This window comes from Nocardioides korecus (assembly GCF_054778395.1).
In genome coordinates, this window is sequence record NZ_BAAGZO010000002.1 from 56,027 (window position 1) to 112,053 (window position 56,027).

General features: G+C 69.8%; 53 protein-coding genes, 2 tRNA genes and 1 pseudogene (2 of these 56 running past the window's edge). 23 read left to right on the forward strand and 33 right to left on the reverse strand.

What is annotated here, in order from left to right:
- Window positions 1-1,485, forward strand: partial view of a sensor histidine kinase gene (locus ACYVDA_RS03540; protein ID WP_460815121.1) — the 3' portion only. The gene continues 117 nt to the left of window position 1, outside the view; the window shows 1,485 of its 1,602 coding nt (coding positions 118-1,602); its start codon lies beyond the left edge, outside the window; its stop codon occupies window positions 1,483-1,485.
- A 17-nt stretch (window positions 1,486-1,502) separates the two neighbouring features.
- Here ACYVDA_RS03540 and ACYVDA_RS03545 read toward each other — a convergent pair.
- Window positions 1,503-1,575, reverse strand: a tRNA-Arg gene (locus tag ACYVDA_RS03545).
- Between the two features lie 131 nt (window positions 1,576-1,706).
- Here ACYVDA_RS03545 and ACYVDA_RS03550 point away from each other — a divergent pair.
- The 3 genes from ACYVDA_RS03550 to ACYVDA_RS03560 all read left to right on the forward strand — a co-directional run bounded on the left by ACYVDA_RS03550 (window position 1,707) and on the right by ACYVDA_RS03560 (window position 4,112).
- Window positions 1,707-2,906, forward strand: a complete 1,200-nt coding sequence (locus ACYVDA_RS03550) for an LCP family protein (RefSeq protein WP_460815122.1) — start codon at window positions 1,707-1,709, stop codon at window positions 2,904-2,906.
- A gap of 85 nt (window positions 2,907-2,991) precedes the next feature.
- Window positions 2,992-3,918 carry an NAD-dependent epimerase/dehydratase family protein gene (locus tag ACYVDA_RS03555; RefSeq protein WP_460815123.1) on the forward strand — a complete coding sequence of 309 codons (927 nt, stop codon included), beginning with the start codon at window positions 2,992-2,994 and terminating at the stop codon, window positions 3,916-3,918.
- Window positions 3,915-4,112: a hypothetical protein gene (locus ACYVDA_RS03560; protein WP_460815124.1), complete on the forward strand. Its 198-nt coding sequence runs from the start codon at window positions 3,915-3,917 to the stop codon at window positions 4,110-4,112. Before ACYVDA_RS03555 ends, ACYVDA_RS03560 begins: the two co-directional genes overlap by 4 nt.
- A gap of 19 nt (window positions 4,113-4,131) precedes the next feature.
- Here ACYVDA_RS03560 and ACYVDA_RS03565 read toward each other — a convergent pair whose 3' ends face one another.
- The 3 genes from ACYVDA_RS03565 to ACYVDA_RS03575 form a co-directional block, all read right to left on the reverse strand.
- Window positions 4,132-4,542: an MscL family protein gene (locus ACYVDA_RS03565; RefSeq protein ID WP_460815125.1), complete on the reverse strand. Its 411-nt coding sequence runs from the start codon at window positions 4,540-4,542 to the stop codon at window positions 4,132-4,134.
- A gap of 57 nt (window positions 4,543-4,599) precedes the next feature.
- A complete protein-coding gene (gene cpaB / locus ACYVDA_RS03570) occupies window positions 4,600-5,250 on the reverse strand; it encodes a Flp pilus assembly protein CpaB (RefSeq protein ID WP_460815126.1) in 651 nt (216 codons plus the stop codon).
- A gap of 79 nt (window positions 5,251-5,329) precedes the next feature.
- Entirely contained in the window at window positions 5,330-5,731 is a 402-nt protein-coding gene (locus ACYVDA_RS03575; protein WP_460815127.1) for an FmdB family zinc ribbon protein, read from the reverse strand.
- A gap of 94 nt (window positions 5,732-5,825) precedes the next feature.
- Here ACYVDA_RS03575 and ACYVDA_RS03580 point away from each other — a divergent pair, with 94 nt between their 5' ends.
- On the forward strand, window positions 5,826-8,384 hold the full coding sequence (locus ACYVDA_RS03580) for a penicillin acylase family protein (protein ID WP_460815128.1): 2,559 nt from the start codon (window positions 5,826-5,828) through the stop codon (window positions 8,382-8,384).
- Here the strand turns inward: ACYVDA_RS03580 and ACYVDA_RS03585 are convergent.
- Entirely contained in the window at window positions 8,335-8,952 is a 618-nt protein-coding gene (locus ACYVDA_RS03585; RefSeq protein ID WP_460815129.1) for a 5-formyltetrahydrofolate cyclo-ligase, read from the reverse strand. The two genes, ACYVDA_RS03580 and ACYVDA_RS03585, sit on opposite strands and share 50 nt — an antisense overlap.
- Window positions 8,953-8,975: 23 nt before the next feature.
- Between ACYVDA_RS03585 and ACYVDA_RS03590 the strand changes: the two genes are divergently transcribed.
- From ACYVDA_RS03590 to ACYVDA_RS03620, 7 genes are all read left to right on the forward strand, one after another.
- Window positions 8,976-10,364 (forward strand): UTP--glucose-1-phosphate uridylyltransferase, encoded by a 1,389-nt coding sequence (locus ACYVDA_RS03590; protein WP_460815130.1) that lies wholly within the window; start codon window positions 8,976-8,978, stop codon window positions 10,362-10,364.
- Window positions 10,365-10,374: 10 nt separating this feature from the next.
- Window positions 10,375-11,631, forward strand: coding sequence for a molybdotransferase-like divisome protein Glp (gene glp / locus ACYVDA_RS03595; protein ID WP_460815131.1), 1,257 nt, complete (start codon window positions 10,375-10,377; stop codon window positions 11,629-11,631).
- Window positions 11,628-12,164: a cyclic pyranopterin monophosphate synthase MoaC gene (gene moaC, locus ACYVDA_RS03600; protein WP_460815132.1), complete on the forward strand. Its 537-nt coding sequence runs from the start codon at window positions 11,628-11,630 to the stop codon at window positions 12,162-12,164. The genes glp and moaC overlap by 4 nt, the downstream gene beginning before the upstream one ends.
- Window positions 12,161-12,661, forward strand: a complete 501-nt coding sequence (locus ACYVDA_RS03605; RefSeq protein ID WP_460815133.1) for a MogA/MoaB family molybdenum cofactor biosynthesis protein — start codon at window positions 12,161-12,163, stop codon at window positions 12,659-12,661. Before moaC ends, ACYVDA_RS03605 begins: the two co-directional genes overlap by 4 nt.
- 17 nt (window positions 12,662-12,678) lie before the next feature.
- Window positions 12,679-13,281 carry a GNAT family N-acetyltransferase gene (locus ACYVDA_RS03610; RefSeq protein WP_460815134.1) on the forward strand — a complete coding sequence of 201 codons (603 nt, stop codon included), beginning with the start codon at window positions 12,679-12,681 and terminating at the stop codon, window positions 13,279-13,281.
- Window positions 13,282-13,342: 61 nt separating this feature from the next.
- Complete coding sequence (sepX, locus tag ACYVDA_RS03615) at window positions 13,343-14,251, forward strand: divisome protein SepX/GlpR (protein ID WP_460815135.1); 909 nt, start codon at window positions 13,343-13,345, stop codon at window positions 14,249-14,251.
- 62 nt (window positions 14,252-14,313) lie between these two features.
- Window positions 14,314-14,389, forward strand: a tRNA-Ala gene (locus tag ACYVDA_RS03620).
- A 58-nt stretch (window positions 14,390-14,447) separates the two neighbouring features.
- Here ACYVDA_RS03620 and ACYVDA_RS03625 read toward each other — a convergent pair.
- Both ACYVDA_RS03625 and ACYVDA_RS03630 read right to left on the reverse strand, forming a co-directional pair.
- Window positions 14,448-15,530: a tyrosine-type recombinase/integrase gene (locus tag ACYVDA_RS03625; RefSeq protein ID WP_460815136.1), complete on the reverse strand. Its 1,083-nt coding sequence runs from the start codon at window positions 15,528-15,530 to the stop codon at window positions 14,448-14,450.
- A complete protein-coding gene (locus ACYVDA_RS03630) occupies window positions 15,527-15,883 on the reverse strand; it encodes a helix-turn-helix transcriptional regulator (protein ID WP_460815137.1) in 357 nt (118 codons plus the stop codon). The genes ACYVDA_RS03625 and ACYVDA_RS03630 overlap by 4 nt, the downstream gene beginning before the upstream one ends.
- On the opposite strand from ACYVDA_RS03630, the gene ACYVDA_RS03635 reads away from it, so the two are divergent.
- A complete protein-coding gene (locus ACYVDA_RS03635) occupies window positions 15,882-16,598 on the forward strand; it encodes a hypothetical protein (RefSeq protein WP_460815138.1) in 717 nt (238 codons plus the stop codon). The genes ACYVDA_RS03630 and ACYVDA_RS03635 overlap by 2 nt on opposite strands.
- 241 nt (window positions 16,599-16,839) lie before the next feature.
- Window positions 16,840-20,424, forward strand: a complete 3,585-nt coding sequence (mobF, locus tag ACYVDA_RS03640; protein ID WP_460815139.1) for a MobF family relaxase — start codon at window positions 16,840-16,842, stop codon at window positions 20,422-20,424.
- 403 nt (window positions 20,425-20,827) lie between these two features.
- On the opposite strand, the gene ACYVDA_RS03645 is transcribed toward mobF, so the two are convergent.
- Window positions 20,828-21,757: a LysR family transcriptional regulator gene (locus ACYVDA_RS03645; RefSeq protein WP_460815140.1), complete on the reverse strand. Its 930-nt coding sequence runs from the start codon at window positions 21,755-21,757 to the stop codon at window positions 20,828-20,830.
- Window positions 21,758-21,879: 122 nt separating this feature from the next.
- On the opposite strand from ACYVDA_RS03645, the gene ACYVDA_RS03650 reads away from it, so the two are divergent.
- The 8 genes and pseudogenes from ACYVDA_RS03650 to ACYVDA_RS03685 all read left to right on the forward strand — a co-directional run bounded on the left by ACYVDA_RS03650 (window position 21,880) and on the right by ACYVDA_RS03685 (window position 28,101).
- Window positions 21,880-22,947 carry a YeiH family protein gene (locus ACYVDA_RS03650; protein WP_084622977.1) on the forward strand — a complete coding sequence of 356 codons (1,068 nt, stop codon included), beginning with the start codon at window positions 21,880-21,882 and terminating at the stop codon, window positions 22,945-22,947.
- Between the two features lie 280 nt (window positions 22,948-23,227).
- A complete protein-coding gene (locus tag ACYVDA_RS03655) occupies window positions 23,228-23,800 on the forward strand; it encodes a fluoride efflux transporter FluC (protein WP_232211550.1) in 573 nt (190 codons plus the stop codon).
- A 32-nt stretch (window positions 23,801-23,832) separates the two neighbouring features.
- A pseudogene (locus ACYVDA_RS03660) lies at window positions 23,833-24,164 on the forward strand (DUF190 domain-containing protein).
- Window positions 24,161-24,532, forward strand: a complete 372-nt coding sequence (gene crcB / locus ACYVDA_RS03665; RefSeq protein WP_010834970.1) for a fluoride efflux transporter CrcB — start codon at window positions 24,161-24,163, stop codon at window positions 24,530-24,532. Before ACYVDA_RS03660 ends, crcB begins: the two are co-directional and overlap by 4 nt.
- Window positions 24,533-24,570: 38 nt before the next feature.
- Complete coding sequence (locus tag ACYVDA_RS03670; RefSeq protein WP_299932606.1) at window positions 24,571-25,215, forward strand: phosphatase PAP2 family protein; 645 nt, start codon at window positions 24,571-24,573, stop codon at window positions 25,213-25,215.
- Window positions 25,212-26,051, forward strand: coding sequence for an undecaprenyl-diphosphate phosphatase (locus ACYVDA_RS03675; RefSeq protein ID WP_036491690.1), 840 nt, complete (start codon window positions 25,212-25,214; stop codon window positions 26,049-26,051). The genes ACYVDA_RS03670 and ACYVDA_RS03675 overlap by 4 nt, the downstream gene beginning before the upstream one ends.
- A 539-nt stretch (window positions 26,052-26,590) precedes the next feature.
- Window positions 26,591-26,824, forward strand: a complete 234-nt coding sequence (locus ACYVDA_RS03680; RefSeq protein WP_166083991.1) for a helix-turn-helix transcriptional regulator — start codon at window positions 26,591-26,593, stop codon at window positions 26,822-26,824.
- Complete coding sequence (locus ACYVDA_RS03685) at window positions 26,824-28,101, forward strand: site-specific integrase (protein ID WP_166083992.1); 1,278 nt, start codon at window positions 26,824-26,826, stop codon at window positions 28,099-28,101. The genes ACYVDA_RS03680 and ACYVDA_RS03685 overlap by 1 nt, the downstream gene beginning before the upstream one ends.
- 189 nt (window positions 28,102-28,290) lie before the next feature.
- On the opposite strand, the gene ACYVDA_RS03690 is transcribed toward ACYVDA_RS03685, so the two are convergent.
- The 9 genes from ACYVDA_RS03690 to ACYVDA_RS03730 form a co-directional block, all read right to left on the reverse strand.
- On the reverse strand, window positions 28,291-29,634 hold the full coding sequence (locus tag ACYVDA_RS03690) for a hypothetical protein (RefSeq protein WP_166083993.1): 1,344 nt from the start codon (window positions 29,632-29,634) through the stop codon (window positions 28,291-28,293).
- On the reverse strand, window positions 29,634-29,933 hold the full coding sequence (locus ACYVDA_RS03695) for a hypothetical protein (protein WP_166083994.1): 300 nt from the start codon (window positions 29,931-29,933) through the stop codon (window positions 29,634-29,636). Before ACYVDA_RS03695 ends, ACYVDA_RS03690 begins: the two co-directional genes overlap by 1 nt.
- Before the next feature lie 117 nt (window positions 29,934-30,050).
- Entirely contained in the window at window positions 30,051-30,626 is a 576-nt protein-coding gene (locus tag ACYVDA_RS03700; RefSeq protein WP_166083996.1) for a hypothetical protein, read from the reverse strand.
- Window positions 30,627-30,638: 12 nt separating this feature from the next.
- Window positions 30,639-31,070, reverse strand: a complete 432-nt coding sequence (locus ACYVDA_RS03705) for a single-stranded DNA-binding protein (protein WP_166083997.1) — start codon at window positions 31,068-31,070, stop codon at window positions 30,639-30,641.
- 67 nt (window positions 31,071-31,137) lie between these two features.
- Complete coding sequence (locus ACYVDA_RS03710) at window positions 31,138-31,539, reverse strand: hypothetical protein (RefSeq protein WP_166083998.1); 402 nt, start codon at window positions 31,537-31,539, stop codon at window positions 31,138-31,140.
- Between the two features lie 39 nt (window positions 31,540-31,578).
- Window positions 31,579-33,342 carry a type IV secretory system conjugative DNA transfer family protein gene (locus tag ACYVDA_RS03715; protein WP_166083999.1) on the reverse strand — a complete coding sequence of 588 codons (1,764 nt, stop codon included), beginning with the start codon at window positions 33,340-33,342 and terminating at the stop codon, window positions 31,579-31,581.
- Window positions 33,339-33,851: a hypothetical protein gene (locus ACYVDA_RS03720; RefSeq protein ID WP_166084000.1), complete on the reverse strand. Its 513-nt coding sequence runs from the start codon at window positions 33,849-33,851 to the stop codon at window positions 33,339-33,341. The genes ACYVDA_RS03715 and ACYVDA_RS03720 overlap by 4 nt, the downstream gene beginning before the upstream one ends.
- Window positions 33,852-33,853: 2 nt before the next feature.
- Window positions 33,854-34,909, reverse strand: coding sequence for an ArdC-like ssDNA-binding domain-containing protein (locus ACYVDA_RS03725; RefSeq protein ID WP_166084001.1), 1,056 nt, complete (start codon window positions 34,907-34,909; stop codon window positions 33,854-33,856).
- Between the two features lie 467 nt (window positions 34,910-35,376).
- A complete protein-coding gene (locus ACYVDA_RS03730; RefSeq protein ID WP_166084002.1) occupies window positions 35,377-35,586 on the reverse strand; it encodes a plasmid mobilization protein in 210 nt (69 codons plus the stop codon).
- 154 nt (window positions 35,587-35,740) lie between these two features.
- On the opposite strand from ACYVDA_RS03730, the gene ACYVDA_RS03735 reads away from it, so the two are divergent.
- Complete coding sequence (locus ACYVDA_RS03735) at window positions 35,741-37,195, forward strand: Dyp-type peroxidase (protein ID WP_166084003.1); 1,455 nt, start codon at window positions 35,741-35,743, stop codon at window positions 37,193-37,195.
- Between the two features lie 425 nt (window positions 37,196-37,620).
- Here ACYVDA_RS03735 and ACYVDA_RS03740 read toward each other — a convergent pair whose 3' ends face one another.
- The 16 genes from ACYVDA_RS03740 to ACYVDA_RS03815 form a co-directional block, all read right to left on the reverse strand.
- Entirely contained in the window at window positions 37,621-38,160 is a 540-nt protein-coding gene (locus tag ACYVDA_RS03740; RefSeq protein ID WP_166084004.1) for an ASCH domain-containing protein, read from the reverse strand.
- A gap of 26 nt (window positions 38,161-38,186) precedes the next feature.
- Window positions 38,187-40,283 (reverse strand): GNAT family N-acetyltransferase, encoded by a 2,097-nt coding sequence (locus tag ACYVDA_RS03745; RefSeq protein WP_166084005.1) that lies wholly within the window; start codon window positions 40,281-40,283, stop codon window positions 38,187-38,189.
- 77 nt (window positions 40,284-40,360) lie between these two features.
- On the reverse strand, window positions 40,361-41,185 hold the full coding sequence (locus ACYVDA_RS03750; RefSeq protein ID WP_277343392.1) for an HNH endonuclease: 825 nt from the start codon (window positions 41,183-41,185) through the stop codon (window positions 40,361-40,363).
- Between the two features lie 492 nt (window positions 41,186-41,677).
- Window positions 41,678-43,168, reverse strand: coding sequence for an ATP-binding protein (locus ACYVDA_RS03755; RefSeq protein ID WP_166084007.1), 1,491 nt, complete (start codon window positions 43,166-43,168; stop codon window positions 41,678-41,680).
- Window positions 43,165-43,572, reverse strand: a complete 408-nt coding sequence (locus ACYVDA_RS03760) for a hypothetical protein (protein ID WP_166084008.1) — start codon at window positions 43,570-43,572, stop codon at window positions 43,165-43,167. Before ACYVDA_RS03760 ends, ACYVDA_RS03755 begins: the two co-directional genes overlap by 4 nt.
- Window positions 43,573-43,614: 42 nt before the next feature.
- On the reverse strand, window positions 43,615-45,078 hold the full coding sequence (locus ACYVDA_RS03765; RefSeq protein ID WP_166084010.1) for an SCO6880 family protein: 1,464 nt from the start codon (window positions 45,076-45,078) through the stop codon (window positions 43,615-43,617).
- A gap of 3 nt (window positions 45,079-45,081) precedes the next feature.
- Window positions 45,082-46,389: a type IV secretion system protein gene (locus ACYVDA_RS03770; protein ID WP_166084011.1), complete on the reverse strand. Its 1,308-nt coding sequence runs from the start codon at window positions 46,387-46,389 to the stop codon at window positions 45,082-45,084.
- 28 nt (window positions 46,390-46,417) lie between these two features.
- On the reverse strand, window positions 46,418-46,735 hold the full coding sequence (locus ACYVDA_RS03775) for a DUF6112 family protein (protein WP_460815141.1): 318 nt from the start codon (window positions 46,733-46,735) through the stop codon (window positions 46,418-46,420).
- Between the two features lie 59 nt (window positions 46,736-46,794).
- Window positions 46,795-47,538, reverse strand: coding sequence for a DUF6349 family protein (locus ACYVDA_RS03780; RefSeq protein WP_166084012.1), 744 nt, complete (start codon window positions 47,536-47,538; stop codon window positions 46,795-46,797).
- Window positions 47,535-47,825 carry a DUF6112 family protein gene (locus ACYVDA_RS03785; protein ID WP_240917102.1) on the reverse strand — a complete coding sequence of 97 codons (291 nt, stop codon included), beginning with the start codon at window positions 47,823-47,825 and terminating at the stop codon, window positions 47,535-47,537. The genes ACYVDA_RS03780 and ACYVDA_RS03785 overlap by 4 nt, the downstream gene beginning before the upstream one ends.
- Window positions 47,826-47,880: 55 nt before the next feature.
- Window positions 47,881-48,966, reverse strand: a complete 1,086-nt coding sequence (locus ACYVDA_RS03790; protein ID WP_166084013.1) for a M23 family metallopeptidase — start codon at window positions 48,964-48,966, stop codon at window positions 47,881-47,883.
- 3 nt (window positions 48,967-48,969) lie between these two features.
- Complete coding sequence (locus ACYVDA_RS03795; RefSeq protein ID WP_206063246.1) at window positions 48,970-49,650, reverse strand: hypothetical protein; 681 nt, start codon at window positions 49,648-49,650, stop codon at window positions 48,970-48,972.
- A gap of 24 nt (window positions 49,651-49,674) precedes the next feature.
- On the reverse strand, window positions 49,675-50,661 hold the full coding sequence (locus ACYVDA_RS03800) for a ParB N-terminal domain-containing protein (protein ID WP_166084014.1): 987 nt from the start codon (window positions 50,659-50,661) through the stop codon (window positions 49,675-49,677).
- Window positions 50,654-51,460 carry a serine/arginine repetitive matrix protein 2 gene (locus ACYVDA_RS03805; protein WP_166084015.1) on the reverse strand — a complete coding sequence of 269 codons (807 nt, stop codon included), beginning with the start codon at window positions 51,458-51,460 and terminating at the stop codon, window positions 50,654-50,656. The genes ACYVDA_RS03800 and ACYVDA_RS03805 overlap by 8 nt, the downstream gene beginning before the upstream one ends.
- Window positions 51,461-51,869: 409 nt before the next feature.
- Window positions 51,870-52,787 (reverse strand): bifunctional DNA primase/polymerase, encoded by a 918-nt coding sequence (locus tag ACYVDA_RS03810; protein WP_166084016.1) that lies wholly within the window; start codon window positions 52,785-52,787, stop codon window positions 51,870-51,872.
- A 181-nt stretch (window positions 52,788-52,968) separates the two neighbouring features.
- Window positions 52,969-56,027: the 3' portion of a LysM peptidoglycan-binding domain-containing protein gene (locus ACYVDA_RS03815; RefSeq protein WP_166084017.1), read on the reverse strand. The gene runs 58 nt beyond the window's last position; the window shows 3,059 of its 3,117 coding nt (coding positions 59-3,117); its start codon lies off the right edge, out of view — the gene reads right to left on this strand; it ends in the stop codon at window positions 52,969-52,971.

The window sequence follows — 56,027 nt, forward strand, 5'->3', positions numbered from 1 at the left end:
GCCGCGTTCGGCTACGAGGCCGGCGACCTGCTGGGGCGTCCGGTCGAGGTGCTGGTGCCGCCCGAGCTCACGGCCGCCCACGTGCGGCTGCGGTCGGCGTACGCCGCGGCGCCGGAGGTGCGGACCGCCGCCGACGGCCGCGAGCTGTTCGCCCGGCGCCGCGACGGGACCCAGTTCCCCACCGAGATCACGCTGATGCCGCTGGAGACGCCCGCGGGCACCTGGGTGGTCGCGACCATCCGGGACCTGACCTCGCGGGCCGAGGCCGCGCAGCGGCTGCGCGACTCCAACCGTGCCTACCTCACCCTGGCGCGGACCAACCAGGCGATCGTCCGCGCACCCGACGAGGCGGCGCTCTACCGCGAGGTATGCCGGATCGCGGTCGTCCAGGGCGGCTACCTGGGCTCCTGGGTCGGCGTCGCCGACGGGGAGCGCGTGCGCCGGGTCGCCAGCGCCGGCGCGCTGGAGGACTACTTCTCCGCCCTCGACATCGTGCTGGACCCGGAGGACGCCCGAGGGCGCGGGCCGACCGCGGTGGCCCTGCGCGAGGGGGTGCCCTGCTTCAGCTCCGACTTCCGCGCCGACGCCGCCACCGGGCCCTGGCACGAGCTGGCCGCCCCGTTCGGGATCGCGGCCTCGGCGACGATGCCGCTGCGGTGCGGCGGCCGGGTCGTGGCGGTGCTGAACCTCTACTCCCAGCGCTCCCACGTCTTCGACGACCAGATGCGCGAGCTCCTGCTGGCGATGGGGGAGAACGTCTCGTTCGCCCTCGACGGCTTCGACTCCGCCCGTCAGCTGGCCGAGGTGGCGCGCGAGCGTCGCCTGCTGGCCGAGCGGCTGGTCGCCGCCCAGGAGGAGGAGCGCGACCGGATCGCCGCCGACCTGCACGACGAGTCGGTCCAGGTGCTCGCCGCCCTCGACCTGCGCCTTGGTCTGCTGGCCCGGCACCTGGAGGAGCAGGCCCCGGACCTCGTGCCCGACGTCGACCAGGCCCGGGTCGACGTGGTCGCGGTGGGGCTGCAGCTGCGCCACCTGCTCTTCGAGCTGGAGACGCCCGCAGCGGGGCAGACCCCCGAGCAGATGGTGCGCGACGTGGCCGCCCACGTGCTCGACCGTGCCGGCGTGCACTGGGACGTCGAGCTGCGCACCGGCTCGTCCGCGGGACCCGAGGGGCTCGTGATGTCGCCGACGGTGCTGCACCAAGCCGTGCGGATCGTCAAGGAGTCCCTGACCAACGTCCGCAAGCACGCCGACGCGGCCCACGTGAGGATCGAGCTGGCGCCGACGCGGACGGGCCTGGGGGTGACCGTGCACGACGACGGTCGGGGCTTCGAGCCCTCCTCGGCGTCCGAGCCGGGCCACCGCGGGCTGAAGAACCTCGCGGACCGGGCGGCGGTGGTCGGGGGCTGGCTGCGGGTCGAGCCGGCCGACCCCGGGACGGTCGTGCGCTTCTGGGTGCCGACGCACGTGGGCGCCGCGACGTGACCTGACAGGTCGAGGTGTGCCCCAGGCCAGAGTCGAACTGGCGACCTTTCGCTTAGGAGGCGGCTGCTCTATCCACTGAGCTACTGGGGCGTGCGGAGGTCATCCTGGCAGGCGGCGGCGACGAAGTCAGGTCCTGGTCAGCGCCTGCGTGTCATGATGGCGTCGCCCTCTGTGCACCTGTTCACGACGGGCCGCCACGTAGATCGACGATCGAGGGTCCCTTGTCCGACGAAGAGCCGCGCCACAAAGACGTCCACCGACGTCGCCGACGGATCCTACGTCGGATCGGGATCGGCCTCGCGGTCCTGGTCGTGCTGGCGACCTCCGGCGTCGTCGTGGCCTACAACAAGCTCCAGGGCAACATCCACGGCGTCGACATCACCAAGGCGATCGGCACCGACCGCCCGACCGAGGCCCCGGCCGCGGGGCCGACCCGACCCCTGAACGTCCTGGTGCTCGGCTCGGACGACCGCAAGGGCACCAACATCGGCGGCACGACCCCGGGTCTGTCGGACACCACGATGCTCCTGCACCTCTCCGCCGACCGCTCCCGGGCGTACGGCGTGAGCATCCCGCGCGACCTGATGGTCCAACGCCCCGCGTGCCAGGCGAAGTACGGCGGGAAGATGCTGCCCCCGGCGCTGACCCAGTTCAACGACGCCTTCGCGGTGGGCGGGCCGGCCTGCACGATCAAGACGGTCGAGAAGATCACCCAGGTGCGCATCGACCACTTCGTGGTGATCAACTTCGCCGGCTTCAAGGACATGGTCGACGCCGTCGACGGGGTCACCGTGTGCGTGCCCCAGCAGGTCGACGACAACGTCGGTCACATCCACCTGCCGGCGGGCACCTACAAGGTCACCGGCGAGCAGGCCCTGGACTACGTCCGCGTCCGTCACGGCATCGGCGCCCCCACGGGCGACATCGGCCGGATGAAGCGCCAGCAGGCGTTCATCTCCGCGATGATCGCCAAGGTGGTCTCGCGGGGCACCCTGACCAACCCGGTGCGCCTCTACCGCTTCCTCGACGCCGCCACGAGCTCGCTGACCACCGACCAGGCCTTCGCCAACCTCAAGGCCCTGGCCTCGCTGGGCACCTCGCTCAAGGACATCGGGCTGGACCGGATCCAGTTCGTCACGGTCCCCAACGAGCCCTACGTGCCCGACCCCAACCGGCTCCAGCTCGCGGCCGGGGCCGACGCCCTGTGGCGCCGGATCCGCAACGACCGGCCCCTGGGGCCGCTCGCGGTGGACGCGGTCAGCCCGACGGCCAAGCCCGGCAAGCCTGGCTCGACCCCGTCGGCGTCATCCTCGCCCTCGGCCAGCCCCTCCGCCGCCCCCACCGCGGAGCAGGTCGCGGCCAAGGCCAGGGCCGAGGCGGCCCGCAAGGAGGCCCTGCGCGAGGCCGGTCTCTGCACCTAGTCGGTGCGCCCAGCGGCTCCCGTCGGGACCCGCCCGCCACGCCCCCGACTTGCCGTGACCGTTTCGTTATCGCAGGATGACGCCCGTGAGGCTTGTCCTGTCAGGTGGCACCGGCGCGCTCGGTCGAGCCTGCCTGGACGCCCTGCGAGACGCCGACCACGAGGTGGTGGCGCTGGTGCGCTCCCCGCGGGGCGCCGAGCTGATGGCCGAGCACGGGGTCGCCTCCGTGCCCGGTGACGTCCTCGACCTGGACTCGCTGGTCGCGGCCTTCGCCGGGGCCGACGCGGTCCTCAACCTGGCCACGGGCATGCCGGTGGGTCGCACGGCCCGCCGCCGCGCCAGCTGGCGGGCCCACGACCGGCTGCGCACGACCGGGGTGGCCCACGTCGCCGAGGCGGCTCGCCGGGCCGGCGTACGCCGTGTGGTGCAGGAGAGCGTGAGCACGCTCTACGCCGCCGGGGACGAGCACTGGCTCACCGAGCAGAGCCCGGTCGAGATCACCGCCTGCACCGAGCCGGCGGCGGTGGGGGAGTCCGAGGTCCTCGCCTACGCCGACAGCTCGCACACCGGGGTGGTGCTGCGCCTGGGCACGGTCCTAGGCGACGACCCCCGCACCCGGTGGTGCCTGCGCGCGATCGCTCGCGGCTACCGCGTCGGGCTGGGACGACCCGAGGACTGGCTGCACGTGCTGCACTCCGAGGACGTCGGCAGCGCCGTCGTCGCGGCCCTGCACGCGCCGAGCGGGGTCTTCAACGTCGGGGCCGAGCCGGTGCGGCGCCAAGTCGTGCTCGACGCCCTGGCCGAGGCGGCCGGGTCCGACCACGTGGGCTACGCCGGCCCGGTCGCCCGGTGGCGGATGGGGCCCCGGTTCGACGCCGGCGCGCGCTCGCTGCGGGTCGGCTCGGACCACTTCGCCGCCCAGACCGGGTGGCGCCCGCGGCACCCCGACTTCGACCGCTCGTGGTTCGACGCGGCCGCGGCCGACCGGCAGCTGCAGGACGCGCCCCGGTGAGCCCGGAGGCGGACCCCGACGCAGGACCCGGCACCGAGCGGGAGCAGGCGGCGCGTCGGCGTCGCCTCGCGGAGGTGTTCGGGGACGTGCTCCCCGAGCAGACCCGCGACGACGCCGGTGACCCCGCCGACCGCGGGGTCACCGACAGCAACGAGGACTGGCTGCGGCGCCAGGTGCCCCCGCACCACGGCTGAGCGGACCGGGAGCGGACGCTCAGTAGCGCGGGGGGACCTCGCCACCGGCGTACCCGGCCTGGCCACCGGTGCCACCCTGCTGGGCACGCAGCAGGTCGCGGATCTCCTCGAGCAGGGCCACGTCGGCGGGGACGCCGGTCTCTTCGGCGGGGAAGAAACGGTCCTTCGCGGCGGTGTAGGGCTTGACGATGAGGAAGTAGACCACCGCGGAGATGATCAGGAACGAGACCACGGCGGTGACCCAGACGCCGAACGGCAGGCCGCCGGGCTTCCAGAGGCTGAAGTCGGGCTGGCCGCCGATCTTGCCGATCAGGCCCATGATCAGGCCGACGGTCGCGGTGACCACGGTGGCGAACGCGGCCGCCATGATGAAGGCGACGGCGAGCTCGACGAGGTTCCCGCGGAGGATGAAGTTCTTGAATCCGGTCATCAGCGCCACTCCTGTGCTAGGGCGCCGACCCGTTTCGAGCGCCGTTGGGCCTCGAGGCTAGCGGCTCCAGACGGGGATGAGAAACGCCGTCGCGGCGCGTGCCGCCACCTCCGCGGCCTGGGCGGACGGCACCGCGACGACCACCAGCCGGCCCGGTGAGCCCGAAGCCGACAGGTCGCGGTCGAGGGCCGGCACGGCCACCACGGGAACGTGCTCGACCAGGGTGGAGGGACCCGTGCGGCCGTCGGGGTCGGCGACCACGAAGCTGACCCGGTCGCCCACCCGGAGCAGCCCCGCCGACGCCGCGTCGGTGACGCGGAGGGGGACTGCGGCGCTGCCGGGGTAGCCGGCGAGCAGGCCCGCGCCCAGCAGCCGGGCGCTCGTGACCGCCTCCCCGCGCCCCACCGGGGTGGCCAGGGGCCGTCCCAGGACCTGGCGCGGGTCCCGCACCGCCCCGGCCGGCACCGCGTCCGGCGGGTAGTCGACGGGACCCAGGTCCGAGCGGCTCAGGACGGTCCCGGAGGGCAGGTCCCTCGTCGCGGCCCACAGCCGGGTGGTGGGCGGTGGCGGCGGCGAGACCGCCTGGAGGCCGAGCAGGACCGCGGCCCCGACGCTGAGGGCCGCCAGCAGGCGGCGGTGGAGCAGCAGGCGCCGGCGCAGGCGCCCCAGTCGGCGCAGCGGGGTGCGCAGGGCGACGGGCAGAGTCATGGCGCGAGAACCTAGGCGGTGCGCCCGGTTCCCGCTGCCGTCGTCCACAGGGCCCTGGAGGGCCGGCGCCCGGAGAGGGTCAGGATCCGGCGGCCGAGGACCCGGAGGAGCTGCTGGAGCTGCCCTTGCTGCTGGAGCCGCCCGAGCCCGCGGGGCTGCTCGACCCGGTGCTGCCGGAGCTGGAGGTGCCGCCGGTGGAGGAGTCCTGGGAGCCGGAGGTCTTCTCGGTGGAGCCCGACTTCTCCGAGGAGCCGGAGGACCCGGACGTGCTGGACGAGCCGGCGCCGGACGCGGACTTCGCGGCCTCACGGCTGTCGTTGCGGTAGAAGCCGGAGCCCTTGAAGACCACGCCGACGGCGTTGAAGACCTTGCGCAGCCGGCCCTCGCACACGGGGCAGACCGTCAGGGAGTCCTCGGAGAAGCTCTGCTGGATCTCGAAGAAGTGACCGCACTCGGTGCAGGAGTACTGGTAGGTCGGCACAGGGACATTCCTCCGGAAGGGGACACAGGGGTGACACGCTGAGGGGTTGGCACTCGTCGCTGTCGACTGCCAATGCTACGGCACAATGCCACCCGTGACCTTTCCCCGACCCCTCGCCGACTGGCCCGGGTGGGTGCGCGTGAGCAGCTACGTGGCCCTCCTGGTGGCCGGCGCCCTCGTGGCGACGCTGATCGGGGGTGCGGTCGCCGTACGCCGTCCGCTGCCGCAGACCACCGGCACCCTGCACCTCGCCGGGCTGGCCGGACGGGTGGAGGTGGCCCGCGACGCCCACGGCGTGCCGCAGGTCTACGCCGACACCAGCGCCGACCTCTTCTTCGCCCAGGGCTTCGTGCAGGCCCAGGACCGGTTCTTCGAGATGGACTTCCGCCGCCACGTCACGGCCGGGCGCCTGAGCGAGATGCTGGGCAAGGCGACCGTCGAGACCGACATGTACATCCGCACGATGGGGTGGCGGCGCGTGGCCGCGCAGGAGTACGACCTGCTCTCGCCGTCCTCCCGTGCCTACCTCGCCGCCTACAGCGCCGGCGTCAACGCCTACCTCAAGGGCAAGAAGGCGACCAGCATCTCCGCGGAGTACACCGTGCTCGCGCTGGGCGGGCTGGACTACCAGCCGGAGAAGTGGTCGCCGATCGACTCGCTGGCCTGGCTCAAGGCGATGGCGTGGGACCTGCGCGGCAACATGGACGACGAGGTCGCGCGCAGCCGCCTGGCCGTCGACCGCACGCCCGCGCAGGTCGAGGAGCTCTACCCCCGCTACCCCTACGCCCAGCACGCGCCGATCGTCCCCACGGGCACGACGCCGGGCGCGGCCGCGCGTCCCGCCCCGGCGTACTCCCGCGGGCAGGCCCAGGCGCTCGAGGCCGTGCGCCGCGGGGTCGACGCGATCCCGGACCTGATGGGCCGCGGCACCGGGATCGGCTCGAACAGCTGGGTGGTCTCGGGGAAGCACACCGTCTCGGGCAAGCCGCTGCTGGCCAACGACCCGCACCTGTCGACCTCGCTGCCGGGGGTCTGGTACCAGATGGGCCTGCACTGCACCCGCGTCGACGACTCCTGCCCGTTCGACGTCTCGGGCTTCACCTTCTCCGGCGTCCCGGGCGTGGTCATCGGCCACAACCGGCACGTGGCCTGGGGGTTCACCAACCTCAACCCCGACGTGACCGACCTCTACCTGGAGAAGATCACCGGCCAGAGCTACCTCTACGACGGGAAGCAGGTGCCGTTGGAGGAGCGCGACGAGGTGATCCGCGTCGCCGGCAGCGGGTCCCGGCTGATCACGGTGCGCTCCACCCGGCACGGCCCCCTGCTCTCCGACGTCTCGGCCGAGCTCTCCAGCGTCGGTGCGAACGCGCCGGCCCCGAGCCGCTCGCCCGACCGCGGCAACGGCTACGCGGTGGCGCTCGCGTGGACGGCACTGACCCCGCGGCCGACCGCCGACGCGATCTTCGGCTTCGACACCGCCACCGACTGGACGTCCTTCCGCGCCGCGGCCCGGTCGTTCGCCGTGCCGAGCCAGAACCTGGTCTACGCCGACACCGAGGGTCACATCGGCTACCAGGCGCCGGGCGCGGTCCCGATCCGCAAGGGCGGCCGCAGCGGCGACTACCCCGCCGCGGGGTGGCTGCCGGCCGACGACTGGTCGGGCCGCTACGTGCCCTTCGACCGGCTCCCGAGTGTCCTCGACCCGGCCGAGGGGTTCGTCGTCACCGCCAACCAGGCGGTCACCGGGCCCGACTACCCCTACCGGCTCACCGCGTACCCCGACCAGGGCTACCGCAGCCAGCGCATCCGGACCCTGCTGACCGACCGCCTCGCTCGGGGCGGCAAGGTCGACGCGGCCGACCTGACCCGGATCCAGGACGACACCCGCAACCCGATGGCGCCCGTCCTGGTGCCCTACCTGCTGCGCGAGCTGATGACCTCGGAGTACTACGCCGACGGGCAGCGCCTGCTGGTCGGGTGGGACTTCTCCCAGCCCGCCGACTCGGCCGCCGCGGCGTACTTCAACGTGGTCTGGCGCCAGGTCCTCAAGCTCACCTTCCACGACCAGCTGCCGAGCCAGCTGTGGCCCGACGGCGGGTCGCGCTGGATGAGCGTCGTGGCCGGCCTGCTGCGCCAGCCGCGCAGCCAGTGGTGGGACGACACCTCCACCCCGGACGTCGTGGAGGACCGCGACACGATCCTGGCCGAGGCGATGCGTCGGGCGCGCGACGAGCTGACCCGTCGCGAGTCGGTCTCGGCCCGTCGGTGGACCTGGGGCCACCTGCACCAGCTCCACCTGGAGAGGCCGACGGTGGGGCAGAGCGACATCGGGCTGGTCCGGGCGCTGTTCAACCGCGGCCCGTTCGAGGTCGGCGGCGGCAGCGCCGCGGTCGACGCGGCCAGCTGGAACGCCGCCGACGGGTACGACGTCACCACGGCGCCCTCGATGCGGATGGTCGTCGACCTCGCCGACCTGGACCGGTCGCGCTGGGTCACCCTGACCGGCGCCTCGGGCCACCTGGCCTCACCGCACTACCGCGACCAGACCGACCTGTGGGCCCGGGGGGAGACGCTCCCGTGGGCGTTCTCGCGCGCGGCCGTCACGGCCTCGACGCAGGACCGCCTGGTGCTGGAGCCGGCAGGCGGGTGAGGCCCAGCTCGGTGACCACCGCGGTCACCGGGCGGTCGTGGTCCTGGGTCGGCACCCGGTCCAGGACCTCCTCGGCGTTGAGCACCACCACGACCGGCGTGCCCACGGGCACCCGTCCCAGCGCCCGGTCGTAGGAGCCGCCGCCGCGCCCGAGCCGCATCCCGTCACGGGCCACGGCCAGGCCCGGCACGACGACGACATCGGCGGTCGCCACGGCCTCGGCCCCGAGCGGTTCGCCGGTGGGCTCCAGGAGGCCGCGCCGCGCGGTGCGCAGCGAGGCCGGCCCGTCGTAGGTGGTCCAGTCGAGGTCGTCGTCGGGCTGGAGCAGCGGCAGGATGACCCGCTTGCCGGCGGCGCGCAGGCCCTCGAGCAGGGGACCGGTGCCGGGCTCGGAGTGGACCGAGACGTACGCCGCGACGGTGGCCGCGCGGCGTACGTCGGGGTCGGCGAGCAGGTGCTCGGCCACCGCGCGGGCCCGCTCCCCGATCTCGGCCAGGCCGCGCTGGCGTCGCGCGGCGAGCAGCTGGTCGCGCAGGGCGAGCTTGGCGGTCCCCGTGTAGTCCGGCACGCCGGAAGCCTACGATCGGTCCCATGAAGTCGAAGGGGCTCAAGCAGGCGCGCGAGAAGATGGAGCGGGCGGGGGTCGACCCGGTCGCGGTCGAGGTGTTCTCGCACTACTACCGCCAGATCGAGCACGGCGAGACCGGCATGATCACCGAGGACACCATCGAGCCCGTCGACATCGAGTCGATCGCCGACGTCGAGGTCAGCGACGAGCAGGCCTCGCAGGCCATCGGCGCCACGGTCGTGATCAAGCTCAACGGCGGGCTGGGCACCTCGATGGGCATGGCCCGGGCCAAGTCGCTGCTGTGCGTGCGGCGCGGTCTGTCCTTCCTCGACGTGATCGCCCGCCAGGTCCTGCACCTGCGCCGCGAGCACGGCGCCACGCTGCCGCTGATCTTCATGAACTCCTTCCGCACCTCCGCCGACACCCGGGCCGCGCTGGCCCGCTACGGCGACCTCGCGGTCGACGGGCTGCCGATCGAGTTCCTGCAGAACAAGGAGCCCAAGCTGCGGGCCGACGACCTCACCCCGGTGAGCTGGCCGCGCGAGCCCGACCTGGAGTGGTGCCCGCCCGGCCACGGCGACCTCTACACCGCCCTGATGGGCACCGGTCTGCTGGACACCCTGATCGAGGCCGGCTACCGCTACGCCTTCGTCTCCAACTCCGACAACCTCGGTGCCGTCCCCGACGCCCGCGTGGCCGGCTGGTTCGCCCGCTCGGGCGCCCCCTTCGCGATCGAGGCCGTACGCCGTACGCCCTCGGACCGCAAGGGCGGCCACTTCGCCCGCCGCAAGGCCGACGGCCGGATCGTGCTGCGCGAGACCGCGCAGACCACCGACGCGGACAAGGAGGCGCTGGCCGACCTCGACAAGCACCGGTTCTGCTCGACCAACAACCTGTGGTTCGACCTGGAGCGGATGCGCGCCGAGATCAAGCGTCGCGACGGCGTCCTGGGCCTGCCGATGATCCGCAACGAGAAGACCGTCGACCCCGGCGACCCCTCCAGCCCGAAGGTGATCCAGATCGAGACCGCGATGGGCGCCGCGATCGAGGTCTTCGACGACTCGCAGCTGATCGAGGTCGACCGCAGCCGCTTCGTGCCGGTCAAGACGACCAACGACCTGCTCGTGCTGCGCTCGGACGCCTACGAGCTCGGCGGGGACTTCGTGCTGGACCAGGCGGCCGCCGAGCTGCCCTTCGTCGACCTCGACGGCGACCACTACAAGGTCGTGGAGAAGTTCGACCAGCACTTCCCGGCCGGCGTGCCGTCGCTGAAGGACGCGGAGTCGCTCGTCGTCAACGGGGACTGGACCTTCGGGTCGGGGGTGCGGGTCGTCGGGGCCGCTCGCCTGGACGGCGCCCGCGGCCGCGTGGAGGCCGGGACGGTGCTCGGAGAGGGCGGCACGCCAGCATAGGGTCGCCCTCATGACCGGCTCCCACCACGACCACGACCGGCCCGTCGGCGTCGCGGACCACCTCGAGCGCATCCTCGCCGCGATCTCGCCGATGGAGGCCTTCGAGCACCCGCTCCTGGACGCGATCGGGCTGCCCGTGGCGCGCGACGTCCACGCGGGGCTCTCGCTGCCCGGCTTCGACAACTCCAGCATGGACGGCTACGCGGTCTCGTTCCGCGACGTCGCCGACGCCGCCGCCGACCGCCCGATCCACCTGCCCGTGATCGGCGAGATCGCCGCCGGCACCACCTCGATCCACGAGATGACCCCCGGCACCGCGGTGCGGATCATGACCGGCGCGCCGATCCCGGCCGGGTGCACCGCCGTCGTGCCCTTCGAGTGGACCGAGGAGGAGGGCCGCGAGGTCCGCATCCGCCAGGCCCCCACCGAGGGCCAGCACATCCGCCGCGCCGGCGAGGAGGTCCGCGAGGGCGACCTGCTCATGCGCGCCGGCGAGGTCGTCGGCACCCGCGACGTCGGCCTGCTCGCCGCGCTCGGGCTGGGCCGGGTGCCCACGGTGCCGCGGCCGCGCGTGGTCGTGATGTCGACCGGCTCGGAGCTGGTCGAGCCCGGTCGGGCGCTGGGTCGCGGCGACGCCATCTACGACTCCAACAGCTACCTGCTCGCCGCGGCCGTGCGCGCCCACGGGGGCATCGCCTACCGGGTGCGGGCCAGCTCCGACGACCCGGCGTCCTTCTCCGACGCCCTGGCCGACCAGCTGGTGCGGGCCGACCTGGTGGTGACCAGCGGCGGGGTCAGCAAGGGCACCCACGACGTGGTCAAGGAGGTCCTCGCCGGGCTCGGCACCGTGGACTTCGTCGAGGTGGCGATGCAGCCCGGCAAGCCGCAGGGCTTCGGGTTCGTCGGGGAGGACCGCACCCCGATCTTCACGCTCCCGGGCAACCCGGTCTCGGCGTACGTCTCCTTCGAGGTGTTCGTCGTGCCCGCGCTCTACCGGCTGATGGGGCGCGGCGAGGTGCAGCGCACCCTGACCACCGCCACGCTCACCGAGGCCGTGCGCTCGATGGACGGGCGCCAGCAGATGCTGCGGGCCCGGGTCGAGCTCGGCGCCGGCGGCCTGCGGGCCACTCCCGTCGGGGGTGCCGGGTCGCACCTGATCGCCGGCCTGGCGCAGGCCGACGCGCTGATCGTGCTCGGCGAGGACGTCACCAGCGCCGACCGCGGCGACGTCGTCCCCGTGCTCCTGCTCGACCGGCCGACCGCATGAGCACCGGCGACCGCCTCACCCACGTCGACGAGACCGGGGCCGCCCGGATGGTCGAGGTGTCGGGCAAGGCGGTCACCGCCCGCTCGGCGACCGCCACCGGCACCGTGCTGGTCTCGCCCGCCGTCGTGGCCCTGCTGCGCGGCGAGGGCGTGCCCAAGGGCGACGCCCTCGGCGTGGCCCGGGTGGCCGGCATCATGGCGGCCAAGCGCACCCCCGACCTGGTGCCGCTGTGCCACCCGCTCGCGATCACCGGGGTCACCGTCGACCTCGACGTCGCCGACCACGGGGTCGACATCACCGCCACCGTGCGCACCAGCGACCGGACCGGGGTGGAGATGGAGGCCCTCACCGCCGTCTCCGTCGCCGCCCTCACCGTCGTGGACATGGTCAAGGCGGTCGACAAGGCCGCGGTGATCACCGACGTGCGGGTCGAGGAGAAGACCGGCGGCAAGAGCGGCACCTACCGGCGCACCGACACCGCCGGCACCACGGACGGCGCCGCCGTGGACCGTCGGACGGGGGAGTCGGCATGAGCGAGCAGCCCGCCGACTCCTCGGTCATGTGCGCCGCGGTGGTGGTGGCCTCCAACCGGGCCGCCGCCGGGGTGTACGACGACACGACCGGGCCGCTGATCGTCGAGGCCCTGCGCGCCGACGGCTGGGTGGTCGGCGACCCCGTCGTACGCCCTGACGGCGCGCCGGTCGGGCAGGCCATCCGGGCCGCCGTCGAGGACGGCGCCCGCGTCGTGCTGACCACCGGGGGCACCGGTCTCACCCCCACCGACCGCACCCCCGAGGTCACCCGGGCGCTGCTCGACCGCGAGGTCCCCGGCATCGCCGAGGCCATCCGCGCCCACGGCCTGGCCCAGGGGGTCCCGACCGCGCTGCTCTCGCGCGGCGTGGCCGGCACGGTCGGACGCGCGCTGGTGGTCAACCTCCCCGGCTCCCGCGGCGGGGTCAAGGACGGCCTCGCCGTGGTGCTGCCGCTGCTGCGCCACGCCGCGGAGCAGATCGTCGGGAGCGACCACTGAGCCCGGGCTGGCCGGTGGTGCTGAACTCCGAGGGGGTGCGGCTGCGGCCCATCTCCCAGGACGACCGGCACGTGTGGCGCCGCGTGCGCCAGAACAACGCCAGCTGGCTGCGTCGCTGGGACGCGACCGCGCCCTCGACCTCGCAGGCGCGCCCGCGCAGCTTCGCCTCGATGGTGCGCCAGATGCGGCGCGAGGCCCGCGCGGGACGGCAGCTGCCGTTCGTGATCGAGTACGAGAAGCGCTTCGTGGGTCAGCTCACCATCAGCAACGTCGTGCGCGGGTCGGCGCAATTCGCCTCCGTGGGCTACTGGATCGACGAGGCGTACGCCGGTCGCGGCATCACCACCCGCGCGGTCGCGATGGCCGCCGACCACTGCTTCGGTCCCGTCGGGCTGCACCGGCTCGAGGTGGCGATCCGGCCCGAGAACGCCGCGTCCCTGAGGGTGGTGGAGAAGCTCGGGATCTCCGAGGTCGGCTACGCCCCTCGCTTCCTGCACATCGACGGCGCCTGGCGCGACCACCGGCTGTTCGCGATCACGGCCGAGGACGCCCCCGGAGGACTGCTCCCGAGGCTCGACACGCCCGGCGACCACCCGATTTCACACCCGTCACACCAGTGATCTCGCGACACACCGCCGCGCCTGTCAGACCCCTCTGCTAGGCCCACCTACGGTGGTGCCCGTGGACCTCTCTCCCATCATCTTCGTGGTGCTCGTGCTCGCATGGGCCGTCTACCTGATCCCCAAGGCGCTGTCCCACCACGACGAGGTCGCCGGCGACCGGCTGGAGCAGGGGCACACCGACAAGGTGCGCATCCTGACCCGCGCCCGCCGTGTCACCGCGAGCGTCACCGGTGGCTCGTCCTCGGCGTCCGCTCCCGCGGCGCCCGCCGACGAGGTCGTCGTCGAGACCGTGGAGACCGTGGTCAAGGTGTCCGAGGAGAGCGTCCCCACCCGTCGTACGGCTGCCTCCGTGCTGCCCACCCGCGCCTCGGCGCGCCGCGCCGCCCGCAACCGCCGCCGCGTGCTGTCGGTGCTGCTGGCCACCCTCGTGGTCGTCGGCGGTCTCGCCCTCGGTGGCGTGGTGCCGGTCTGGCTTGTGGCCGTCCCCGTCGTCCTCGTCTTCACCTTCCTGGCCCTGGCCCGCGTCTCGGTGCGCCGGATGCAGCAGGCGCGCCAGGCCCCCGGCTCCGAGCGTCCCACCGGCCGGCCGGTCGAGCGTCCGGCTGCTGCGGCCCCGGTCGCTCCCGCCGAGGCCTCCGCGCCGGCCTCGCCCGTCTCTCCGTCCGCCGTCGACGACACCGAGGTGGCGCTCGAGGAGCTCACCCACGACCAGCCCGCCGAGCGCCGCGAGGAGATCGAGACCGCGCTCTCCGACGCCGGCTCGCTCTGGGACCCGCTGCCGCTGACGCTCCCGACGTACGTCAACAAGGCCCGCGCCCGGCGTACGGTCCGGACGATCGAGCTCACCGGCATCACCAGCTCGGGCCACGACGCCGCCGACTCCGCGGTCGCCCGCGAAGCCGCCGAGCAGGCCGCCGAGGACGCCGAGGCGCAGGCGATGGCCGGCAGCAAGGTCGTCGGGGGCTGACCCCCTGGGTCCGGCCGGCGGGTGAAGGGTGGTAGTTTCTTCCTCGCGCTGGACCAGCGCATGGGGCTGTGGCGCAGTTGGTAGCGCGTCTCGTTCGCAATGAGAAGGTCAGGGGTTCGAATCCCCTCAGCTCCACCAAGTGAAGCCCCCGGGTGGCCTGCGGAAACGCACGGATCGCCCGGGGGCTTCGTCGTTGTTATTCGCCCGCGCGTCCGGCGGATGGCCCCCCGGTGGCCCCCCGCGCCCTGTTGAGGCGCTCCAGACCGGCCAGATCGGCCCCGGTGCCGAGGTGGTGCAGGTAGAGGTTCGTCGTCGCGATCGATGCATGGCCCATCCAGGTCTGCACCGTGCTGACATCGACACCGCGCGCCAGCCAGAGGCAAGCGGCGGTGTGTCGCAGGTCGTGGATGCGGCGGCCCCGCCCGGTCCGCTCCCACTTCATCGTGCGCAGCACCGCGGAGCGGTGGAGGCGGGAGCCGGACGCGGTGGTGAAGAGCAGGTCACTCGGCTTCTTGCCGACCTTGAGCCGCTCGACGATCGGGAGCACGCGGCTGGCGATCGGGACGCGCCGTGATCGCCCGCTCTTGGTGGCCTTGGTGGCGATGCCTTCGGGTGCTGATCGGCGAACGATCAAGCCCGGTGCCGGCACCTCCATCACGTCGCCCACGGTCATCGCTCGGGCCTCGCCCCAACGCAGACCGGTCCAGCCGAGGACCAGCAGGATGTCCGCGAGCCAGGCGTTCTGCTCCCGCCAAACCCGGTACGCAGTCTCGAGCTCGTCCTCGGTGAACGGGTTCATCTCCGTGCGCTCCTCGGAGCTCTTCGGGACAGGCACTGCGGTGACGGGATTGGTCGCGATCAGCTTCTCCCGCACGCACCAGCCGAAGAAGGAGGACAGGCTCGCGCGGTAGCGCACGACCGAGGACTCGACCAGCCCGGACGCGAGCAGATGCTCGAAGACGCGCGCGACCTCCCGGCCCGAGACGGCCGAGAGGTGGAGGTTGAGGACGCTGGCCGTGGTCAGCCGCTCGACGTCCTGGTCGGCGCGGTAGGTCTTCTGTGCGACCGTCGTCGACCGGATGACGAGCCAGCGCTGCACCGCGTCTCTAACCCGCTCCTTCCCGGCTCGTGGATCGACCCCGCCTGCCAACGCGGCGCGCTCGCGAGCGAGCCAGGCCGTAGCCTCGCGCTTGGTATCGAAGACCTTGCTGGCCACATTGACCCGACCGCTCTTCAGTCGGGCGCGGAAGCGGCCGTTCGGAGTCTTCGAGATGCTCACGCGGAGACCTTCTTCAACCAGCTCTCGACGTCGGAGCGCCGGTAGCGTGGGCAGGTCCTCGACATCCACGTCACGCGTGGCCCACAGCCGGACTGACGCCAACGACACAGCGTCGCTTGGGAGACCCGCAGCCACAGCGCGACCTCCTCGGACATCAGGAACTCCGCGCCGCTCGTCGCGTAGTCCTCCGGTGCTGCCGCGCTGCTCGCCCTGTCGCGCTTCCTCATCGTGTAGCTCTCACCATCATCGCCGCCCTTGCGCGTGGTTTTGCCGAACCATTCGATTCTCCACTTCTTCGCGTGGAAATGCAAGCACCTGACATCGGGGCTGATTCTCGATAGGTTCGGGGCCATGAGACATCCCGAGGACCCCCCGTACGCCCAGCAGGACGCTGATGACCTGCTGACGCCCGCGGACATGCCTCCGGGGTGGCATCTGCCGACGGTGTTTCCGGGCCATCGCTCGAGTGACGAGAGTGCACGGATCGACGAGATCCTCGGGTACGACGACTTCGCGCGGACGTCGACGGACCCTGATGCCGATGAGGACGCGGCGGCGAACGAGCCGGCCGGCGGGCTGTGGCGCTACCTCGAGCACGTCGACTCGGGGACCCGTGTGTATATCCGACTGCAGCGCCAGGCGTTCGCGGTTCCGGAGGAGGTGCGCATCACCGGCGTGGTCTATCTGCCGCGGGTCCCGGGCGATCCGATCACCTCACGCCTGCTGCGTGAGTTGCCGACGGCGTATATCGAGACCTCGGTCAACAAGCGCCTCTTCGCGATGAAGTCCACCGAGACCCTAGCCGGCAACAAGATCGTCCTGCCCTCCGGTGCTAGGGTTGCCCGCCGCGACCTGCTCAAGCCGCTGGCCGGCACCGGCAAGACCGACCCGGACTTCTACGAGCGCGTCGCACTCCAGCACGGGCAGCTGGTCAAGCAGGGTGATCGCAACCCGACGGCGACGATGGCCGAGATCAACGGAGTCGCACTGACGACCGCGCAGGGATGGGTGGCGAAGGCCCGGAACCGTGGCCTGCTGCCCCCAGGGCGTCGCGGCCGCGCCGGCTGACCCGCTCTGCCTCCCTCGCCTCTGCTCCCTCGCCTCTGCTGTCGCGCCTATGCCTTCCTTCTCGCTTCATCCCGCCCTCTCTGCCGCCCTCCCTCTATCGCCCCTCCTCTGCGCCGCTCGCCTTCCTTGCCTCTCCTTTCCTCTGCTCCTTCCCATCCCAAACTGATGGACGTATGCTACCTAAGGTATTAGCGTATGCACGCGCAGATACACGCGATAGGAGAGGTGTGGGAGTCCGGTCGTGAAGGGTGGGGTCATCCTGTTCCGTGGCACCGGCGGTGCCGCACGCCGCTATATGGAGTCGGACCGCTCGACCGCTGATGAGTACTACCTGGAGGCGGGGACCGCGTTGGCCGAGTTCGTCGTCCTTGATCGTGACGGCAATGTGACGGCGGACGGCGTGTTCACGCCGGAGCAGTACGCGGACTGGGTGGACTGGCGCAATCCATTCACTGGAGCAACTCGCGGCACCCCTCGGCTTCCCAGTCAAGGCGAGGCGACGGCGCCGGGGGAGCGGAGGGATAGGGGTGCGAGGCGGGGGTCGCCGCGGTTCGCCGAGATGGTGATCAACGCTCCGAAGTCGCTTTCGATCGCCGCCGCGTTGCATCCCGATGTCTCCGAAGCGCTCGATCGCGCGCAGGCGGGCGCGGTCGCGGAGATCCGTTCATGGTTGGCCCCGCACTCGGTCACCCGCGTCGGTCCTCGTGGGCTACAAGAGGTCGTCGGTGTGGACCAGCTCGAGACCGTGGCGGTCGTCCACAAGACCTCTCGGGCGGGGGACCCGCATCGCCACATCCACTTCCAGATCGGCACTCGTGTCTTCGCGGCCGGGAAGTGGCGCGGCCTCGACACGGCTGCGCTGTTCAAACAGCAGGGCGCGATCCGGGCGCTCGGAAGCGCAGTCATCGCCGCCCACCCCGAGTTGACGCGCGTGCTCGCCGCCCACGGTTTGAGCCTCAACCACGTCACCGGCGAGGTCGTCGAACTCGAGCAGTACAACGTGGTGCTGTCGAAGCGCGCCGCCCAGGTCGAGCACAATCTCGCCGTCCTGGATGCTGCATGGGAGGACGCCCATCCCGGCGAGGAGCCCGGACCGGTCGTGCGCGCCAGGATGCTCGCCCGCGCCTGGGATCACCAACGACCGCACAAGAAGCCGGCCCCTGAGGAGCTCGGTTGTGAGGAGGGCTGGCGCCGCGAACTGGCGGCCGCTGGCTATCGGACAGATCCACGGTTCCGCTCAGTCCGCTCGCCAGCCCCCGTCAGCATCGATGACCTGAGTGTGAAAGAGCTCGCGGAGCGGGCGCTCGACCGCTGCGCCGCGGGGGCATCGACGTGGACGATCCACGACATCCAGATGCACGTCACGCACGTGGTCACCGAGGCCGGCATCACCGCGACCGGTGGCGATCTGCGCGACCTGATCACCCTCGCGACGAACCTCGCCGCGTCGAACTGCCTCTCGGTACTGCCGCCCACGATGGCCCATCCCGAGCACGTCGCCCACCTCACCGCGATCAGCGTCGTCGCGGCAGAGCAGACCTTGCGTGATTTGGTCGTCGCCCGTGTCGAAACGAGCGGGCGTGCCGGGGGCGAGGTGGATGCGATGGCATCCGGGGAGGCGGAGGCCGCCGAACGGCTCGCGACAGAACGTGGACTGGACACCGATCAGGCCCAGGCTGCGGCCGCGATCGCGTCGACAACCCCGCTGGTCATCGTCGAGGGCGCAGCAGGTGCAGGAAAGACCACCATGCTCGGCGCCGCCATCGCCGCGGCCGAGGCTCACGGACGACCTACACGGATAGTCACCCCGACGAAGAAGGCCGCCGCTGTCGCAGCCCAGGAACTTGGCGTACCCACCGACTCTGTGGCCGCTCTGGTCCACGCCTACGGGTGGCGCTGGGACAGTGACGGCGTCTGGCGCCGCCTGATGCCCGGTGAATCCGACCCGGTGACCGGTGCCGTCTATGCCGGCCCACCCACACGCGGAAGGCTGTGTGCGACGGAGCGGATCGTCGTTGACGAAGCAGGCATGCTCGACCAGGACACCGCCACCGCCCTCCTGATCGTCGCGGCCGAGACCGGAGCGAGCATCGCCTTGGTCGGTGATCGCGCCCAACTGCCAGCGGTGGGCCGAGGCGGCGTCCTCGACATCGCGGCTGACCTCGTCAGCGCGTCTGGACTCGCGGTCCATGACCTGACCGGCATCCACCGCTTCGCAGACCCGACCTACGCGGCCTTCACCCTCGACCTGCGCGACGGCAAGCGTGCCGAGCAGCTCTTCGATCGCCTGCAGCACTTCGGCCTCGTGCGGCTCCACGAGTCGACGGAAGCGATGCATGCGTTGTTGGCAGACATCGCGCGACCCGGTGATGCCCTCACAGTCGCGACCAATGACCAGGCCAGAGAGGTCAATGCTGCGATGCGCCAGGCGCGCGTCGCCCGTGGCGAGATCCCCGACGTCACCGCCGCCGTAGGGTCTGATGGCCTCCCGGTCGGGCCGGGCGACCTGGTCATGACCCGTCGCAACGACAACGCGCTGGGGGTTGCCAACCGGCAGACCTGGATCGTCCAGGGGGCCGACGACGAGGGTGACGTCTGGGTCCTACCAGCAGGCGCGGTTGGACGTCGAACGAGCAGACGCCTCCCGGCCGCCTACGTTGCCGAGCACGTCCACCTTGCGTACGCCTCAACTGCCTACGGCGTCCAGGGCGCGACCAGCGAGGTTGCCCACGCCCTCGTCAACAGCCCGACCAGCGGCGCCTTTGAGAGTCTGGGCCTGGATGCTGCCGGCATCTACGTCGGCCTGACGCGCGGCCGTGAGGCCAACCTGCTCCACGTTGTCGCGGCCGACGTCGAAGAGGCGCGCGAGCAGTTCGCTGCCGCGATGGAACGGGACCGCGCAGATCGCGGGCTCGAGCACGCGGCCCGGACGGCGCGCGAAGCCGTTGCCGGACTCGTCGCACCTTCCACCATCGACGCCGACGTCGAGTACGTCGCATCCGAACGCGCCCGACTGCGTTCCGACATCGACCGCGCTAACGCCGAGGCCGACCGCTGGGAGAGCGCCCTCGCGACGCTCGCCACCCTGGACAGCCAGCATCAGCGAATCCGGGCACCCTACGAAAACGCGGTCGCGTCAGCGAAAGCAAGCGAGGAGGCCATTCGTGCCGCAGTTCATGCGGACCTGCTGGAACAGGCTGCCCAGGCTGCCGACGCCATCGCAGAGGCTGCGGGCCGTATGTATGCGGCCAACGCAGCAGCCCGCCACTCAGGCAGATTCGGGCGACGCGCCGCGGAACGGGCTGCTGAAGAGAGGTCGAGCGATCATGGCAGGCTCACCTCTGCGGTCGCCTCTCGCTGGGGAACCGCGCCGACCCCAGGAGCCGACCGCAACCGCTGGGCCCAGCAGGCAGCCGATCTGGCCACCGACGATCATCCGAGCGTCCTCGACGCCGGCCGCGACAAGGCAGGTGCGGTCGACAGGCTGGCGCTGATCGACGGCGACCAGGAGAACGTGCGAGCAGACAGCCGTCGACAGTTCCTCGGCAATCGCCGGGCTGCCGACATCCGGCGCCGCACGGCGCAGTTGCGCGCGCGAGCACAGGGCGCCGAGCAACTCCTGTGCGAGCTCGACGCCCTGCCGCCCGCAGATGCCGCTCGTGCGCTCCGAGCGATGAGCGAACCTCCAGAGCCGGTCACACAAGCCGTCCGCACCCTGGAGACATCGGCGGGCGTAGGTAGAGAGACGCAGACGCGCTCCGCGCCCGGCAGCAGGGAACTGTCGAGGCTCGCGGAACAGGCGCATAGGCAGAGTCCGAGCATCTAGCGAGCGGTCCTCGGTCCTTGACGCGGACGCCGGATTGACGCCAGACGAGCCCGGCCGACGCACTTGGTAGGGGTGAAGCGAACATTGACGAGCCGGCTGCGGAGCATCTTGCCGAGCTGATTCTGATCGGTCGCCGGTGTCAGAGCGGGGGAGCGCACTGGTCTCCGGATAGGGACCCGTCCCCGGTGCATGTCACCGGACTGGCCTTCCGGGACAACCAGCCATCATTGGGCCCCCTGGTCCGCGGCGAGTCCGTTTGTGATTCCCGCTGCGGTCACGCTCCGCGTGACGATCCTGCGCTGGCGCGCTCCGCGAGCCAATCCTGCTGCGGTGGCGCTCTGTGTGACCAGTAGTTTGTGGCGCGTTGACCAGCTCGCGCGAGTCACGGTAGCGCCAGCGATCCTCAACGAACTCGCGCTCTGCTCCGGGGTAGACGCCGGGCTCGTGGCCTCTCGGGGACTGCAAGCCGAAGCAGGTCCTCTGCCGGGCCGACCGGTCGCTGGCCGGTGAGCCAGACGGCACGTAGCGAGCGGTCGAGGTCGACTCCGTGAATGGGGACCTGGACTAGGCGGCCGGCTGCGACGTCGTCGTGCACTGCCAGGTCGGAGAGCACGGCCGGGCCGGCTCCGGCGATGACTGCGGAGCGGACGCCGCTGCTGGTCGACACCTCGAGCAGGGGTTGGGTGGGGGTACCGAACGGGGTCAGGGCTCGGTCCAGCGCGGTGCGGGTCCCCGACCCGGCTTCGCGGTGCACCAGCCGCGTTCCGGCCAGCTCCTCAGCCTCTACCGATCTACGGCGGTGGGCCCACGGGTGAGCGGGCGCGACGACGACCACGAGCCGGTCGGTCGCCACGACCTGAGCGGACAGGCCGGAGGGAAGGTCGGGGCCCTCGATGAAGCCGAGGTCGGCGTCGCCCGCGAGAACCGCGGCCGCCGTGGTGTCGCTGTTGCCTGCGGTCAGGCTGACGGCGGTGTCCGGATGCGTTGCGGCCAGCACGACGAGCCAGCCCGGCAGTAGATGCTCGGCCACGGTCAAGCTCGCCGCGACCCGCAGCCGCGCGATGCGGTCGCCGCGCAGGGACGCGATGCCCGCCTCGAGGACGTCCGCAGCAGCGAGGACCCCACGTGCCCACTCGGCCAGCAGTGCACCGTTTGGGGTGAGGTTCGAGCCACGGGCCGAGCGAGTGAGGACCGCGAACCCGACCAGCCGTTCGAGTCCGCGCACCCGTGCGCTCACGGCAGGCTGGCTTAGCCCGCGGGAGGCACCGGCCTTGCTCAGGCTGCCGCTGGCAACGATCTCGAGGAGCAGCGACAGGGTGTCGAGGTCGGGCACCCGGGTGAGAGTCATCGACCCACTCTAGAGCCCGCCATCAGTCCGGTGGATGACGTCATCGATCCAGGATGTCTACCGAGCGCCCGTCTGCCGGCGCAGGCTGGAAGTACCGACGAAGGAGAATGCCTGTGACCACGGCCCACGAAGCCCCTGTCCACCGACACCGCACCGGCAGCCGCTGCCGCCCGTCCTGCCCGCCCACTCCCGAGCCCGGGCACCGCAGTCCGGTACCTGGGTTGCTCGCCGTCGCAACCGCCACCGGCGTCGCGTTCGGCGTGCATGCCTTGGTCCCAGCGGTGAACCCCTCCACCGTCGCTGTGGTCATCGGCGCGCTCGCGGTCAACATCGGGCTGCACCACCCCTCCCTGCACGTCGGCACCCACGTCGCCTCACACCGGTTCCTGCGCCTGGCCGTCGTGCTGCTTGGCCTGCAGCTGGGGCTGCAACAGCTGCTCGACCTGGGGCCGCGCGGTGCCCTCGTCGTGGTCACCACCGTCACGGTCACGTTCACCGGAACGCGCCTGCTTGGGCGGCTGCTGGGTGTGCCGCCGGCCCGGTCCCTGCTCGTCGCCACCGGCTTCTCGATCTGCGGCGCCTCCGCCGTCGCCGCGATGGAGGAGGTCGCCGGCGGGGACGAGGACGACACGGCGGTCGCAATCGCGCTCGTCACGTTGTGCGGGAGCCTGGCCATCGTGCTGCTCCCGCTGCTTCGTGAGCCCCTCGGGCTCGACCCTGCTGCGTTCGGCAGCTGGGTCGGCGCAAGCGTGCACGACGTGGGCCAGACCGTCGCGACAGCCGACCGCGTACCGGGAGCCCTGACGACCGCGGTCGTCGTCAAGCTCAGCCGCGTCGTGCTCCTCGCCCCGCTGGTCGCCGGGACCGCCGTTGCGCTGCGGCGTCGCACTCCCGCGGCGGCGACGGGGCGCCGCCCACCGCTGCTTCCCCTGTTCGTCGCCGGCTTCCTGGCAGCGATCGCCGTCGCGAGCACCGGGCTCCTGCCCGACCCGGTCCTGCACGGCGCGAAGGTCCTCCAGGAGGTCTTGCTCGCCGCAGCCCTGGTCGGTCTGGGCACCGGGATCCACCTCCCGGTGCTGCGGCGCACCGGAGGCCGCGCGCTGGTGCTCGGCCTCATGTCATGGGTCCTCGTCGCGGGGGTCGCCTACGCCGGCGTACAGCTCACCGGCGCATGACGGGCAAGGGGTGGTGGTCGGTTCGACCAACCCCGCGGTGGGTGGGTCGTGTGGTTCGGGCACTCCTGCGCCCAACCTGGCCCAACATGGCCCGACCCTTCGGCGTGATCGTCGGGGATCCCAAACGCTGGGCGGTCCGCGCTGATGTGTTCGGGGTGTCCGGGTTCGCCGGTGAGTGTCGCAGTTGGTTAGCATGAGCGCACACGATGGCGGTGGGGCTCGCCGACAACCGTGGCGGCAGGCCACCAACAGTCCCTACCTGAGACAGGTAGGAGTTCGTGTGCCCGAAAATAGTGACCCCGACGTCGGCGATCTGCCGATCGATCCCGATACGTCCGGTGACAGGCTCACCGGCACGGTCCACCGGTTGCCTTCCTTATTCACGTCGCAGTGGGACGTGCTGCTCGCCATCAGCGCCGGCGGTGCACTGGGGAGCCTGGCACGTTGGGGTGTCGGTGAGCTCCTCCCATGGTCCGGGACCGAGTTCGCGTGGGGGACCTTCGTTGAGAACGTCTCTGGTGGGTTCGCGCTCGGCGTGCTGATGGTGTTCGTGCTGGACGTGTGGCCGTCGCAGCGGTACGTGCGCCCGTTCCTGGGCGTCGGCCTCCTCGGTGGCTACACCACCTTTTCGACCTACATGCTCGACGCACGCCTCCTGCTCGGCGAAGGACAGGTCCTCACCGCGTTCGCATATCTAGGAGGGTCCCTCCTGGCCGGCCTGCTCGCCGTCTGGGCCGGGATCGCCTCCGCACGGTTGATCGCACTCAGGCCGAGACGGTCACGACCCCGACATCCAGCACCTCCCGAGTCTTCCATGTTCGCGCACGACGATGACGAGGTGAGGAACCGATGACGCTGCGGGGTCCAGCGAGCAGGCTGACGATCATGGTGGGGGAGTCCGACCAGGTGCACCACCATCCCGTTTACACCGAGATCGTGCATTTGGCGCACCGGGCCGGGCTGGACGGGGCCAGCGCCTTTCGTGGCATCGAGGGGTTCGGCAAGTCGAACCACATCCACACCCCCAGGTGTGGTCGCTCCGCAAGGACCCGCCTGTCGCGGTGGTCATCGTGGACACCGACGAGCAGATTCGTGGCTTCCCCGAGCTGGAGCGGCTGGAGCTCGAGGGCATGGTGATCGTGGAGCCGGTCGAGGTCATCCGCTACGCGGGCAGAGGACCAGCCGGCCCGGCCGGCCCGGGGGAGGACCGGCGATGACAGTTGCGATGGTGCTGCTGGGTGGCGCTATCGGCGCTCCGTTGCGCTACCTCACCGACCTGGTCGTCCAGTCCCGCCACGACAGCGTCTTCCCGTGGGGAACCTTCACCGTCAACATGACCGGCTCGCTGGTCTTGGGCGTCACGGCGGCTGCGGTGACCGGCGCTGGGGTGCCGTCGTGGGTGTTGGCCTTGGTCGGCACCGGGTTCTGCGGTGCCCTCACCACGTTCTCCACCTTCGGGTTCGAGACCGTCCGGTTGCTCGAGGAAGGCTCGGTCCTCGCCGCGGGGTTGAACTGCCTCGCGAGCCTGGCGATCGGTCTGGGCGCGTGCGCCGGCGGGTACGCCATGACGGCCGCGCTCCTGTGAGCGAGGTGACGCCGGTCCGAGGACCGCGGCCGCGCTGGGTGAGATGGCTGCTGGCTGTCGCGGCCGTCCTGCTGTGCGTGCTGACCATCGCGTTGGCCGTGGGCTCGGAGCAGCTCGCGCGGCTCGACCAGACGGTCGCTGACTGGGGCTACCACTCCACCTGGGGCCACGCCGGTCGAAGCTCGTTCTGGGTCGCGGTGGCGACCTACGGGCAGCCGATGGTCCTGCGTGCGGTGCTGGTGCTTCTCGCGCTGGTGCTTCTCCCGCTGCTGCTGGCCCGGAAGCGCAACTGGTGCTTGGCGGCGTGGCTCGTCGCCGTCACCGTGACCGAGAACGTCATCGCCCCCTCGACCAAGCTCCTGCTCAGCCGCCCGCGCCCGGAGTGGCTCGAGCCGATCGCGGTCGAGCACAGTTTGTCCTACCCCTCGGGGCATGCCGCGATGGCAGGGACCTTCGCGGCCGCGGTGATCCTCGTGGCGCTGGCGATGATGGGTCCGGGATGGAGTCGGCGGCTGGTCGTGCTGCTCGCTCTGCTGGTCTACCTTGTGATCTCGGTGGACCGGATCTTCTTGGGTGTCCACTACCTCAGCGATGTCGTCGCCGGAAACCTGCTGGGGCTGTGCATCGCTCTGGCGGGGTGGCTGCTGCTCCTCCGGGTCACGTCCTCCGGGAGCGGGTGGTGAACTTGTGGGAGGCGGTGCTGCTGGGCATCGTCGAGGGGGTCACGGAGTTCCTGCCGATCTCGAGCACCGGCCATCTCACGATCGCCGAGGAGCTGCTCGGGTTGCCGGTTGATGACCCCGGCGTCACCGCCTTCACCGCTCTCATTCAGGTCGGGGCAATCGCTGCGGTTCTCGTCTACTTTCGCACCGACATCCGCACACTGGCGGTGGCGTGGTGTCGGGGACTTGTCGTGCCCGGGGAGCGGCACCGACCCGAGTACCGGATGGCCTGGTGCGTCATTGCGGGGTCCGTCCCGATCGGTGTCGTGGGCTTGCTCGCCAAGGACCTGGTCGCCGGCCCCCTACGCTCCCTGTGGGTCGTGGCCGTCGCACTCGTGGCGTGGAGCTTCGTCATGGTCTTGGCGGAGCGGTCTTCCCCGCGGCGCGGGCAAGCGGGCCGCGACCTCACCGTGCGCGATGCGGTGGTGATCGGGATTGTCCAGTGCGTGGCGCTGGTGCCGGGGGTTTCTCGTTCCGGAGCCACCATCAGCGCAGGGCTCTTTCTTGGACTGGACAGGGTCACTGCCACCCGGGTGTCGTTTTTCTTGTCCATTCCAGCGCTGGTCGCGGCCGGCGCCTACGAGGGGCTAATCACGGCCTCGCAGATCTCCACCACCGTCGGCTGGTGGCCCACCGTGGTGGCGACGGCGGTGAGCTTCGTCGTGGCCTACGTATCAATTGCGTGGCTACTCCGCCTCGTGGCCGGACACCCGATCACCGTCTTCGTCCCCTACCGGTTGGGATTGGCAGCGGTGCTCGTCGGGGGACTGCTGACAGGCCTGGTCAGCGCCACGTGACTCGTCCTTGGTCCGGAATCTTCAAACCGAGGAGGGTGGCACCGAGCGGCACGGCCCTCGTGGCGTTTGGGCTCAGGGTTGGGGTGACCTCGCCGTAACGGCTCGTCGCTCCGCGCGCCCATCCGCATTCGGGACGCTCTGCCGCGGTGTAGAAGCACACGCTCGGGCCGGAATTCGCGCGCGGACGTGTCGGCCTGGCGGCTGTGAACAGAGCCAGTGGATCCGTCGTCCGGCTGTGGCCCCCCGGTGGCCCCCGAGTCGGAGATCCGGACGTGTCGGGGCAAGCAGTGCAACGCACGGAAGCGGTTGCACGTGTGGCAGGTGGAGCAAGCCACACCTTCGCAATGAGAAGGTCAGGGGTTCGAATCCCCTCAGCTCCACCAAACCCGCTGGTCAGAGGCCTGCACGGATCCTGAAATCAGGAGCAGGCAGTGGCAAGTCAGCAGAAACTCAGCACAAAGTCGATCAGATCGCAGGGACCCTCGGTCCGTCTGGGCCGGTCTCGGCCGGCCGCGGCACGGCTCGAACACCTGGTCTGCATGACGACCACAACATCCTCCGAGACGGCGCTGGGCCCCGTCCTCACCCTGTCCCAGCTGGCCGCCCAGCTCGGCGTCACCGTCCAGACCCTCTACGACCTCCGAAGTCAGGGGCGCGGGCCGCGCGGGTTCCGCGTCGGCCGTGAGCTCCGGTTCCGGGTCAGCGAGGTCGACGCCTGGCTCGCCAAGCTGGAGGCCGACGACGCCAAGCGGCACCCCCGCCAGGCCGGCTGATGCGCACCGGACGACCCCGTACGCCGATCGGCACCCACGGGGCGATCAACACCCGCCGGGAAGGCGGCAGCGTGGTGGCGGAGACCCGCGTCCGGGACCTGGATGGTCGGCTCCGCCAGGTCAGAGCCTCGGGGCCGACCGCGGCCGCCGCGCGCAGCCGGCTGATGGAAAGCATCCGGGAGCGACCGTCTCTCCCGAGCTCCGGAGTGTTGCGGCCCACGAGCTCGTTCGCCGACCTCGCGGACCTTTGGCTGGCTGACCTCGAGCTGCGCGACCTGGCCGGCAACACCAAGGAGAACTACCGCACCTGCCTGCGGCTCCACGTCCGACCGGCGTTCGAGCACTACACCCTGACCGAGGTGACCACCGGCCGGGTCGAGTGGTTCCTGGCGAGGCAGGCGAAAGTGTCGCCGTCGCAGGCCAAGCAGACCCGCACGATGCTCAACATGCTCTTCGCCTACGCGTTGCGTCATGACGCGATCGCTCGCAACCCGGTCGAGGGTACGTCGCAACTGCGACGGGTCAAGACGACACCTCAGGCGCTCACGCTCGACCAGATCGCCGCGATCAGGAAGGCGGCTGCCCAGTGGCGAAGTGAACCCGGTCTCCCCGGCCCCAAACCCGACGGCCAGGTCCGCGACATCATCGAGGTCCTGCTCGGGACAGCGATGCGTCCCGGGGAGGTGCTCGCGCTCCGTCCCTGCGACATCGAGGACCTGCCGACCGGGATGGTCGCCAGCGTCAACGGCACCGTTGTGCAGCGCAAGGGGAGCGGAGCTGAGCGCCAGCCTCGGCCCAAGACCGACGCGTCCATCAGGCGCATTCCCGTGCCCGAGTTCGCGGCCGACGTGCTGCGGCGCCGGATCACCGGCATGCCTCTCATTGCATCGTCTCGGACCATCTTCGCCAGCCGCAACGGGGGTCCTCTCAGCCCGTACAACGTCCGCCGCACCTTTCGCGACTTCCTCCAGCTCGCTGACCTGGGCGGCAGCGGAATCAGTCTTCGCTGGTATCGGCGGACCGGGGCAACCGTGATCGCACGCGGCATCGGGACCGACGCTGCCGCCGTCTACCTCGGACACACCTCCACCGTGATCACCGAGGGCCACTACATCGAGCCGGATCGTGCCGTGGATCCGACTCCTGCCGCGCACCTGGAACGTGCATTGCGACCGGACAAGCCAGACGGTTCGCTGCTGGCAATCCGTCCGGCCGACCGCGAAGCGGAGTTGCTCGACGCGGTTGACCGCGAGGGCGGGGATGACGCCGTGGCGTAGGCAGGTCGCGGCTCACGAACGTCGGATGGCGTCGTGGTTGCCCGGCGAGAAGTGTTCTCCGGAACATGTTGGGGGTCATGTGATCGAGCCCGGCCTCACCGATACGGGCGCCGGCGTGACGCCCGAGATCCTCGAAGCGCTGGCTCCGCGCGTGGGAGAGGACCACACCCCGCCGTGGGCAGCATCGGCTCACATCGAGCGCGAGGGACCGGTCGTTCCGCTGCCGGGTTGGTGCACGATCGCGGAGTGCAGTTCGGCTCGGCTCCGGGCCGCGCCCGGCGACGCAGTCGGCGGCTCTGACTGTGGGCGGAGTCGGTCGCGTACGAGCCCGATGATGGCGGTGTGGTCACCTTCGGTCAGGGGGAGGTAGCGGTGCCGGGGCGGGGCGACCAGCTGGCCGCTGTTCTCCACGATGCGCGGCATGGTGACGCGGGTGAAGTAGCCGTTGCGTTTGACGCCGGCCTCGATGACGTCGGCGATCCGGGCATCGAGCCTGGCGAAGAGGGCGGTGAAGGCGTGCAGGGCGCGGGGGTCGAGGTCGGCGTCGGGGCGGATGGTCTTGAGTCGGCCGATGGCGTTGGCGGCTTCGGTGATCGCGAGTCCGCCGGTTCCGACGCGGCCGCCGATGTTGCGCAACTGGTGTTGGAGGTCGAGGTAGGTCTGCGCGCGGGCGAGCCAGGCCTGTTCTAGGTCCCCGTCGGTCTTGGCGGCCAGCGGCGCGAGCCCTGCGGAGAGGAGCCGTTGGGAGTCGACCACGAGCCGCAGGTTCATCGCGCTGGGGAAGGACTTCATCCGGATGACGAGGTTGTGCTCGGCTTGGAGCACCCCGAGCAGTCCGGGTTTGGCGGGTCCGGTGATGACCTTGGCCTTGGGGCGCCAGCCGTGGGCGTCGAGGGCATAGTCGGGTGGTTCGAGGCTGGCGTCCAGGGCGCAGGCCAGCGCTGCCCAGCCGAGCCGTTCACCGCGGTGGAGCTTCTCCCAGCCGGGGATGTTGGAGTAGCGCTGGTCGAGCACCACCAGAGCGCGGACGGCGGCCGCGATGTCGCCGATCAGGGTGTGGGTCTGCCGGGCGTCCAGGCTGTCTCGGCGGAGTCCGGCGTCGAAGTCGTGCTCACCGAGGGCGGCGGCGCGGGCGACTTGGCGCCAGTGCTCGACCATCGGCAGGTCCTGGGGGGTGGTCAGCTCCTCCAGGGTGGGGAGCCGGGCGCTGGCTGCGTCGATGGCCTGGTCGAGTGCCAAGGCCAACGCGCCCAGGGCGCCGTGGTGGAGGCTGGGCAGCCGGAACGGGTTGGGCTGCCTGGGGTTCAGGTTGCTGGCCGTGTGTGGGGCGACGGCTCGGGTCGCCTGTCGGCACCACAGCAGTGCGGCGTGCCGGTAGCTGCCGATCTGGTCCCCGATCTGGCGGCGTTCGGCGTCGGTGGACGTGATCGGGACGCTGTGGGTGCCGTCGCCTCCGATGCGGAGTTGGACGCGGTGCTGGGTGAGCAGCGAGGCCAGCTCTGCTCGTAGGAGGGCGCCGTTCTCGCCGTACATCAGGGCTCATCCAGCGCGTGGGCGTCGGCGAGGGAGGCGAGGACCAACTCGATGTGGAGGGCATCGACGCCGTAGTCGGCGAGCTGCTGCACTGCGCACACGGCGAGACCCATCACGATGTCGCAGTCGCGGGTGATGCCGGCGGTGTCCAGGGCGGGCGTGTCGTCGCCGTGGACCCAGTCCAGCTCAATGAGGGCCCGTTCGTAGGCCGAGGACGCCTCGACGCTCCGGGCGTGATCGGCTAAAGCGGCGAGGTAGGAGCGGGCCTCGGCGAGGGTGGCCGCATGGGCGAGCAACATGATGAGTCCTTCCGTTCGGGGGTGGCATCCCGTTCACCGTCATCCCGGGGTCCGGGAAGCGCCGGCTGGGTTGCTCTGGCTGTGGAGACCCCTTGAGAATCAGGCTGTTGTGCAGCGCTACGAGGCGCTGCGGACCTGGTCCTCGATCCGTCGGCGGGCGGCGACGTCGTCGGCCACGAACTGGTGGAAGTCGGCGTTCCGGTCCGCGATCGGGACTTCCGGACCGGTCTCGATCGGCGTTTCCCCCGGCCAGGTGGTCTGCCTGGTCGGCCGGTCCCGGTCGAGGCGGCAGCCGGCGGTCGAGACCCATTCCCGGAGCCGGTTGCGGGCCTCGGCGAAGTCGCGGTGCCACCCGATCGGCCCGGATGGTGTGCCCTCGGTGTCGTAGGCGTTGAGCCAGTGGGTGTGGAGCGCGGAGAGTTCCCACACCAGTTCGTCGTGGCGATGCCAGTACGGCGGGACCACGGTCGGCGGGAGCCCGTAGGACAGCCGTAGCCAGGTGACCCAGCCGTTGAGGTCCAGCCACTCGACCAGGGCCTCGTCGGCGCTCAGCAGGTTCCAGTTGATCGGCCGCAGCGGCCGGTCGTCGTCCAAGTCGGCGGTCCCGAACTGCTCGGGATCGCCGTACTTTGACCTGCCGTCGTCGTCCGGGTCGAGGAGCGGCTGCTGCCCGGGGTCGACGTGAGTCGTCATCACTGGCCTTGCTCAGATGCTGGCAGCTCGTGCGGGCTCGTTGACCACCGTGAGCTCGTTGGTCGGCGGGTCGGGCTGCTGGGCCGGGGTGCGGTCGACGACGTAGCGGGTCCGGGCGCAGTCGTGCCCGATGCGGCGGGCGACGAACTGCTCACGGATCTCGCTGCGGCCGCCGGGGCGGTCCTGTTCGTACTCGTGGATGTAGCCCGAGGCGACGATCTGGTCGCCGGGCTTGAACCTTGGGTAGGCGCGCTCGGCCGACCGGTCGAACATCACCAGGTCGCAGTAGACCGGGTCGAGTTTGGTGAAGGACCCGTCGACCTCCTTGCGGTGCTGCTCGATGCCGACCCGGCTGTAGAACCGCGGGTGGCCCTTGCCGGTGAAGGTGAGTTCGGGCGCGGTAGCGATGAACCCCTGGAGGCTCATTTGGGTGGGAATCGACATTGGCTGACTCCTGGACTCGCGCGGCGCCTCGACTGGCGACCGCTCTCAGGAGTCAGGTGTGTGCTGGCTACTCCGTCGGCTTGTCCGCGTCGATGACGCGACGCCAGTCGTCGTGGAAGTCCTCCAACGGTTCGGGGGCAGTGCCCTCCCACCGGCGCGGGATGTCCTGCATTGAGTCCGGCATGAAGGGAGCGCTCTTGCGCCACTCGCTGAAGTACGTGTGCGCCATCGTCAACTGGTAACTCGGGCCCCGGTCACCGAAGGTGATGAGCAGATGGTCGAGCGTGGCACCGTCGTTGATGGTCGCGACGGCAACGGCGGTCACCGTCTCCGAGCTGAGGTCGGGGTAGAGCTTGGCCGTGTCCTCGGGCGGCTCACCGTTGGCCATGAAGTAGTTCTGACGCCAGAGATCGAACGGGCCGCCAATCGGGCATCCGTACTTCGCATGCTCAACCCAGTACTTGCTCACAGAACCTGTCTACGGGTCGCGTCCGACAGAAGCGCTTCTTCAGCGTCGTTGCAGGGCTTTCTCGATGGCAGTGCGCTCAGTGCGGAGTTGCTCGACCTCCTTGCGGGCCGTCCAGGGGCGCAGGTCGGTGACCAGGGGTGGGGAGCTGCGGAGCAGGACCAGGGCGAGGCCGAACGGGAGGGTGCGGATCGTCTCGGGTGGCATGACCGGGACGCGGCGGGTGGAGCGTTGGAGGGATCGGGAGCCGTAGTCGCCGATGGAGATGGTGTCGGTGCGTTCGTCGCGTTCGCCGATCAGCGCTGAGAGGTCTTGCAGGTCCCGGGCCGACGAGGCGCCGCCGAGGATGACCTTGACGATGCTCGCGTCCCAGATCGCGCCGGCGGCGTGGTCTCCCCACTTGTCGCGTGCCTGGGAGAGCGACTGGAGCACCGGCATGGTGGTGATACCGGTGCCGCCCCCTTCGGCCATAAGCACCGGCAGGGACGGCAAGGGGGAGAGGTTCCCGATCTCGTCGAGCGCCAGGAGCAGTGGTGGGTCGAGTCGGGCGCCCGGTGAAGCGGCGGCGAGGTGGCGGGCGGTCTCCACGAGGTCCTCGATGAACGCCGCGACGAGTGACCAGGAGGCGCCGGCTCCGGCTCCGGTGGCGAGCAGGTAGAGGGTGCCATTGCCGGTGAGGAACTCGACGGGGTCGAAGTGCTCGCCGGGGGGTGGCGAGACGGCGTCGAGGACACGGGGGTCGGCCAGGCACGAAAGGGCGAGGGAGACGCCCATCCAGATGGAGTCGCGGGTGCGGGGGTCGGCGTGGATCATCGACTCCAGCGAGTCTGCCCAGCCGGGGGCCGCGTTCGAGTTGCTGGCCAAGACCGCCACGGCGTCAGCGGCGGCGGAGGGTGAGAGCGTCCAGTTGAACAGCTCGCGCGGGGTCCTGTTGTCGAGCGCGGCGGCATGGAGGAGGGCTTGGAGAGCGGTGCGTGTCTTGCCCTCCCAGAACCCTCCGGACTCGACCCCGCCGGTGGAGAGGCCGGTGGCCGAGGCGAGGCCGGTGGCTCGGATCATCGCGGTGAGCGGGTCCTCGCAACCGCGTACGGGGGACCAGCGCAGCCCGGCGGGCAGTCCTTCGGCGAGGCGTTGGGGGTCGAAGACCGCGACGGGTCCTCGGCGTTGCCGTGAGGTGAGGGTGGCGGCGATGTTGTCGGGTCGGGTGGCGGTGGTGATCACGGCGCCGGGTGCGTCCAGGATCGCGTTGATGACGATGTGGAGGCCCTTGCCGGATCGCGGTGGGCCGAGCAGCAGGACCGAGTCCTCGACCGACGCCCACACGCTCTGGCTCCGGGAGCGGCCGAGCAGATAGCCGACATCCGAGGGTTCGGGCTGGTCGAGGGATGGCCTCAGGGTGCGCCCGCGTGCGAGCAGCGCCTTCTGCGAGGCCACAGTTCGTACGTCGCGGCCGGTAGCGACTCCAGCGAGCCGGCGCGGGTCGTGGGTTGTCCTGTGTCTGATCGTGCCGATGCGTCGCCACAGCACGAGCGCGGCCGCGATGACTCCGCCCATCATGAGGGCCAGGACGAGCCAGTAGACCCACGCGGCCATTCCGTCGGAGCCGAGCGCGGCGCCCGGGTCGCCTGGTCGGCTGAGTAGACGGAACCCTGCCTCCCATCCTTCGGTCGGCTGCCCGGTGCCTGAGAGCCAGGCTGCGACGGTTCCCGCCAGTCGCAGGATCGCGGCGATGACGCCGACGGCTGCGATCAGTCCGAGGCCGAGGTTGACCAGCTCGTCGTCGACGCCCTGGCCACGAGGGTTCACGCGGCACCGCCAATGACCATGACGGTCCCGGACTCCCTGCCCATGAGCACCAGGAGTCCCGGGTGGGCTTCGAGCAAGGCCGGTGGCAACCGGAGTCGAGTGGTGCCCTCAGTGCTCGCGGTTTGGTGCGCGACCACCACCGCGACGGCCACGTCCTCGTTCGGGAGGAACCCCTCCCCGGATAACTCCCCGACCGTGACACGCGGCTGCTTAACGGGCTCAACGACGTGCAGTCGGGGGCGGCCAGGGGTCACGATGTCGGTGAACGTCGAGTCGTCTGCCTCGTGCACTTCGACCCGCACGGGTGTGCCCAAGTCGGCGGCGATGTCGTCGAGCACCCGTCGGAGGTCCTCGCGCTGCAGGGCGCCGTCTGCGGAGTAGGGCTCGCGGTCGAGCGACACGGTCAGGTGGCCCGTCTTGTCGACGGTGACCTCGACTAGCGGCATCACCACGGGCACCCGCATCGCGGCGTGGTCGTCGCGTCGGTAGGAGCCTGCTGCGCTGGTCATGCTCATAGCCCCAGCACCCCCACTTGCCGCTGCGCTACCTGCTGCACGGGCTTGACGCCCTGCCGGGCTGCGAGTGCCTCACGGTCCAGGCCCGGCGGGTTGCCGTCACCGACCTGCGGGGTGTCGAGCAGGTCGAGGATCGTCACCGCGGCACCACGTACGCGCTCTGCGGTCGACTGCACCACCTCGACGGGTGACTTGCCCGGCACGCTGGAAGCCCACGAGGCGACGTAGGGGATCGTGTAGTCACCGGTGGCCAGCCCGTGCGCTGCGCCGAGCATGAGAGCCACCGATTCGGCCTCGACCTCGGCGATGCCGCGGTGCAGGGCGGCGTCGGCGTTGTCGGGGCCGTGGAGCATGACATGGCCCAGTTCGTGCGCGAGGGTCTTGACCTGGGCGGCCTCGTCCATGTCCATCCGCACCGACACCTCGCGGGTCAGGTAGTCGGTCAGACCGTTCGCGCCACCGATCAACTTCGCGTCGGAGACCAGCCGCAGCTGGAAACCATGGGCAGTGATCTGGTCGGCCAGCCCGTCCCACAGCCACTCGGGCGCCTGTCCTCGCAGCAGGGTGGGGCGGGGTGTCTCGGGGATCGGTTCGCCGTCGGTCTGGGAGATGTCCCACACGTGTGCCGGCTTGAGGCCGATCAATCTGGACCGGACGGCCTCGCCGAGGCCGGGCTTCTCGCCGCGACCGAGGCGGCGCCACGAGTCGGGGTCGGCCGGGTTCGAGGACGCGAACCGTGCGGTGACGGGGGCGAGGATCGCGTACCCGGCCTGGCCCTTCATGACATGCCGGTTCAAGCTGAGCCACTGCTTGAAGCCTGCGACGTAGGTCGGCATCGGCTCCGGCACCCGGCCCTGCTGAAAGGCTGCGTAATGCTGGACGTAGATCAGCATCGTGTTGTTGAACGAGCGCGAGCGGAACCTGGCCGCGAACTCCAACGCGCGCTTCCAGTCCTCACCAGTAACCAGCGCCTCGACCGATGCGGTGAGCTGCTGCTGGAGCGCATCGAGCTTCGCTTCACGCGCCGCGAGGTCGCGCGTCTGAAGTCTCATCGGGGACCGCCTCCTGATGCCGGGTCTCAGACGGCAGGTGTGCAAGAACAACCGCTACTGTCTGGGGCGGTCGATGCGCCAGTCGACGTCTCTGGGTCGTGGGTCGCGGCCGTGACGATTCGTTCTCGCGCAGGCTCCCAGCCTGCCGCCGAGAACCCACTGCCCGGACATCAGGCCAACTCAGCTGAGGGATCCCCCTTGGGGACGGAATGGAACAGAGCGTCGAGCGCAGGACGGGACCGCGCTTGACAGTCATACGCGGCGGAAAGACGTCGAACGGTTGGCAACGCCGATTCAGGCAGAGTTCGCGCCTCGCTCGAGTTCCCACAATCCAGCCACGCAGCAGGCAGCCTGGCGAGAGCACAACAACCGTGTGGCTGCGAGACATCCCGGCGACTGTTTCGCACGACCGGGAAGCGAACCTCTCCCTGGAGTCCGACTCGTCCCGGACCCGCCCGCGCGAGGTCTCAGATGGAGGCTGGGCCGACGGTTGGTGCCGATTGGAGAGACTCACTGAGCAGGGCTCGTCGCAGCACCTCGGCAGGGGAGACGCCGTAGCGCTCCGCGAGGCCCTGCAGCTTCTCCAGTTCCTCGGGAAGCAACCGAACACCGACTTGGTGTTGGCGCCGCCGAACGTCAGTGCCTCGGCGGCTTCGCTTGTTGCTCGACTCAGCCATGCCGAGAGCATGTCGTCAGCTGCTCGCGCGGGTAGCCGCGACACGCCGAGGGGACGCGGTTAGCCGCGCACCGCCCTGGCCGATGCGACTCTGGAACAGCCGCGCGGCTAACCGCGGCGCTGAGCAGATACGAATCCGACAGGAACGAGGCGTCATGGCACAGGCGAAGGGGGTCCTCCCTAGTAAGGAAGATGACCGGGAGGTCTTGTACAAGAACCCTCGAACCTGCGGCTATTTCATCCCGATTCGAATGCGGCCAGACGTCACCTTGGAGCAGCTCCAGACTTGGTTGTCGTCTCTGGACCAGGCGGTAGACGCACTAGTGGCCCGCGCCGAGCCGACCGGTGGGGAGGAGAAGGGCGAGAAGCTCGCGTCCGTTGCGGTGGGTCTCGCACCTACCTTCTTCGATCGACTCGCAAGCGTTGGCATTCCACTTGAACGCCCCGCGGGCTTCACGCCCGAGGCGGCCCCGCCTTCCCCCAGGTTCGGCCCGGCCGCCGAGCTGCCAGCGGACATGCTCTTCTACGTTGCGTCCGTGATGGAGTTCCGCGTCGAGCAGTTCCTCCGGTACCTGATGTCCTCACCAGTCATCGAAGTCCTGGGGCTGGAGCGCGGGTACCAGCGTGTAGATGAGTCCGAGCCCTTCGGCTATCGCGACGGGGTGCGCAACGTGAAGTCCTCGAAGCGCACCGGGGTGGTTTACGTGCACCGCGACGGCGAACAGCCTGACGAGCCGACGTGGGCCGACGGTGGTACGTACATGGTGACAATGAAGATCCAACAGAAGACGGCAGCATTTGCGAGCCTGGTCGACGACGCGGCCCGCGACGCAGTGATCGGACGCACGAAGGACGGGACGCGGCTGGACCTGCCGTCCGGATCCGACCCCCACCAGGAGTCCGGCGACGTCCCTGAGTCCCTTCCGCCTGGTTCCCACGTTCGAAAGGCCGGCCCGCGCGGGCACCACGACGACAACGAGATCTTTCGACGCGGCATGCCATACGTCGAGTTCGTTAACGGGATGGTGCAGGTGGGCCTGCACTTCTGCTCCTTCCAGTCGACGCCGAACCAGTTCGATGCCGTCTTCAACGACTGGATGCTCAACCAGCAGTTCCCCGCGCGCAGCGACGGGAGCGTCGCCGGACCGGACGCTCTGATGAGCGGCCAGTCGCCCCTCGGGCCCCTGGTCGAGGCGAAGCACGGCGGGATCTTCTTCGTGCCGCCCCATAACCCAGAGGGCATCGCGGCCACGCTGACACCGACCAAGCCGCACAAGCCCAAGACGGGCCGGCTGGCCATCAACAAGGTGGTCCGCGACCCGAACGATCCGAGCCGCCGCTTCGAGCGCGCTGGCTTCACGTTCGAGGTCCGCGACGTGTCGGGGGAGGTGATCGAAGGATCGCAGTTCGCCACCGGGTCCAACGGACGTGGGGTCTGCCCAGCTGAATTGCCGGTGGGGCACACCTACACGCTCGTTGAAACATCGTCACCTCAGGCAAACGTCTCTCTCGTGCAGCAGCAGTTCACGTTGGAGAAACCGAACCTCTTGCTGCGCGTGGAGAACGTCTTCCAAGCGCCTCCACCTCCGGGCGCCTACGGCGGAATCTAGAAGCGACCGCGAATCGCAAGTGAGCGCTTCGCGTGACTCAGGACAACATGCTCAATGTCGAGAGGAGGTAGACGGCATGGCGAAGAGCAAGCCGACTAAAGCAGCACTGTCCAAGGCGGGAAAGACCCTGGCATCCGGTGGTTCGTCGAAGGGCGCCAAGTCCAAGGCGGGCAGCACGCTGGGTAAGGGTTGATGGCCTGGACGCGTCTGAGCGGGCCGAGTTGAGCAGCGACCCTCGGCTCGGCCGCTTGGGATGTCCGGTAGGCGGCGGAATGGCCCATCCTGATGTCGCAGGCCAAGTACCGCGATCGAGATCCGCCTACCAGTCGTGATGACTCGACATTGCGGAGGACCTCCGACAGTTGAGTCAGTCCATAGTCTTGGGAACCGGCAACCACAAATGACCGTGGTGCGCACCTGCGGGCTCAGGCGAGTGCTGATGCCTGGATCTGCGTGGTGATGTCGGCGGGGACGTATCGCCAGCTCTGTGGGGGCTGGATGCCGATGGACCGGATGACGTCGAGGGGGATGGGTTGGACGGCGACGACGCAGTTCAGCTCGAGGGCGAAGGCCTGGTCGGTACCGTCGAAGTAGGCGTCGTAGTCGGTTTCGTCGATTGCTGCTGCAGTGCCGTACTTGTCCCAGATTTCGATGGGGGTGCCTACCCGTATGCCGGCGAGGTGGGCCCAGCCGACGACGGCGCGGGTGGGTGTGGAGGAGTACAGAATGACGAGGGATCCATCGGGGAGATGGGGCCGGGTGCGGCGTAGTTCGACGGTTTTGGAGCCCTCGAGGATCGCGTTCGCGTACCGCGGCTTCACCGAGATGAAGAGCGCTCGCTCTTCGGGTTCTTCGTCGAGTGCGTCGTCGGTCGCCACCGGCACGGCGTCTGCCGCGCTCTGCGTGCGGCGTCCGCGCACGGTAGAGGCGGTCGCTGCTCGAAGACTGGCCTCGAGTGCCTTCACCGCTCCTTGGGCCAGTCGGGGAACTCTCATCGGCGAATCCCCTCCTCATACAGCCGCTTGAACCACACTGTGTCGACCGGCACTGGCGACTGAAGCGTCAACCTAGCAGTGCCTCTCGACAGTTCCTGGGCCCGTGCCAGGGGGATCGGGCGGCCGAAAATTTCGGTGTCGGCGAACCGTAGGGCGTTCACTGTGCCGCGCTTGTCGGCGACCGCTCGGACTTGATGGAGGGTAAGGACGCCGATGTTGGCGAACTCTCGGTGGAGAACCTCCGGGGTACCAGTGACGCTTTCGACGAGCCTGGAGCAGGCGACGAGCTCTTGGTCGCGGGCGCTGGAGTACCACAGAATGCGACCGGGGGCCGCGGGTCGGCTCTGTCCACTCCGGTAGTAGACGTGTTCGCGGGACAGGCCGAGCTCGGCGGGTCGGGCGAGGAGTGTTGGTACGTGCCCGAGGAGGTCGTCGGCGAAAACACCGCGGATGGGCACGATGTAGGTGGGCAGGTCGGGGTCGAGGACCTTGGCCGGCCAAAGGAGCCGTTCGAACTCGGATGCCTCGGCTGTCGATCCGAGGTGGGTGGGTAGGACGAGACCGGACTCGGTCACTGCTTCGCCCGCCGCCCGGACCTCGGCCCAGGTGCCGATGGTGGTGAGGACGATAGCGGTAGGGCTGTTGGTCGCGGTGTCGGTTCTGAAGCCATCTCGGTCGAGTTCGGCGGCGATGGCGGCCGGAAGGTGTGTGTCGGTGAGTCGGACCGTGGTGAGGGCCAACTGTGCGGCCCTGCGGCGCAGCGTTCGCGAGATCTGGCGGGCGATCGTGGGGAGTAGTGGTCCACGCCGAATGCGAAGGAGGGATACCTCGAGGGTGGTTTCATTCGGTTGGGCTGCCCAGATCGCGAGGACTTCTCCGGCGGGGGTGAGCATCATCTGGCGGTCGTCCGTCCCGGCGGTCGTCTCCGCGAGTGATTTGATGAGGGTCCTGAAGTCGACCTTCCGTTCGCCGGAGTCGTTGCCGAGAAGGCCGGTGAGGTTCTCTGGGTTCCATGTCGCAGCGTCCCCGCGCGTCACTTGGAACTGGGTCTCCTCCAGTTGCACGGGGAGGTAGCTGGCGGCGTCGGCCCGGCGGTCGATGAACGCCGGAAGCTCGTCGGGATACAGGACTGCGAAGTCCCTCCCCTCGGCGGCGGTGGGTCCGAGGTAGGTGACGACGTTCTTGTCGCGGGTGACGAACAGGTCTGCACCGCCGACAATGGCCTCGGCCAGAAGGAGCACGTCTGTCTTCAAGCTGTCGTCCTTGGCGAGAACGTCGTCAGGTACGCCGGCCAGAAGTTTGTCGCGAAGCTTGCGGATCTCGGTGCGGTCGCCGTTGAGAACCTTCATGCCGCTGGCTGCGGCCGTGTGCAGGAGAGCGTCCCGTTCACGCTTGTCTGCGGTCCTGTTCAGCTCCTGGGTCAGTGTGAACGGCCTCGCGAGACGAATCTGTTCTGACGCGGCCAGGAGCGCGACGGTGCCCGAGAACCGCTGCCGCCGTTTCGGCGAGGTGCCGTGCAGGTCGCAGAAAACGTTGTTGTCGACGCCAGCCTCGAGCTGGTCAGGGTCCTCATCGGGCAACGTCAGCAGGTTCGCTACCGACTCGTTCTGCTTGACCCACTCCGTCATCGGCTTCTGGGTCTTGCCTCGGCCCGTCCGCCGGCGCACAGGCTCGAATCCGAGGCTCGGCCACTTCTTCGCAGCCTCCCAGTCGTCGCGGCACTTCAACCGAAGACCGAGCCGATCAGGGCAACGGTCCATCACCGCGTCGATGAGTTGTCGAGCTGCCCCAGAACCTCTCGCGTCGTCGGTCAGGCACAGGTGGGCGATGCGGGCGTACCAGTCGGCGCGGACCGTGGGGGCGTACAGGCAGTAGCCGGCGAGGGTCTCGGTCCCGTCGGGGTGGGTTCGAACAGCCAGGACGATGTTGCCGTTCGTTGCCGCTTCCCTGAAGCCGGAGTAAGGCATCGGGCCGAGGCGGTTTCGGTTGGCGTCGCCGAGCTCGATGACCTTGTCCACCCACTCGGGCGCCATCGCCTCGATGCCGACGATGCGAATGGCGTAGTCGTCGCTGTCGGTGGGGCCCCGAGTCACTTCGTCAGTCTGACTCAACCGGCGGCTGTTGTTTGGGAACTACGACCTGAGGGCAGCTCTCCGGGACGGTGACCAAGTCACTGGGACGGTCGCAGGTCCGGCGGAAGTCCTTCCGGATACAGCAGCGACGATGCCTTGGCCATTCGTCGCCACCGGTCGTAAGGGCTCAGATCCGGGTCCACGAGGTTGATGGCGAACTCCAGCCCGAAGATGCTCATCGCAAACAACGCGCTCTCTCGGTCGCTGGGGATGAGGAGGTCCATCTCCCACACCCGTTGATAGTTCGGGAGGTTCTCCTCGAACAAGTGGTTCGAGTCGTAGATCCGCTCGACACGCACACCCCACTCCTTCGGCCCTGCGCCATAGCGGGCGAAACGGCGACACAGCTCCAACTCCGGCGCACCGAAAATTGACTCCAGGCCCTCGGGGAAGCCCAGGTTTCGGTGCACTAGGTGCTCCAGGCCGGCCTTTGCCACAAACCGGGCAACGTCCCGAGTCGTCGGGGGCTTCTCTGGGCTGGCGAACATCGCGCCGCGTGGCCAGGTCGCCGTGTCAGGCCCTAGCCGGGCGAGGTCGGAGGCGTCCACCTGCAGGGAGAACGGAATCGGCAAACGCGGATACCTCTCCAAGCGACCGGGCATCCCGTTGTCCAGAACGACATCCATCCCTGGGATGCGCCCACGCTTGTTCCCCACAGCCTCCAAGTGCCGCAATGCCAACATCGCCGGCGAGTTCAAGAATGGTCCCTCAACCTTCCGGGCGAAGTAGTTGTTGCACCTGTCGCAGACGAACCCCCGAGGCAGCACCATCGTCGTGTTCCCCAGCGACTCCGGCACGATGTGCTCCACGCTCACCGACGAGCTCGAGTCCTCGCGGCAGAACAAGCAACGCTTAGGACTCATCTACGTCTCCTTGGGTCTCTGCCGCAGGTCCCCGACTCTAGGAAGCGCCACCGACACCACAGGTCTCCGCATGCGTGCGCCCGCATCCCAGGCTCCGACGGTTACGGTCGTACCACGACAACCACCCCTGTCGACCTCGAAACCCTTGACCCGCGAACCAGGCGAGGCTCGACGCGCCTCCGAGCGACGCGACAATCGACCTGCAGTGCTTCGTCTTCCACCGCCCGTCATTCTGGCTTGACGCGACTCGAGCGACGTCGGCAGGCGCGCCCCGTCCCACAAGCTGAACCTCGACCGGACCCGAGTTGATCAGTCGGCACGCCACCCTCCGAGCGTCCCGGTCGACCCGAGACCGGGACGTCATCCGGGAGGCCTTCGAGGCGGACCCCGCTGCCGGCACGACGATGTTCGTGCCACCTCAGCACCCAGACGTACTCTCCATGTCGCACGTGCTCTAGCTCCGGGCGACAACGTCGAGCTGCGCCGGAACTTCTAGAGAGCTGACTTCATCCGGCCGGTGGTGTCGAAGAGCTGGAGTTCGGCTGGGTGGAGTTGATGCTGGACGACGAAGGACCTGTGCTTGATCCGCCACAACCCCTGACCCGTTCCGAGGGTCGGCAGCAGCGACTGCTCGGTACCGGTCAGCCCGAGCGCGGCGGCTGTGGTGCCGAGCTGGTCAGACTCCTGCCGGTAGACCACGCGGGTCTCGGCGTTGGCGAGAAGCGACGAGGCCAAGGCGCGCATCGCTGAGCCCTGGTCGCCGACGTTGTCGAGGTCGGAGAGCTTGTGGAAGATCAGCATGTTCGCGATGCCGTAGTGCCGAGCTAGCCGCCAGTGCGCGTCCATGCGCCGCAGGAGTGCGGGGTGGGACATCAGGCGCCACGCCTCGTCGTAGACGACCCACCGTTGCCCGCCGGCCGGGTCGAGCAGGGCTGACTCCATCCACGCCGATGCACATGTCATCAGCACCGAGATCAGGGTGGCGTTCTCGGTGACCCGGGAGAGGTCAAGCGAGATCATCGGCAGGCTCGGGTCGAAGCGGACCGTGCTGGGACCGTCGAAGAGCCCGGCTAGATCGCCTGCCACGAGCCGCCGCAGCGCATGCCCGACCAGGCGGCCGTCCTCGGTGAGCCGGCCGTCGGTGTCTGTTGTGGGGTCGGGTGTCAGGAGTCGGTCGACGACCATCGGGAGCACCGGCACGTCGGCGATCCGGACGCTTTCGGCGAGTGCGACGTCGATGGCGGTGTGCTCCAGTGGAGTGAGTCTGCGGTCTAGCACGGTCTCGGCCAATGCGCCGAGGAGGTCACGTCGCCGGGAGGTGACCTGTGCTGCCCACTGGATGTCGTCGGATGCGGCGGGGCGGATTCCCTCGTCGAGCGGGTTCACCCGGTTGGACATCCCGTGCCCGAGTGCGATGGCCTTGCCGCCGACGGCTTCGGCGACGGCGGTGTGCTCGCCCTTCGGGTCGCCGGGGACGTAGACGCGGCGTCCGAACGGGATCGAGCGGGTGTAGAGGCTCTTCGCTAACGCTGACTTCCCCGACCCGACGATCCCGGCGAGTACGAGGTTGGGTGCGGTGATCAGTCCGCGGGCGTAGAGCACCCACGGGTCGTAGACGAACGACGAACCCGAGTAGAGGTCCTGGCCGACGAACACCCCGTCGCTGCCGAGGCCGCCCTCGGCCAGGAACGGGTACGCACCGGCCAGCGTCGCCGACGTGTCCTGATGCCGCGGTAACCGCAGCCGGCCAGGAGTACGGAGAGCGGCAGGGCCGGGTTCGCCGGACTTGGGCAGCATCACGGTGGCGCGGCGTTCAGCCGCGAGTGCGTCATGCTTCGACTTCGCCGCGGCCTTCCTGGTGTCGCGGTCCTCGGCGAGCAGTGACTGGGCGGCGGCTCGCCGGGTCCGGCGGTCGCGGCGGCGCTCGCGTCGGGGAGAGACGAGGACCGCGCTGTGGAGCCGTCCCTCGTTCCAGCCGTTCATAGCGAGAGCCCCTGGCCGGCTGACCGGTGCGGTGCCTCGCTGAGATCCGGGAAGTCGCGGTGGGTGTAGGTGATGCGGGACTCGGCGTTGTGGGCGCTGGCGATGGACTCGGAGACCTGGCGGAGGATCTCGCCTGCACGGTGGAGTTCCCACGACACCTGATAGGTCGCAACGCGTCCGGCACGGGAGTCGCCGGCCACCCACACCCCCTTCTTGACCTCGCCGTCGTGAAACGCCGCGAGCTGGTGCAAGGACTGGCTCAACGACGCGATCGCGGACGTGAGCGACCCGAGCACCGAGTAGACCTGGCGCGGGTCATCGATGGAGCGTGTCGCGTGCGCGAGTGCTCGTAGCGCCGCTTGGACTTCGTCGGCGTCGGCCGCCGGGTTCTCGAACGTGGGCATCGCAGCCTCCTTCTCGATGTGGTTGAGAGCCAGGTGTGGGGCTCACACCGCCCGGCACAGGGGCAGCGCGGCGGCCGAGAACGACTGCGCCTGCTGGCCCCAGAGGCGGCGGGTCTCACACGAGGCTTGGATGGCTGCCTGCTCGATGTCAGCGACCGCACGCTCCAGCTCGTCGGAGTCTTGGGCGCTGACGGCGATGAGTCCGGTGGTGCGCAGGATGCCGTGGCCGGCGGTGAGGTCGGCTTCCTGTTGGAGGACGTCGTTGTACTCGGCGCCTTGTTGGGCGTCCTCGATCTGTCCGATGCGCTGACGTTGGGCCGCGTCGGAGATGTACTCGGTCTTCTTCTTGCGGATGTCGCGAGCGGCCTGGTCGGTCCGCATCGGCGTGAACAGCAGCGAGAAGGTGCGACGTACTCCGGACGACAGGAGCACCGGGGCGAGGAACCCTGGGTAGACCAGCGAGCGCGGCCATTCGCTGATCCAGAGCACGCAGTGGTGGGCCGAGTCAGAGCGGACGCTGGCCCAGGTCTCGCTGACCGCGACCGGCCCGGCGGTTGCCAGGTCGCGGCCAAGATCACCGTGGCGTTCGAGGGCACCTGCGACGACCGGGTCGTAGGCCGAACGCAGGATCACGGCGAGGTCTCCAGGCTTCAACCAGCCTGAGGGGGCCAGGTCGGCAGCCCGCAGCGCCGCGGTCATGGTCGACATCTCCTGCCGCAGCACCGCGGCCGCCCCTCGGTTGCCACCACCGGCTGCGCGGATCGCTCTCCCCGCGGCCTTCATGTCGAGCGCGATCGAGACGGTGCTGGCGTGGCGCTCACCCGCCGGGCCGGCACGGTCGATCAATTCGCCGTACGTCGTCGAGGTCCACGAGCCGTCCTGACGTCCGTGCTGGGACCACCACTGCGCGAGTCCCTTGCCGGAGTCAGGCAGGGTCCGCTCCAGCACCTGCATCGAAGCGATGCGACCCGACCGGCAGGCGGTGGCCAGGACTCGGCCCCAGCTGGTGACTCGGCGTTGCTGTTCGAGCGGGTCGAGCAGGATGAACGCCGGATGGGTGACCCCGACGATTGCGGTGAGCGTCGACCGGTGCGGGTCATGGACCATCACCGCACCGCTTTCGGGATCGAACCACTGACGCAACCGGGCTGCATCTCCGGGGAGCGCGAGCGTGCCGACGGGTCGTGGTTGGACGATCCGACGGCGGAACAGGAGCTGCCCACCGGTCGAGCGCCACAGCCAGCGGGTGACGACGGGAAGCCACTCCACGACCTTGCGGCCACCGACACCAACGAACGCGAGCCCGGCGCAGACCAACAGGATCGGGACGACGTACATCAGCGATGCGCCGCCGCCGACGTACAGCGCGAAGATGAGGGTGATCCCGCCGAAGCCGACGACGACGAGCTGCAATCCCGACAGGCCGAGCAGCACGCCGCGTCGAGTGAGTCGGGAGAACTTCACGGGCGCCAGCTCGAAGTCACGCATCGTGGTGTTGGTGCTCATCGGTCAGCCCTTCCTGGCTCGCGACTGGCTGGGGACGGCGTCGCCAACGTGCGGCGGCACCGGTGGCCCTGCGGACGGCGGCGCCTGGCTCGCGGCGTCGGTCTGCGCCGAGGCTGCTGCTCCCACCGAGCGCCCAGCTGCGGCACCGGCCTTGACGGTCTCCTTCGCCACGATCACGCCCCCGGCGACGGCGCCACCCGCTGCGGCTGCTCCGCCCGGCGCGCCACCACTGGTGGCCCCGCCCGACGCTCCGCCTGCTCCGCCGTTCGCGGAACCAGAGGGTGCAGGCGCCGGAGCGGGTGCGCTACCGCTCGACGGACCGGTGCCGTTCGATGCGCCGTCGAGGACCTTGCTCGGCTCAGCGGCAGGGCGACGACTCATCGGGATCGGCAGCGGTCGGTTGAGCGCGGACTTGGCCTCTTGCTCGGCCGACATCGCGTGGTACATGTCGAAGCCCATGAAGCTGATCGCCTTGTAGGTCAGGTAGGGCGCGAACCCGGCGATGAGCATCAGCACCACCCCGGCGATGGGGTCGCTGACGGACTGGAGATCCCCGTCGATCGGTGCGGAGACCTGGGCCGTGGCGAGCAGGAAGATCACCACCAGGACGACCTTGGAGAGGATCAGCGCGATCACGAACGACGCCCACTTGCCCACCCAGCCACGGGTGTGGTCCCAGCTCGACCCTGCGAGCGCGATCGGGGCGAAGACGATCGCGATGAGCAGGAGCGCCTTGCGCATGAGCAGGCTGATCCACACGATCACGGCCGCGCCGATGGCGAGGCCGGCGATGAACATGGTGATGATCGCTCCCGCTCCGGGTGCTGCGATATTCAAGGTGAGCAGGCCGCCGGCGAGGAGGGCGATGCGATCACCCATCTGGTCCATGTTGGTCCCGGCAGCGTTCACGATGCCGATGCAGAGCTGGTCGGTGATCTCCAGAGCGGCGGCCAGCAGGGTGAGCGCGACGAACGAGCCGAGGATCGACTTCGCCAATCCGAGTGCCGCTCGGGTCAGCGCGGCAGGTTCGCGGCGAACCATGCCGCCGATCACCTGGAGGATGAAGAAGCCGAGCATCACGAAGACCGCGACGCCGAACAGGATGTTGTAGACCCGCGTGTACTGGCTGCTGGTGACGTCGACCATCGTGGTCGAGTCGAAGACCTTCCACACCGCCTCGAACATCCAGCCCGCTGCGTGACCCATGCCCTGGGCGAGCCAGTCGAACGGCGCCGCAACCAGGGATCCGGCTGCTTCCCCGGCCACATCGCAGACACCGGAGATGACGGGTACGTCGCATACATCGGCCATCGTCGTTGTCCTCTGCCTCTCGGGTGCCTCAGACCGACTGGCCGACGTTCCAGAAGAAGTTGACGAGCGCGACCGAGGCGCCGGTGATGATCGCCGCACCGACGCCGACAAGGACGCCCAGCTTCCCGCGACCGGCGAGGTGGGGGTTGGACGAGTTCGCGCCCAGCGCCCACACGATCGCGGAGATGATGAGCGCAAGCACCGCGAGGATGAGCCCCACGGTCATGGACGCTCCGACGATGCTGCGGAGCTGGCCGATACCGGGCAGGCCGTTGCCGTTAGGGCTGATGCTGATGTCCTGCGGGATCAGGGACACGATCGTCGTGAGCAGACCGGGCTTGATCACGATTCCTCCTGAGTGAGCGGCGGGGTTGCCTCGTCACACAGGTGCGCGCCTCGTTCCAGTCAGTCGCCGAGACCCACGGCAGGCGCTTGCGCGGCAGAGCGGGGCGGGGCTGGGAAGTGACTCGCCTTGGGACGCAGCGGCTTGGAGCCCTCGACGATCCGCTCTGGATCGACCGCGGTGTGGGAGAGGTCGTAACCACCCCACGGCGAGCGGCTAGGGACGTGTCGCGTGCCGAAAGGTCGCCGTTCGGTGATGATCGGAGCCCCGGGGACCTGCATCGACCTGGGGTAGTGCTCCTCGATCCACTTCCTCGCTGCCTTCGACAGCCCGACCTTGTCCAACATTCGCAGTCGCGCCGGGACGATCGGCAGCTCGCGCCAACCCGGGAGCGCGTGGTCGTGCCACATCTCGACCACGCCGTTCTCGCGGTCGGCGATGGCGTTCCACTCGCACGGTTCGCAGATGGCCTGGTACATGAGGTCACCGACGCACATGCAGCCCTCGTGCTTCTCGGCGTGCTTCCACGGCTCGCAGCGGAGGTCGGCCGTGTAGAGCACGAACCCGTGCCCGCCGACTTGTCTGCTCTCGGGGACGGCGATCGAGCGGCTCCACAGCCGGCTGCCGCTCTGGACCGGGTCGTGGGCGTGGAGGAACTGCCAGTGCTCGAACGCGGCGTCGAGGTCGCCGGGTGAGTAGTAGTCGGTTGTGAAGTGCAGGGGCGCGCCGCTCCATTCCGGCGTGGACTGGACACGCGCCTCGTGGAGCATCCCCTCGATGTCGAGGGCGAGTTGCTCCCCGCTCATAGCTTCGCCCCCACGTCGAGCAGCCAGTTGGCCCAGGCGAGCGCGCCACCCGTGAGGACTGCGCCGCCGAGCGCGACGAACAGCCCCGACTTGCCTTTGCTCGCTGTCTGCCAACTCCCGTTCGAGGAGCCGATCGCCCAGGTCGCCGCGCAGACGATGACCATGAGCACAGACACGATGAGGCCGTACGTCAGCAGCGCCCCGATGATCGCTCGGAGCTTGCTGGCACCGCCAACGGCTCCGAAGTCGGGACCGACAAGTGGAAGCAGAAAGGGCAGAGTCTTCACGTTTGGCAGGTGTTCTCTGCGGACCCACTTGCATCAGATGTAAGCGGGCAAAAGGCTAGTTCGCGGTGATCGTGAAGTGGAGGTGGTCGTAATGACCGCCAGTCACGGCGTTGGGGTCGTGCATGCCTCCTCCGCCGTACGGCCGCCATCCCTCGGCGCTCCGTGCAACCGACCTGATCCGGCCTTGCCAGATCAGGTATTCGACGCCGAGGGTCTTGGCGTTCGTCTTCAGCCAGTTCGTCACCTTCCAGCCGAGATCGAGCGCGGGACCCGTCGCAGCCGTGCCGATCGAATTGCCGAACGTGCCGTCGCAGGCGCGACCGAGGGGATGCTCGGACGTCGTGCCTGGGCGCTCAGCCCAGCAGGACCAGTGTGAGGTGGGGAAGCTCTTCTGCACCTGAGCGAGCACGCTCGCGGTGCGCTCGGTGATCTGTCCGCCCGTCGTCGGGTCATCGACGAGGTGGTTGGGGCTGTCGCCGGTGTACGCGGCGGCAGGTCCGCCGCGGTCGGTGCATCCCGCTGCGTCGGCACTCGCGCCGGCCTCGACGTTGACTGCGCCGTTTGCGGTCAGCCACGGCTCCGGGTCCACGGGCGAGGCGTGGGCGCCACCTGGGCGGACCTCGAAGTGGAGGTGCGGCCCGCTCGAGTAGCCGTCGGTGCCGACGTCCGCGATGTACTGCCCCGCACTGACCTGGTCGCCGGCCTTGACGAGGATGCCGTCGGCGTACATGTGCGCGTAGCCCGTGGCGACACGCTTCCCGCCGACCGTGTGCTCGATCAGGATGAGGTGCCCGAAGCCCGAGGCGGGGCCGGCGAACGCCACGCGGCCGTCGGCAGCGGTGAGGATGTGCGTGCCGCTCGGAGCCGCAAGGTCGACGCCGGTGTGCAGCTTGTACTCACCGGTGATCGGGTGTACCCGCATCCCGAAGCCGCTCGTTCGCACCCACGACCCCGCGGGGAGGGGGAAGGCGACGTGGGATGTCTCCGGAACCGATGGGGCGGCTGTGGTCGAGGTCGCCGTCGAGGCGGCCGGGAGGCACTGGGCCTGCGCCGCCGGGCTGAGGAGCGCGCCGAGGCCGAGCAGGGCACTGGCGGGCGCCAGGAGGACTGCGACCACTCCGGCGACAGCGACCTTGGCCATCGTTCAGTCCAGGGGCTTGTCGAGCATCGACAGACGCAGCAGATGGCACTCGGGGAACGACGGCCCACACACGATGAAGACGGTGAAGGCCACGTCGTGCTCGGATGCCACGGGCTCGCCCTCCCAGACGCCGGTGCGGTGCCGGATGCCGCGGATGGTGAGGCCGGTCGTTCCAGGCAACAACTGGTCGCCTGCCTGCGCTTCGGCTTCGGCCCAATGGCTCGGCGTAGAGACCGAGTCGATGGCGATCCACTGACGTGTCTCGTACTTGGCGAGCTCGGTCCAGGCGTCCGGCGTAGGCAGGTAGTTGTCGAGGTCAGAGACGAGACCGGGAGTGGCCTCACCAGTGGGGTCTGCCACGGCTATGAGTTGCTCGACGTGGTCGGCGCGGCTGGTGAGCATGGCGGTGTCCCACTCAAAGAGCGCCCCCGTGACCTGCCGCGCGAACGCGTCTGGGTCACCGGTCGGCCGGAGAGCAGTGAGCTCGGCGACAACCGGCGCGGTCTCGACCGGGGAACCCGGACCAGCGGCCGGCTTGTCGGCGGTCGAACTAGAGCTCGACGGGTGTAAGCGGTGGACGAGGACGGCGTAGCTGAGGAACGCGATCACCAGCAGCGCACCCGCGCCTGCGAGCACGACGAGTCGGCGGCGGCGGAGGTCATCGGGGTTCGTCGTGGAGAGCATCGGCGTGGCCTTTGAGTCGTGGGGTCACGACTGAGGTGCGCGGCTATTCCGCGCGAGGGTGACGGTCTCGGCGAACGTGTTGGTCTCGTCGAGGACACGCAAGAACAGCGCCCAGTCATCGGGCTTCATCTCACGGGCGATCTGCTCGGCGTCGTACTTGCGTGACCATCCGTCGAGTTCGGCCCACTTCAGCGCGAACGACCGGGTCGAACGTTTGATGTTCGCTGCGGCGGCTTCGCGCTTGGCGCGGTTCTCCTTGATTCGGCGAGCGCGATCGGCCTTGGCGTTGGCCAGGACTTCATCGGCAATCCTGTCCATCTCTGATTTGTCGTCGGGCTTCATCAGCTCGGCGACGCGCTGAGCGGCTTTCACCCGCTGGTAGCTCGGGTCGACGGCGCCGCCGTTGCGGATGGACTCGAGTTCGTCCTCGGCGACCTTGCGCAGGTCGTCGGACAGCGCCCGGTTGGCTGCGACTCGCTCCATCTCCAGGATCTGCTCCAGACGGTTGTGTGAAGCCTTCTGGGTGACGAGCAGCGCGGCCTGCCGTGATGCCCGACCCGGTGCGGTCTCCGGCTGTCCCGAATCGGGACAGCCGTCGTGACCTGCGGTTTCGCCGTTCCCGGCCTTATACTGGGTGGCCCTCATTCGTCGCGCTGCGTCCTCTTGGAGGAGGGTCTTCATCTCATCGAAGAGGTGGGCTGCTTCGACGGCAGACAGGGGCTTGTGGGTGACGTTCTCGTCGCGCTCGGCGAGGAGTCGGGTCAACTCGTCGCTGATCCCGGACCTCACCCACACCCGAAGGATCTCCCACCCCAGCTTCTTGGCGGCCTCCAGCCGACGGAAGCCGCAGATGAGGTAGCCATCCGGTGTGATGGTGACGGGCTGGAGCAGTCCAACCCGCTTGAGCGACTCCATCAGCGGCGTCAGGTCACCGGGGTCGCAGCGATGACGTTCGCCAACGACGATCGAGTCGACCCTGCGCTCCAGCTCGATGTGTCCGCGATCAGACATGGCTCTCACCCCTCGTCGTGATCGCGGGCGCGACTGACTCGATCGCGTCGGCCAGCTCCGTGTCCTGGAACAGGTCGTTGAGATGCTCCCCGCTCACCAGCCGCTGGAGAATCCCGTGCCCCTTGGTGGTCCCGGCGAAGTCGTGGTGCTGGTTTCCGAGCACAGCGGCCAGCACCGTCAGCCACGCCTCGTAGTCGATGTCGAGGGCCCCGGGACCCGTCCCATCGCGCCGCAGCGACATATAGGCGGCAGGACGTTCCTTGCACCGGATCAGTCGGGCGGCGATGATCTCCAGCCCGAGGCGGGCGGTGCGCTCCAGCCATCCCAGCTCGACGAAGAACCTCACCGCGATGTCGAGGGCGAAGTAGGCGTTGGTGGGATCGCCGTCGGGGTTCGCGTGCTTCGGTTCGTCGATCTCGTCCACGTTGTCGACGAAGTGGAAGGCCGGGTGGTAGTCCGCTATCTCCGACTCGCGGTCGCTGAACCTCTCGGCATCGTGGTACTCGGTTCCAGCGCTTCGGCGGGCCTGGCCCGTCGAACAGAGCAGGCCCTCTGCCCGCGACTCGTAGATCAGGCTGAGTTCGACCGCGTGGGTGGTGACGGCCCACGGGTCCTCGGCGAGGCGGGTCGAGCGCATCCGCATCACCTCGAACGCGGCGGCGGCCGCGTCGCTGGGCTCCAGGCCGTACTTGCGCGCGAGACCGCCGTACTTCTCCATCGCGTAGGTCATCAACTCAGTAGCGCGCGGGTCGTCATGCCAGCCGTGGGGGACGGCGTAGGTAAGTTCGAAGAGGAGCATCCGCAAGCCCTCGCTCGTCTTGAACCCTGGCGCGCTCACAGCCCGAGTCCTTCCCGGGTCGTGACTGGGGGGATCGGCGGCTCCGGCTGTGCGATCGAGCGTCGGGTCACGCGGCGGGCGGCTTTCGACGCAGCAGCACCGGGTGTCCGTCGAGCGCGGCGGGCCAGCTCCGTCTGGAGGTCGATCCCACGCCCCACGAACTTCGAGCCCACAAGCGTCGGCATCTCGCTCGGGCGGACCCAAGCCACGCTGGGCCGTGAGCGGCCGGACTCCTGCTTGACCTCGGCCACCGCCGGGACCGAGGGGTCGCGGTGCACCGCGAGTGCGTCAACCGACTTCTCGTCCTGGGGCGTTGGCTCGGGCTCCGGGATGGCGCGGTCGAGGCGGCGCTCGTATGGCTCGGGCGTGTTCACAGTCCCACCGCCTCAACCGCGTTCGTAGGGCGCGGCGGTGAGGCCGACCCCAGTCTCGAAGCGATCCGGTACGCGGACCGGATAGTCGCCATCGCCTCACGCTCGGGCAGCCCCGCGGCGTACGCCGCCTCACCGAGCAGCGAGGTGGTGGTGCTCAGGTCGTGTCCTTCCTCTGCCATCCGGCACGCCGCCCAGAACAGGCCGCCGTTGCGCCCACCCTCCGGCCGCGATGCCACCCAGCCGGCGAGCTTGTCGGGCCGGGAGCCGATGGCTGGCAGATCCGTGGGCGGACGCATCGGGCGGGGCGGGTCGAGGAGGGCGCGCAGACCGCTCGCGTCGACCGGCCCGGGCTGGTGGTGTTCGGCGACCGCGATCTGTCGGTAGCTCCTCGTGGCGCCGTCATCGCAGGTGACGCGGGACGGCGGAGCAACGATGTAGCCGCCGTCACCGCGGAAGTCGATGTGCTTGCCCGGGATCTGCCAGGAGCGCTGTTCCCGCTCGTCGGTTCGCAGGAAGTACGCGTGCATGCCACCGGAAGGGGTGCGGACCAGCCACGCCCAGCCCTCGGCGAAGCCGGCCCGGTGTGCCTGCTCGAAGGCGGCGTACCCGGAGCCGGAGTCGTGGACGTCTACGTCGACCACGTCGACTCCGCCGGCCGTCCCCGTGGGGATGCCGACGTTGGCCTCGGGCCACCGCCGCCACCAGGAGTGGACGACGTCGCTATCGGCGGTGGCGTCTTGGAAACCGCGGGCCGTCAGCGGACGCTTGCCGCCGGGGACGCAGGGGAACACCGGGATGCTCTGGAAGGCCAGGTGCTCGGCCGCCGTCGCGCTATCCGGTGCGTTGGCTAGGTCGTGGAGGAGCTGCGGACTCCACCGGCCCGTCGTAACTCGCTGCTGGTGCAATTGGTTCATGGGCTCGACTGTCCTCAGCCTGCGCAGGACAAATCGCCCCTCCTGGATGCGCCCCTCCTCGGGAGGGCGATGGAGGGGCGGGGGGCGTCAAAGCGTGTTTCCGCTGCTCAGAGGGGTGTCTTGCCTTCGCCCCTCCACGAGTTGAAGAAACATCGGTGAAAGGGGTCGCGTGCTGCTCGACTCAGGCTGTGGGGCGTCGTCTTGCGTTGCCCCAGCGTTGCCGTCCGACCACGTCGCCGGTCCTTTCGGGCAGGTCGATGGGTGGCAGATGGTCGTCAGTCCGGTTAAAGACATCGTCGGCCAGCATCCGTTCGGCGGCTTCCTCGTGCCCTTCGGCAGCAGCGACCTTCACCAGGTCGAGGCGGCAGATGTCGTCGTACGGCGCGGCCTTGCAGGCGGTCTCGGCCACGTCACGGGCCTTCGACAGGTCGCCGTTGGCGAGTGCGTCGATGACGAGGATGTGCGCGGTGTCGACGATCGCGCAGCCGATGGTCTCGTGGAGTCGCTCCCCGTCGAGCAGCCAACTCCAGCCCTTCTCTCGCAGCAGGCTGAACGGGATTCCTTCAACGAGCGACATGGCCGTTCTTAGATCCTCGATGCCGTCCGCACCGCGTGCCTCGCCCCGGGCTCGCAGACGGCGAAACAGGTCGACGTCGACAAGGACGTCCTGGAGTTGGTAGGTCTTCAAGCCCGTCTCTCGATAGGTCCGGGACTCGCTCGCAGCCGGCAGGTGCGGACTACCCGTTCGGGCGTCGGTGCCGAGCCAGTCGCGAAGGACGCTGAGCTGTGTGCGGGCGCGGGATGGGGAGACGGCGAACGCGTCAGCGACGGCGCTGCCTGTCGCGCCCTCGGGGTGGAGGGCGAGGAACGCGAACAGTTCGACGAAGTACGGCTTGCGCTTGGTGATCACCGGTGCGACCTCGCCGTAGGCCCGGGCGTTCACCGGCCCGAGCAAGGTCAATCGAGGCCGTTCGCTCTCGGAGTCGAACCAGTCCGCGACATCCTCGTCGAGGGTCGGATCGGCCTCCTCAACGGTCCGACGAAACTGTTCGGGCACGACCGGGGCGAGTGTCTCGACATCTTCAGGCGTCGTCGCGGCGATCTCGGGATACTCATCGGCGGCTGCGGGCAGTAGGGAGTCCTCTCCGGCGGGTCCTTCCTCGCGCACGTCCGTCAGCTCCTCGCGCAGTGCTCCTGCATGATCGGCCAGCGACCGCCAGCCGTCCGCTGCCTGGTCGAAGGTGGGGATCGGCACTGGCTCGCTCTCGCGAGTGAGGTCGACGATCGCTGCGCAAGTGGCAGCTTCCTCGCGGGTCAGCCCGGCAGCGCGGAGGTCGAGTCCGAGGGGGGGCGCCTGGAGCTGTCCCGTGCAGTCGACTTCGATGCTGGTTGCTTCGGGGAGGGGCGCGCCGAGTGAGACGAGGGCGACGCCGAGTCGCGGGGAGGGCGCTGACAAGAGAGAGGCGAGTTCAGCCGTGCCCGCGTCGGTGCTGATGCCCGTGGTGATGATGGCGCGGTAGGGCTCGGGGTCGCCCGAGCCAGCGTCGCGGGCCGCGGTGAGGCTGCGGGTGATCGAGGCAATGGTCTGCTCGCCGTGTGCGTGGTGTCGCAACCGCATCGGATCGAGTGTGGCCAGCTCCTCCCCGAGACCGATCAGGTCGACCTGGACCAGCACGGACCAGGGGTTGAGTGCCAGTTCGGCGGCGATGTGCCTGGCCAGAGCCTCTGTTGCAGCCGGGTCGCCGGCCAGTGACACGACGCCGAGGTGCTCCAGGTTCACCAGGTGCAGGCCCCCGGTGGCGTCCTGGCCGACCGTCACGAGTTGCGGGTACGGCGGGATCACCTCTCGATCCGGCAGGGTTTCCCCGAGATGAGTGGTCCATTCTCGGCCGCCGCCCTTCCACGGGTCGGGCAGGTCGTCGTCGTGGGCGAGGTGCAGGGTCGCCGATCCGCGCGCCAACGTCACGGTGGCGAGTGAGGGCAGCGCCCTCCCTTCGTCTGCGCAGGTGGCGGCGAGGTGTCGCAGTGCCCGGTCGAGGCGACCGATCGTGGCCGTGAGGGGGGCGCCCGCGAGGAGTGCCGTCTTCTCGACGTGGCGCAGCTCTAGTGGTGGAGGGGCGATCGTCTGTCCTGGTCGGCGGTAGCGGAGTTGGGTGTTGCGGTGGGCGCGAACGGCCAGCAGGACGAGCCCGGCCAGGACGGCGCCCGCTCCGGTCAGGCCAGGCAGCAGCCAGCCGGGCGCGGACGAGTCGACCTCGTCGTCGGGGACGTCGGCGGTGCTGACCTCCGGCTCAGGCTCGGCGGTCGCCGCGGGTGTCGGCGCTGGGGTCGGCGTCTCGGCCGGTGGTTTGTGCGGGCGTGGTCGCTCGGACTCGGCCGGAGGCGTCTCGGGCGCCTCGGCTTTGTGGTTGGCGTGTGGGGGAATGCTGATCTCCCAGCCGGGGCGGATCAGGTCCGGGTCGGTCAGCGTGGCGCCGTCCGGCTGGACCGTGTCACGAGACGACTCGAAGAGCGCCGGATAGCGCATCGGGTCACCCAGCTTCGCCTCGGCGATGTCCGAGAGGGTGTCACCGGGGCGTACGACGTACTCCTCATCGGGGCGGTCCGGATCAACGCCGGTGGTCACGTCCGGCACCTTGAGCACCGAGCCGGGGACGATGAAGTCGGGGCGCCCGTTGAGTTCCTTCTGGTTGAGCTCGACGATCTCGGGAAAGCGGGCACCGTCGCCAAGGAGCTGGTCGGCGATTCTCCACAGGCTGTCGCCGCGCTTGACGGTGTAGTCCATGGTCGACGTCTCCGTCGTCGAATCAGCAGCGACGCTTGGGAGGGGCGCAGGCTCCGGTAGCGCGGGTGCGGCTTCGACCACCGCGAGTCGTGCTTCGGGTAGTGCGGGCGTGGTCGCTGCAGCGAAGGCTGGAGGCGTCGGGAAGGCCGCGACTGCTGTCGGAGCAGCGACAAAGAGGAGTGCAGCCACAGCGACGAGCTGGCCGACGGCTCGCTGAGGGGCGCCGAGGCCGGGGAGGGAGGGCGCTGGTAGACCGCGGAGCCTTGCCGCGACCTCGATGAGCACGGAGACGGCGACGAAGAACCAGGCGAGCCACGCGACGCCGGCGATGACGACCATGGCGAGGGTGCCGTCGTCGCGGCTCGACAGCAGTGCTGGGAAGTCGCCTGGGTCGGCCTTCCACGGCGCAGCGCCGATGGCTAGCAGGAGGAAGGGGACGCCGGCGACGAGGAGCA

Excerpts from the sequence above, each read along its gene's own strand:
- ACYVDA_RS03565 (WP_460815125.1), bottom strand. The coding sequence starts at position 4,542 with ATGACCGGATTCAAGAACTTCATCCTCCGCGGGAACCTCGTCGAGCTC.
- cpaB (WP_460815126.1), bottom strand. The coding sequence starts at position 5,250 with ATGACTCTGCCCGTCGCCCTGCGCACCCCGCTGCGCCGACTGGGGCGC.
- ACYVDA_RS03590 (WP_460815130.1), top strand. The coding sequence starts at position 8,976 with ATGAAGTCGAAGGGGCTCAAGCAGGCGCGCGAGAAGATGGAGCGGGCG.
- glp (WP_460815131.1), top strand. The coding sequence starts at position 10,375 with ATGACCGGCTCCCACCACGACCACGACCGGCCCGTCGGCGTCGCGGAC.
- moaC (WP_460815132.1), top strand. The coding sequence starts at position 11,628 with ATGAGCACCGGCGACCGCCTCACCCACGTCGACGAGACCGGGGCCGCC.
- ACYVDA_RS03605 (WP_460815133.1), top strand. The coding sequence starts at position 12,161 with ATGAGCGAGCAGCCCGCCGACTCCTCGGTCATGTGCGCCGCGGTGGTG.
- ACYVDA_RS03635 (WP_460815138.1), top strand. The coding sequence starts at position 15,882 with ATGAGACATCCCGAGGACCCCCCGTACGCCCAGCAGGACGCTGATGAC.
- ACYVDA_RS03630 (WP_460815137.1), bottom strand. The coding sequence starts at position 15,883 with ATGGCCCCGAACCTATCGAGAATCAGCCCCGATGTCAGGTGCTTGCAT.
- ACYVDA_RS03650 (WP_084622977.1), top strand. The coding sequence starts at position 21,880 with ATGCCTGTGACCACGGCCCACGAAGCCCCTGTCCACCGACACCGCACC.
- crcB (WP_010834970.1), top strand. The coding sequence starts at position 24,161 with ATGACAGTTGCGATGGTGCTGCTGGGTGGCGCTATCGGCGCTCCGTTG.
- ACYVDA_RS03680 (WP_166083991.1), top strand. The coding sequence starts at position 26,591 with ATGACGACCACAACATCCTCCGAGACGGCGCTGGGCCCCGTCCTCACC.
- ACYVDA_RS03685 (WP_166083992.1), top strand. The coding sequence starts at position 26,824 with ATGCGCACCGGACGACCCCGTACGCCGATCGGCACCCACGGGGCGATC.
- ACYVDA_RS03690 (WP_166083993.1), bottom strand. The coding sequence starts at position 29,634 with ATGTACGGCGAGAACGGCGCCCTCCTACGAGCAGAGCTGGCCTCGCTG.
- ACYVDA_RS03695 (WP_166083994.1), bottom strand. The coding sequence starts at position 29,933 with ATGTTGCTCGCCCATGCGGCCACCCTCGCCGAGGCCCGCTCCTACCTC.
- ACYVDA_RS03700 (WP_166083996.1), bottom strand. The coding sequence starts at position 30,626 with ATGACGACTCACGTCGACCCCGGGCAGCAGCCGCTCCTCGACCCGGAC.
- ACYVDA_RS03705 (WP_166083997.1), bottom strand. The coding sequence starts at position 31,070 with ATGTCGATTCCCACCCAAATGAGCCTCCAGGGGTTCATCGCTACCGCG.
- ACYVDA_RS03720 (WP_166084000.1), bottom strand. The coding sequence starts at position 33,851 with ATGACCAGCGCAGCAGGCTCCTACCGACGCGACGACCACGCCGCGATG.
- ACYVDA_RS03725 (WP_166084001.1), bottom strand. The coding sequence starts at position 34,909 with ATGAGACTTCAGACGCGCGACCTCGCGGCGCGTGAAGCGAAGCTCGAT.
- ACYVDA_RS03730 (WP_166084002.1), bottom strand. The coding sequence starts at position 35,586 with ATGGCTGAGTCGAGCAACAAGCGAAGCCGCCGAGGCACTGACGTTCGG.
- ACYVDA_RS03735 (WP_166084003.1), top strand. The coding sequence starts at position 35,741 with ATGGCACAGGCGAAGGGGGTCCTCCCTAGTAAGGAAGATGACCGGGAG.
- ACYVDA_RS03750 (WP_277343392.1), bottom strand. The coding sequence starts at position 41,185 with ATGAGTCCTAAGCGTTGCTTGTTCTGCCGCGAGGACTCGAGCTCGTCG.
- ACYVDA_RS03755 (WP_166084007.1), bottom strand. The coding sequence starts at position 43,168 with ATGAACGGCTGGAACGAGGGACGGCTCCACAGCGCGGTCCTCGTCTCT.
- ACYVDA_RS03760 (WP_166084008.1), bottom strand. The coding sequence starts at position 43,572 with ATGCCCACGTTCGAGAACCCGGCGGCCGACGCCGACGAAGTCCAAGCG.
- ACYVDA_RS03765 (WP_166084010.1), bottom strand. The coding sequence starts at position 45,078 with ATGAGCACCAACACCACGATGCGTGACTTCGAGCTGGCGCCCGTGAAG.
- ACYVDA_RS03770 (WP_166084011.1), bottom strand. The coding sequence starts at position 46,389 with ATGGCCGATGTATGCGACGTACCCGTCATCTCCGGTGTCTGCGATGTG.
- ACYVDA_RS03780 (WP_166084012.1), bottom strand. The coding sequence starts at position 47,538 with ATGAGCGGGGAGCAACTCGCCCTCGACATCGAGGGGATGCTCCACGAG.
- ACYVDA_RS03790 (WP_166084013.1), bottom strand. The coding sequence starts at position 48,966 with ATGGCCAAGGTCGCTGTCGCCGGAGTGGTCGCAGTCCTCCTGGCGCCC.
- ACYVDA_RS03795 (WP_206063246.1), bottom strand. The coding sequence starts at position 49,650 with ATGCTCTCCACGACGAACCCCGATGACCTCCGCCGCCGCCGACTCGTC.
- ACYVDA_RS03800 (WP_166084014.1), bottom strand. The coding sequence starts at position 50,661 with ATGTCTGATCGCGGACACATCGAGCTGGAGCGCAGGGTCGACTCGATC.
- ACYVDA_RS03805 (WP_166084015.1), bottom strand. The coding sequence starts at position 51,460 with ATGCTCCTCTTCGAACTTACCTACGCCGTCCCCCACGGCTGGCATGAC.
- ACYVDA_RS03810 (WP_166084016.1), bottom strand. The coding sequence starts at position 52,787 with ATGAACCAATTGCACCAGCAGCGAGTTACGACGGGCCGGTGGAGTCCG.